The 57,671-nt window shown below is 45.3% G+C and carries 47 protein-coding genes and 1 pseudogene (1 of these 48 cut by a window edge); 31 read left to right on the top strand and 17 right to left on the bottom strand.

The window, feature by feature from the left end:
* The 5 genes from cruG to AAFP14_RS00575 form a co-directional block, all read right to left on the bottom strand.
* A protein-coding gene (gene cruG, locus AAFP14_RS00595) for a 2'-O-glycosyltransferase CruG (protein WP_341730741.1) crosses the window boundary here: on the bottom strand, positions 1–751 show its 5' portion. It extends 461 nt beyond the left edge of the window; the window shows 751 of its 1,212 coding nt (coding positions 1–751); it begins with the start codon at positions 749–751; its stop codon lies off the left edge, out of view.
* 133 nt (positions 752–884) lie between these two features.
* The gene (gene cruF, locus AAFP14_RS00590; RefSeq protein ID WP_341730408.1) at positions 885–1,826 is read right to left on the bottom strand and encodes a gamma-carotene 1'-hydroxylase CruF; all 942 of its coding nucleotides are present in this window, start codon (positions 1,824–1,826) and stop codon (positions 885–887) included.
* Positions 1,827–2,383: 557 nt separating this feature from the next.
* The gene (locus tag AAFP14_RS00585) at positions 2,384–4,999 is read right to left on the bottom strand and encodes a CHAT domain-containing protein (protein ID WP_341730407.1); all 2,616 of its coding nucleotides are present in this window, start codon (positions 4,997–4,999) and stop codon (positions 2,384–2,386) included.
* Between the two features lie 64 nt (positions 5,000–5,063).
* A complete protein-coding gene (locus AAFP14_RS00580; RefSeq protein ID WP_341730406.1) occupies positions 5,064–8,165 on the bottom strand; it encodes an S-layer family protein in 3,102 nt (1,033 codons plus the stop codon).
* A 105-nt stretch (positions 8,166–8,270) separates the two neighbouring features.
* Positions 8,271–8,531 carry a hypothetical protein gene (locus AAFP14_RS00575; protein WP_341730405.1) on the bottom strand — a complete coding sequence of 87 codons (261 nt, stop codon included), beginning with the start codon at positions 8,529–8,531 and terminating at the stop codon, positions 8,271–8,273.
* Between the two features lie 182 nt (positions 8,532–8,713).
* Between AAFP14_RS00575 and AAFP14_RS00570 the strand changes: the two are divergent.
* From AAFP14_RS00570 to AAFP14_RS00555, 4 genes and pseudogenes are all read left to right on the top strand, one after another.
* Positions 8,714–8,899, top strand: a pseudogene (locus tag AAFP14_RS00570) (DUF433 domain-containing protein); the annotation flags it as partial.
* Between the two features lie 40 nt (positions 8,900–8,939).
* On the top strand, positions 8,940–9,155 hold the full coding sequence (locus AAFP14_RS00565; protein ID WP_332944183.1) for a hypothetical protein: 216 nt from the start codon (positions 8,940–8,942) through the stop codon (positions 9,153–9,155).
* Positions 9,152–9,478, top strand: coding sequence for a type II toxin-antitoxin system VapC family toxin (locus AAFP14_RS00560; RefSeq protein ID WP_341730404.1), 327 nt, complete (start codon positions 9,152–9,154; stop codon positions 9,476–9,478). The genes AAFP14_RS00565 and AAFP14_RS00560 overlap by 4 nt, the downstream gene beginning before the upstream one ends.
* Before the next feature lie 72 nt (positions 9,479–9,550).
* Positions 9,551–9,961 carry an ATP-dependent Clp protease proteolytic subunit gene (locus AAFP14_RS00555; RefSeq protein WP_341730403.1) on the top strand — a complete coding sequence of 137 codons (411 nt, stop codon included), beginning with the start codon at positions 9,551–9,553 and terminating at the stop codon, positions 9,959–9,961.
* A 149-nt stretch (positions 9,962–10,110) separates the two neighbouring features.
* Here AAFP14_RS00555 and AAFP14_RS00550 read toward each other — a convergent pair whose 3' ends face one another.
* The 4 genes from AAFP14_RS00550 to AAFP14_RS00535 all read right to left on the bottom strand — a co-directional run bounded on the left by AAFP14_RS00550 (position 10,111) and on the right by AAFP14_RS00535 (position 16,109).
* Positions 10,111–11,916, bottom strand: a complete 1,806-nt coding sequence (locus tag AAFP14_RS00550; RefSeq protein ID WP_341730402.1) for a ShlB/FhaC/HecB family hemolysin secretion/activation protein — start codon at positions 11,914–11,916, stop codon at positions 10,111–10,113.
* Positions 11,917–12,081: 165 nt separating this feature from the next.
* Complete coding sequence (locus AAFP14_RS00545; RefSeq protein WP_341730401.1) at positions 12,082–13,047, bottom strand: protochlorophyllide reductase; 966 nt, start codon at positions 13,045–13,047, stop codon at positions 12,082–12,084.
* A gap of 148 nt (positions 13,048–13,195) precedes the next feature.
* A complete protein-coding gene (locus AAFP14_RS00540) occupies positions 13,196–14,314 on the bottom strand; it encodes an alkene reductase (RefSeq protein ID WP_341730400.1) in 1,119 nt (372 codons plus the stop codon).
* A 136-nt stretch (positions 14,315–14,450) separates the two neighbouring features.
* Positions 14,451–16,109, bottom strand: coding sequence for an RluA family pseudouridine synthase (locus AAFP14_RS00535; protein WP_341730399.1), 1,659 nt, complete (start codon positions 16,107–16,109; stop codon positions 14,451–14,453).
* A gap of 120 nt (positions 16,110–16,229) precedes the next feature.
* Here AAFP14_RS00535 and AAFP14_RS00530 point away from each other — a divergent pair, with 120 nt between their 5' ends.
* From AAFP14_RS00530 to AAFP14_RS00510, 5 genes are all read left to right on the top strand, one after another.
* Complete coding sequence (locus tag AAFP14_RS00530; protein WP_341730398.1) at positions 16,230–17,924, top strand: tetratricopeptide repeat protein; 1,695 nt, start codon at positions 16,230–16,232, stop codon at positions 17,922–17,924.
* A 14-nt stretch (positions 17,925–17,938) separates the two neighbouring features.
* Positions 17,939–18,406 (top strand): hypothetical protein, encoded by a 468-nt coding sequence (locus AAFP14_RS00525; protein ID WP_341730397.1) that lies wholly within the window; start codon positions 17,939–17,941, stop codon positions 18,404–18,406.
* Between the two features lie 203 nt (positions 18,407–18,609).
* Complete coding sequence (locus AAFP14_RS00520; RefSeq protein WP_341730396.1) at positions 18,610–19,398, top strand: hypothetical protein; 789 nt, start codon at positions 18,610–18,612, stop codon at positions 19,396–19,398.
* Positions 19,399–19,562: 164 nt separating this feature from the next.
* Positions 19,563–19,871 carry an RNA recognition motif domain-containing protein gene (locus AAFP14_RS00515; RefSeq protein WP_341730395.1) on the top strand — a complete coding sequence of 103 codons (309 nt, stop codon included), beginning with the start codon at positions 19,563–19,565 and terminating at the stop codon, positions 19,869–19,871.
* Between the two features lie 169 nt (positions 19,872–20,040).
* Positions 20,041–20,652, top strand: coding sequence for a hypothetical protein (locus AAFP14_RS00510; protein WP_341730394.1), 612 nt, complete (start codon positions 20,041–20,043; stop codon positions 20,650–20,652).
* Positions 20,653–20,787: 135 nt separating this feature from the next.
* Here the strand turns inward: AAFP14_RS00510 and egtD are convergent, their stop codons facing one another.
* The 3 genes from egtD to egtC form a co-directional block, all read right to left on the bottom strand.
* Entirely contained in the window at positions 20,788–21,825 is a 1,038-nt protein-coding gene (gene egtD / locus AAFP14_RS00505) for an L-histidine N(alpha)-methyltransferase (protein WP_341730393.1), read from the bottom strand.
* A 137-nt stretch (positions 21,826–21,962) separates the two neighbouring features.
* Complete coding sequence (locus AAFP14_RS00500; RefSeq protein WP_341730392.1) at positions 21,963–23,201, bottom strand: SUMF1/EgtB/PvdO family nonheme iron enzyme; 1,239 nt, start codon at positions 23,199–23,201, stop codon at positions 21,963–21,965.
* Complete coding sequence (gene egtC / locus AAFP14_RS00495; RefSeq protein WP_341730391.1) at positions 23,173–23,961, bottom strand: ergothioneine biosynthesis protein EgtC; 789 nt, start codon at positions 23,959–23,961, stop codon at positions 23,173–23,175. The genes AAFP14_RS00500 and egtC overlap by 29 nt, the downstream gene beginning before the upstream one ends.
* Positions 23,962–24,096: 135 nt before the next feature.
* On the opposite strand from egtC, the gene AAFP14_RS00490 reads away from it, so the two are divergent.
* Entirely contained in the window at positions 24,097–24,315 is a 219-nt protein-coding gene (locus tag AAFP14_RS00490; protein ID WP_341730390.1) for a ssl0294 family protein, read from the top strand.
* A gap of 147 nt (positions 24,316–24,462) precedes the next feature.
* On the opposite strand, the gene AAFP14_RS00485 is transcribed toward AAFP14_RS00490, so the two are convergent.
* Positions 24,463–24,675, bottom strand: a complete 213-nt coding sequence (locus AAFP14_RS00485) for a hypothetical protein (RefSeq protein ID WP_341730389.1) — start codon at positions 24,673–24,675, stop codon at positions 24,463–24,465.
* Positions 24,676–24,725: 50 nt separating this feature from the next.
* On the bottom strand, positions 24,726–24,956 hold the full coding sequence (locus tag AAFP14_RS00480) for a hypothetical protein (RefSeq protein WP_341730388.1): 231 nt from the start codon (positions 24,954–24,956) through the stop codon (positions 24,726–24,728).
* A 233-nt stretch (positions 24,957–25,189) separates the two neighbouring features.
* Between AAFP14_RS00480 and AAFP14_RS00475 the strand changes: the two genes are divergently transcribed.
* The 10 genes from AAFP14_RS00475 to AAFP14_RS00430 all read left to right on the top strand — a co-directional run bounded on the left by AAFP14_RS00475 (position 25,190) and on the right by AAFP14_RS00430 (position 40,557).
* The gene (locus AAFP14_RS00475; protein ID WP_341730387.1) at positions 25,190–26,995 is read left to right on the top strand and encodes a hypothetical protein; all 1,806 of its coding nucleotides are present in this window, start codon (positions 25,190–25,192) and stop codon (positions 26,993–26,995) included.
* 243 nt (positions 26,996–27,238) lie between these two features.
* Positions 27,239–28,837: an ABC transporter substrate-binding protein gene (locus tag AAFP14_RS00470; RefSeq protein ID WP_341730386.1), complete on the top strand. Its 1,599-nt coding sequence runs from the start codon at positions 27,239–27,241 to the stop codon at positions 28,835–28,837.
* Positions 28,838–28,884: 47 nt separating this feature from the next.
* Complete coding sequence (locus AAFP14_RS00465; protein ID WP_341730385.1) at positions 28,885–29,799, top strand: VWA domain-containing protein; 915 nt, start codon at positions 28,885–28,887, stop codon at positions 29,797–29,799.
* A 242-nt stretch (positions 29,800–30,041) separates the two neighbouring features.
* Positions 30,042–33,344, top strand: a complete 3,303-nt coding sequence (locus AAFP14_RS00460; protein WP_341730384.1) for a tubulin-like doman-containing protein — start codon at positions 30,042–30,044, stop codon at positions 33,342–33,344.
* Between the two features lie 261 nt (positions 33,345–33,605).
* Positions 33,606–35,279, top strand: coding sequence for a protein kinase domain-containing protein (locus tag AAFP14_RS00455; RefSeq protein ID WP_341730383.1), 1,674 nt, complete (start codon positions 33,606–33,608; stop codon positions 35,277–35,279).
* Between the two features lie 366 nt (positions 35,280–35,645).
* Positions 35,646–36,251: a COP23 domain-containing protein gene (locus tag AAFP14_RS00450; RefSeq protein WP_341730382.1), complete on the top strand. Its 606-nt coding sequence runs from the start codon at positions 35,646–35,648 to the stop codon at positions 36,249–36,251.
* Between the two features lie 154 nt (positions 36,252–36,405).
* Positions 36,406–36,951 carry a COP23 domain-containing protein gene (locus AAFP14_RS00445; RefSeq protein WP_341730381.1) on the top strand — a complete coding sequence of 182 codons (546 nt, stop codon included), beginning with the start codon at positions 36,406–36,408 and terminating at the stop codon, positions 36,949–36,951.
* Positions 36,952–37,019: 68 nt separating this feature from the next.
* Positions 37,020–38,795 carry a trypsin-like peptidase domain-containing protein gene (locus AAFP14_RS00440; protein WP_341730380.1) on the top strand — a complete coding sequence of 592 codons (1,776 nt, stop codon included), beginning with the start codon at positions 37,020–37,022 and terminating at the stop codon, positions 38,793–38,795.
* 32 nt (positions 38,796–38,827) lie between these two features.
* The gene (locus tag AAFP14_RS00435; RefSeq protein ID WP_341730379.1) at positions 38,828–39,382 is read left to right on the top strand and encodes a COP23 domain-containing protein; all 555 of its coding nucleotides are present in this window, start codon (positions 38,828–38,830) and stop codon (positions 39,380–39,382) included.
* A 95-nt stretch (positions 39,383–39,477) separates the two neighbouring features.
* Complete coding sequence (locus AAFP14_RS00430; protein WP_341730378.1) at positions 39,478–40,557, top strand: S1 family peptidase; 1,080 nt, start codon at positions 39,478–39,480, stop codon at positions 40,555–40,557.
* Between the two features lie 171 nt (positions 40,558–40,728).
* Here AAFP14_RS00430 and AAFP14_RS00425 read toward each other — a convergent pair whose 3' ends face one another.
* Complete coding sequence (locus AAFP14_RS00425) at positions 40,729–41,790, bottom strand: mannose-1-phosphate guanylyltransferase (RefSeq protein ID WP_341730377.1); 1,062 nt, start codon at positions 41,788–41,790, stop codon at positions 40,729–40,731.
* Between the two features lie 358 nt (positions 41,791–42,148).
* Complete coding sequence (locus tag AAFP14_RS00420; protein ID WP_341730376.1) at positions 42,149–42,760, bottom strand: thylakoid membrane photosystem I accumulation factor; 612 nt, start codon at positions 42,758–42,760, stop codon at positions 42,149–42,151.
* A gap of 189 nt (positions 42,761–42,949) precedes the next feature.
* On the opposite strand from AAFP14_RS00420, the gene AAFP14_RS00415 reads away from it, so the two are divergent.
* From AAFP14_RS00415 to psbM, 7 genes are all read left to right on the top strand, one after another.
* On the top strand, positions 42,950–43,861 hold the full coding sequence (locus AAFP14_RS00415) for an undecaprenyl-diphosphate phosphatase (protein ID WP_341730375.1): 912 nt from the start codon (positions 42,950–42,952) through the stop codon (positions 43,859–43,861).
* A gap of 149 nt (positions 43,862–44,010) precedes the next feature.
* On the top strand, positions 44,011–44,700 hold the full coding sequence (locus tag AAFP14_RS00410) for a CPBP family intramembrane glutamic endopeptidase (protein ID WP_341730374.1): 690 nt from the start codon (positions 44,011–44,013) through the stop codon (positions 44,698–44,700).
* 102 nt (positions 44,701–44,802) lie between these two features.
* Positions 44,803–47,361, top strand: coding sequence for an AAA-type ATPase lid domain-containing protein (locus AAFP14_RS00405; protein WP_341730373.1), 2,559 nt, complete (start codon positions 44,803–44,805; stop codon positions 47,359–47,361).
* Between the two features lie 182 nt (positions 47,362–47,543).
* Positions 47,544–48,947: a TIGR03279 family radical SAM protein gene (locus tag AAFP14_RS00400; RefSeq protein ID WP_341730372.1), complete on the top strand. Its 1,404-nt coding sequence runs from the start codon at positions 47,544–47,546 to the stop codon at positions 48,945–48,947.
* A gap of 182 nt (positions 48,948–49,129) precedes the next feature.
* On the top strand, positions 49,130–50,986 hold the full coding sequence (locus AAFP14_RS00395; protein WP_341730371.1) for a TolC family protein: 1,857 nt from the start codon (positions 49,130–49,132) through the stop codon (positions 50,984–50,986).
* A gap of 116 nt (positions 50,987–51,102) precedes the next feature.
* Positions 51,103–51,399, top strand: coding sequence for a 2Fe-2S iron-sulfur cluster-binding protein (locus tag AAFP14_RS00390; protein WP_341730370.1), 297 nt, complete (start codon positions 51,103–51,105; stop codon positions 51,397–51,399).
* Between the two features lie 320 nt (positions 51,400–51,719).
* Positions 51,720–51,833: a photosystem II reaction center protein PsbM gene (psbM, locus tag AAFP14_RS00385; RefSeq protein WP_332955092.1), complete on the top strand. Its 114-nt coding sequence runs from the start codon at positions 51,720–51,722 to the stop codon at positions 51,831–51,833.
* A gap of 111 nt (positions 51,834–51,944) precedes the next feature.
* On the opposite strand, the gene AAFP14_RS00380 is transcribed toward psbM, so the two are convergent.
* Positions 51,945–52,796, bottom strand: a complete 852-nt coding sequence (locus AAFP14_RS00380) for a universal stress protein (protein WP_341730369.1) — start codon at positions 52,794–52,796, stop codon at positions 51,945–51,947.
* A gap of 250 nt (positions 52,797–53,046) precedes the next feature.
* Here AAFP14_RS00380 and AAFP14_RS00375 point away from each other — a divergent pair, with 250 nt between their 5' ends.
* The 4 genes from AAFP14_RS00375 to AAFP14_RS00360 all read left to right on the top strand — a co-directional run.
* Positions 53,047–53,541, top strand: coding sequence for an acyl-CoA thioesterase (locus AAFP14_RS00375; protein ID WP_341730368.1), 495 nt, complete (start codon positions 53,047–53,049; stop codon positions 53,539–53,541).
* A gap of 57 nt (positions 53,542–53,598) precedes the next feature.
* The gene (locus AAFP14_RS00370; RefSeq protein WP_341730367.1) at positions 53,599–54,681 is read left to right on the top strand and encodes a DMT family transporter; all 1,083 of its coding nucleotides are present in this window, start codon (positions 53,599–53,601) and stop codon (positions 54,679–54,681) included.
* 26 nt (positions 54,682–54,707) lie between these two features.
* Positions 54,708–55,892 carry a D-alanine--D-alanine ligase family protein gene (locus AAFP14_RS00365; protein WP_341730366.1) on the top strand — a complete coding sequence of 395 codons (1,185 nt, stop codon included), beginning with the start codon at positions 54,708–54,710 and terminating at the stop codon, positions 55,890–55,892.
* 188 nt (positions 55,893–56,080) lie between these two features.
* Positions 56,081–57,671, top strand: a 1,591-nt coding sequence (locus tag AAFP14_RS00360) for a hypothetical protein (RefSeq protein WP_341730365.1), incomplete at its 3' end; no start/stop codon positions are given.

Below are 57,671 nucleotides of genomic sequence, written 5' to 3'. Positions count from 1 at the left end.
GAGTCACATCATCGCAAAAGGAACCCCTAGCCGACTCGTAGCCGTCCAATTCCACCAAAACCTCGCGCCGACACAAAAAACATTGACCGTTGGCCATCACCAATTCCGGTACATCTCCACCAGTCCCGGTCGGTCCGAAGCGATAAACCAAAGTCATCAACAGCGCCGGTTGCAGCCACAATTCCCCTGGATACTTGAGAATAAACTGCGGCGACAGGGAAATTAAATCATAATTTTTGGCGATCGCCGTTTTGAGCAAACTTGCAATCAAACCCGGATGCGGCACAGTATCGGCATCTATCCCCAAAATCCACTCGCATTTGTCGGAACTTGCCAAAAAACCAGTGTGTAAAGCCCAAGGACGCCCCACCCAACCAGCCGGTAGTGGATCGTCATTAATGACGCGAAACCGGGGGTCTTTTGCTGCTGTGGCTTTAACTAAATCTGCGGTGCCGTCAACGGAATAGCTATCAACCACAATAACTTCGCGGAGTTCGTAACTTTGGTTGGTTAATCCATCTAAACAAGGCCCCAGGCGATCGGCTTCATTCAAAGTCGGGACAACTACTGTACAAGCACCAAGCAAATCCAGTGTCGGCGATGCGGGTTCTAGGGGCGGGATGCGCGAGGGGCCTTTGATTAAGCGCGACATCAGAATTGCCACGGCGGGTAATTGCAGCAGCAGGAGTGTGACACAGATGATACTTGTCAAGAGATTTGGGGGAAGGTTCGGGGCGATCGGGGAAATCAAATTAAATTGAAAAATTTCATAAATTTTTAACTCCAAACATATTACAGGAATTGCGCCGGAAAATATCGCAAAAAAACCCGGTTTCATTAAGAAACCGGGTTTTTTTAATAGCTGTAAAATTCCTGATTAGATCTTACTTGCGTACAGCGCCAACCGGCTGAGGTGGAATTTCCGCTGTCACAGCAGATTTATCCAGAGACGGAATTGTTTCTGTCGCCTTACCTGCTGAAGGTTTCGCCATCGAACTTAAGACGATCGCCGGCACTACACCCAGAAGCACAGCTAGCATTGTGGGGAACCAGAACCGAGAATCCAAAGAAGTTACAGTAATAATTGCTCCGAAAGCAAAATTTACCACATACACAATTAAGGGCAAACCCATTTCTGAGCGATCCAAATGAATCGGAGTTTTTCTCCAGAAAAAAGCAGCTACAGACATAAACAGCGCTCCCGTACCCATCCATCCCGCCAAATTGCGGTAAGGCATCCCGAAGAAAGCTCCAAGTTCCTCAAACTCCCAAAAAGGCACAGAAGTCTGACTCATCGCCGGATCTAGTACAAAATCCCATGCTGTTAGTAACACAGCACCAAGGGCGATCGCCCCAAGCTGACGCACCCAGTTGAGTTCCCCTTTACCAGAGCTCAATCCAGCGCGAGCAATCACATAACAAACCATTCCCAGATAAAACCACGACAGCGGGATGGTAAACGGCACCAACCCTGCAATTTTGTAGCCCAAACCGCTCAAATAGTGGTAGTGGCCGAAGGGAAAACCTGTACTCGTACCCAATAACTCACTACCCAAAGATAAAAATACCGAAGGCAGTAAAAAAGTGAGAGTAGCACCTAAGCCCAAGGTTCGATAGGCATAGATAGCAACCGCTGCTGCACCAAAAATGATATAAACTACTCCACCTCCAGCCATCCCCCACTGGAACAAAGTTTGCCCAGCCGGAGGTAAACTCATCACCAATTCGGGCCTGGGTAAAATCAGTAGTAACCCTGCCAATCCAAAAGCCATCGATAAAACATGGGCAATTAGGCAGATGCGCTCAGCAATTAAAAGTTGCTTCATAGAAATCCTCGGAAAAATATCAAATGCGTCAAGCACTTTTAACAGTTTACAAACTTTAACAAAAAACCAAGCGTATTTGAGTTACTTGGTAGTTGGCATTGGCAATTGATGCCCCAGGCCATGCCCCATGCCCCTCCACTCCCCCCTTGGCTCCTTGAATTCCCCCCTTGGGGGGCCTGGGGGGGTTGCCCCATTGGTGTCAACTTAAGTAGATCATCTGCGAGTCCGCGAGTCCGCCAGGGGTTGAAACCCCTGGCTAATAGCGAAAGTCCTCTCAAGAGGACTAATGAGTTGAAAAGTGTTGTTCTCAGTCCTCATAGGGAGGACTTTCGCTTTGAGACAGGGAATTCATTCCCTGTCGGACTATCGGTTTGACGTTAAGTTGACACCAATGGGTTGCCCCATGCCCAATACCCGCCTTGGCTCCTTGAATTCCCCCCTTGGGGGGGGCAGGGGGAGTTGCCCCATGCCCCTCCACTCCACCCTTGACGTCTTGAATTCCCCCCAAGGGGGGGCTGGGGGGGGTTGCCCCATGCCCCATGCCCCGCGATCTAAAATTATTGCCAATTCCCCACAAGTACAAAAGGTGCCCAGAAATAGGGATTTTTATACAGTGGGTTGTTGAGCAGGGTTAATTGAGCATTGCGGAGAGCTTCCACTTTGCTAATTTTAGGCAAAGCCAGTTGCCGATAGAACTCAGCCATAAATATAGCAGTAGATTCGTCATTGACTTGCCAAAGAGTCGCCACAGTGCTGCGGGCACCAGATCGAATTGCAGCCCCCGCCAAACCTAAAGTCGCGCGATTATCCCCCGAAGCAGTTTCGCAAGCACTCAACACCAAAAGTTCGATCGCCTGTTGTTTTTGGGCACTGCGCGATCGCAACAGTCGATCGAACTCCTTAACATTCACTTTCTGGTCCCAAGTCACAATAAAAGTATCCGCTGCATTGGAACTAAACTGTCCGTGAGTTGCCAAATGCACGATCGGGTAGGACACCTCTTTAATTCGAGCTTGCAACTGCCAACTGACAAACTCTTGATTCAGCAGTCGAGTGGCTGGCATCCGATCTGCAATTAGCTGAATTTCCTCAGTAACCCCCGGCAAAGCCGCAAAGCCTTGACGAGCTTCTGAGAGGGCGGCCGTTAACACTTTTAACTTGACGGTGCTTAGAGGTTTGGGAGCAAGCAATTGCAGTCCCGGCGCCAAGGCAATGCTGTATTTTTCCAGCAGAAACCTTTCACCGTCATGAAGAATCGCCATCGGCAAATTTCGCAAATAGCCATCCAGTACAAATACTAAAGTTTTAATCCCGCTAGCAGTCAAATCTGCCTCCGCAGGGCGGATTAACCAGTCATAAACTTGTTGAACAGGTTGCAACCTATCTCGCGGAAAACCAGCAGGTCTGATGACATTTTTAGCTTGTCTGAAAGCAGTTTCCAAATCTGCCTGAGTCTTCTTAGTGCTGTAGCGACGCAGGGGTTTACCAGGAATAGATAAAATCACCTCCAAACGATCGCTCAAAATAATCGGATAAATCACCGCCGCCCTAGGATCGATTTCCTCGATCGACTTTGGTTTAGCATCAGCACAAGCATCGCGAAAAAAGTTATCCAATTCTGCCAACTGCAAAGATTCAACTGTTTGGCGAGCCAGCTTTAACTTATCTTGACTGGGAGATTCCTCTTGCAACAGCAGTTCAACTAATTGGCGATAAACTGGTTCAGCACTTTCGCGAAACGAAAATTGCACTTCTGGATTAACTGTCACCAAATCTCCCCGGAGAGAAGACAATACATTCACAGCTTGAGTATATTGGGCGATCGCCCCTTCCAGATTGCCCTGGGCTTTGCTAATCCGTCCGAGTTGCCACAACAATTGATAAGCAATATCAGGAGACTGAAATGCTGGTGCTAAACTCAAAGCTTGAATTGTTATAGTTTCAGCCAGAGAATACTGGTGCTGGAGTTCGTACACCTTCCCACGAGTTCCCAGAATATAAGCTTGTATCCGCTTATCGCCCAAACGGTTTGCCGGTTCCAAAGCTGCGGAGAGCATTTTGTCAATATCCCTCAAACCCGGAGTCGCGATCGGAAACCGATCCAATTTGAGCAAACTTTCTGCCAGATTAATTCGAGCATAAATTCCAGCGCGATTCCACGACAATCCATCGACTTGAGGTTGGATCGAACGCCACAAAACCCCTGCTTCCGACCACTTTTGGCGCTCTACCAACAGACTCAATTGGTTCAACCTTGCCTGCATCTCTAGGGGCAATGCCCCCGCACCTCTATCTGCCGATCGAACATAATACGAAAGAGCCGATCGCTCGCTATTATCCCGTTGTTGAGGGCTTAAACCAGCTATATTACTTTTAGCCCGTTCCGTATTACCAAGATTAAGATCGATTTGAGCCTCCTCTTGTCGGAGTCCCAACTTTTGTGCCGCTTCAAGTCCTACTAAAAGAATCTCCTGGGAGCGATCGAGTTTTCCCAAAACCCGCAGCACCCTACCTAAAGCATTAATTCCCCGAACATTTTCCGGCGAAATGGGCTGATTTTTCAAACTTGCCAAACTAGCACTTGAAACCTCACAAGTTGTGTGTTCCAACTTAAAAGAATCCAACAAAACTTTGCAAGCTCTCGGATAAAGTCCCAGAGTTTCCCAAGCCCTACTTTGACTAATATGAATTTGAAATAACAGGTCTTTAGCCTGAATTTCCTCAAAAATTTTAGCAGCTTGAGTCCAAATATCGATCGCCTCCTGAGTCCGTCCCCGTTCCAGTTGCAATTGTCCTTGAATATTCAGACTTTGACCCAAAACCCGCTGCTGTTCCATCGTTTTCGGCAACTGACGCACCACCGACAAACTCGAATTAATTGCAACTTCAGCCTGCTCCCAGTCATTAAGTTGTCCAAAAGTAGCAGCCAAATTGCTCAAAGCCGTAGCTCGATCCAGATTTTGTCCTTTCCCCTCAAACACCACCGCTGCTTGCTGTAAAAGCGGCACCACCTGGGAAAACCGTTCCGCATCATAAAGACTGCGAGCTTGTCGAACAAGCTGCATCCCATCTTTGGGCTGAACTTGAGCAACAACAGGAGGAATGGCAATTGCCAGCCAACAAGAAATTAAAAATAACAAAATTGCTTGACGGAGCGATCGAGTAAATCTCATAGGTAAATGTTAATTGGTAATTTGCCTAAATTCACCTGAATTTGCCGTTGAAGAAAACAGACTTTCAACGTGGTATACAAACAGGATTCTGCCGAAGAATCCGTGAAGTGGTATGTGTAGAATTGTACCCAACAAGCATCACATCCCCCTGAGAATTCATCACCCAACCTTGCGCCGGAACAACTTCTTTCCTCTTCTCTTCTTCATTCCCCCCTTGAGAGTAGTTGGAAGACATTCTACTTCCTTCTGCTTGATTCCCCCCTTGGGGGGGGTAGGGGGGGGCAATTCTGGCTTCAGGATTCCCCCCTTGGGGGGGGTAGGGGGGGGTAACTCTTCCCTGACTAAAATCAACCCATGTAAACGGCACAGATTCGCTGCTGAGAGTATCATTAGGACTAGGTGGCACACCCCCTTTACCAGTCACAATAAATTCGTTCTGTGCCCCTTGGAGACAGGGATTAGTAGCAATTAACTGCGACGGATTGGTAATATTTTGCGGCAATTCCACCAACCCTTGAGCAGGATTCACCCCAGAAGAACTAAATGTGACAGTCCCTTGCAAAGCCGGACCTCCAGTTTGGGAAATAGCCGCAATATCGCTAGTAGAAATCAAGGAAGTAGGGCTTACCTGTAACTGTGCAAATTGAGCATCTGTCAACCCCAAACTGCTTCTAACCTCTTCCCGGCCCACTGCTCGAAATCCCAAAACAGTGGGTACGTTGACATTAACACGACCACCTTGAGCCGTGCGCGCATTAGCCGTGATATCGTTATTTTCCCCTGGGAGAGCCACTAGAATGTCGCCTCGGAGGTTAATATTACCGCCCTCGGAAGTACCCGCATCGGTAGTAATTCGGCTACCACGCCGCAACTGGATGCTTTGTGCTTGTAGGTTAATATTCGCTCCCGTACCGGAGACAGTAGTACCATCAATACGACCTTTGTTGTCAAGAGAAATTGAATCTGCTACCACATTGATATTACCAGCCCGTCCAGTTCCCCTAGCCAAAACCGTCACCGTCGCTCCATCCCGCACGCTCAATTGACGGGTATTGAGATTCACCGAACCCGCATTTGCTGTCGCCTCGGCATTATTACCAAACACTTTGCCCACAGAAGCATCAATTTCACTAATAAATAGACCGTTATTGCCACTACCAATTACTTCGATGCGATCGGCATTAATCGTAATATCACCCACATTTCCCACACCCAAAGAACTCGTAGAAATTATCCCCCCATCCCGCACCGTCAACCTCGGCGTATCAACCCGGATATTCCCGCCCCGACTGGAACTCAAAGTGGCGGAAGTGAAGGCACTAGCATTTTGATTCCCGCTAGTCAAAAGCTGAGAAATCCCTGAAATTTCCACTGATTCACTCGCCCTAACTGTTAAATTTCCAGCGGGACCGCCATTTCTGGAAAACAGAAACCTGCCCACTAATACACCCGTTCCCAAGGTGAAAGCAGAGCCATCAGAAAGACTCAATCGCTTGGTTTCAACGTTAATATCTCCTGCATTTCCATTAGCACCGATACTCAAAGTGCTGATTCCCGTTGATACAGCAGTTCTCGGTCCAGTGTTGGACAATTCTACAGATTCCCTAGCTTTCACATTAATATTTCCCGATCGCCCGTCGCTGTAACTCGTGCTACCCAGCAGAGAACCATCACGCATAATTAACCTTTCAAGATCCAGATTAATACTTCCTCCTGCACCGGTACTATCTTTAGCTGTGGCGTTGTTAATTCCAGAACCCACCATTTCAAAAGTATTGGCACGGATATTGAGATTGCCACCATTTCCAGCACCAAGGGTGATGCCACTACCGGTGAGGCCATTACGCATCAGCAGCCTACCAGTATCAATGGTAATAATGCCCCCAGCTCCACTACCCGAAGTACCATTAAACAAAGCAAATTGTGGGTCAAAGGGGTCTACAGTTCCTGATATTAAATAATTAATTACAACCTGTTGATAACCCTCTACTCCCAGTCCGCTCATCTCTACTGAATCCCTAGCAAAGATGTTGATATTTCCCCCCGCACCATTTCCTAGGGTGAATGTAGAAATTTTTGTCCCATCCTTGATTTGCAAATTTTGGGAATTAATATCGATGCCTCTACTATCAATATTGCCCAGGGTCAGCCCATAAATTCTGGAATTACTGACGGTAATATTTCCACCTCTAATATCAATTTTACCGCCTCCTTGTCCGCTAGTATTAATCAGGCTACCTGCGGATATGTTGATGTTACCGAAATTTTGAATATTGTCATAATTAAAACTTAGACCCAAGGGAGTTGAACCAAAATTAACTAAACCGGAATTGGCCACACTACCGAGGAATATTTGTCCGTTGTTAGCTGTTAATATACCACTATTAACATGGATATCGCCACCAACTAAGGCTAAGGTTTGACCGGGGTCTACGGCTAAACCGACTTGATTGGTAATTGGAATTGGGACTGACGAAGCTGGTAGCTGGTTTACTACTCCAGTCGCTGTTGATTGGTTGACAATTGTACCGGGGTTATCTCGAAATCTCAAGCCTACGGGAATATTTACCGTTAATAGTGGCGATATTTGGGGTTTCGTACTGCTGAATTCAAAACCGTTATTAAATACTATACTTTCAGCAGTTGAACCGATAAATGAACCCCGTAAATCTAACCGAGCGTTAGGACCGAAGACAATTCCTTTTGGGTTAATTAAAAATAAGTTGGCGTTTCCTTGGACTCCTAATGTGCCTAAAATATTGGAGGAATTGTTGCCGGTGACGCGGGTGAAAATATTAGTAATGCCTTTGGGGTTGGTAAAATAAGCTCCCCTGCCTTCACGGATGTTGAATTCTCGGAAACTGTGAAAGAGATTTGAGCCTCGTGTTGCGCCGCCTTCAATGCGATCGCTTGGTAAGTTATCGATCGTATCGGAAACTGTGCGAGAGCTTTCAGAACCCAAAGTATTGTCTGGGGTAATTTGGGCACAGGTTTTCGAGGGCAAGAGTAGTAAGCAAATAAAAACCAGGGAATAAAATAGGCGAGATCTATAGCCTGTCTCAGTAACATGAGGTGTTATCGGGCATCGGGCATACCTCACTTTTTTGAGAACCGCTATAGCTTCCATCCTGTTAATTCGCCGATCGGAATTATCAAGTAGAATCATGGTATCACCAAATATTTAGAAGTTTTCAGTTGTTTGACTTCCAGTCAACAGTCAACTATGAGCTGGCTCGTGGCACCCCAATTGACATAAAGCAGTGAAGAACACCTATCGGGGTATGCAAACACTTCTAGGTTTTACGCCACGAGCAGAAACCGCACCACCAGAATTGTATCCAACAAGAGTCACGTTCCCCGTAGCATTCAGTACCCAACCTTCAGCCGGAACAATGTCAGGTGACGGGGAAACCTTCGGTGCATCACTTCTCGCGGCTTTCTCCCCTAAAACCGGATCGATCCAGGCAAACGGGCTAGCATCGCTATTGAGGGGTTCACTCCGAGAGGACGGTACTCCTCCTTTTCCAGTCACATTAAATTCGTTCTCTCGCCCTTGAATGCAGGGATTTGCAGCGATTAAACTGGCACGATCGATCGCATTTTGTGGTAGTTCAACTAATCCTTGAGCGGGATTTACCCCAGCAGCATTAAATGTGACCGCCCCTTGAAAATTAAAGCCGTCCTCTAAGGACGGGGCTTTAGACCCAGTTTTTTGGTAAGCCTTGTGTACGTGGCTTGCGAATTACGGTTTATGAAGTGCTTGAATATCTGGCTTCCGAGATGACCGAAGCAGAAATTCTAGATGATTTCCCCGATTTGACGCGAGAAGATTTAAAAGCCTGCATTGCTTATGCTGCTGACCGTGAGCGTCGGTTTATGACTGCGACCTTATCCGCATAAAATTACTTTAGAATAGGAAGGATTAATTAGGGAAACTCAAATGGCTATTAACACTTCTTTAGAGGAACGGCTTGCAGCAGTGGAAGCAGCGATCGCCCAGTTGCAGAAGCAAATTGTGGCATCTGGACCGACGAATTGGTTGCAACAAATTATAGGGTCTTTCAAAGATGAACCTGCCTTTGAGGAGGTACTTGCCTATGGACGAGCGATTCGCCAAGGGGATGAGTCTCTCCTCGAAGCTCAAGATGAGCTATGAAATATTTACTGGATACAGATCATCTGAGTATTCTTCAACGTCAAGCAGGGAGAGATTTTAGCAACCTTTCGACGCGCATGGCTCAGTACCCGCTATCAGATTTTGCCGTATCGACTGTAACGTTTCATGAACAGATGCTTGGCTGTCACGCTTATATTAATCGTGCTCGTAACCCGGATGACGTAGTGAAAGGGATTCAACTGGCAAAGATGGATGCTCGGATCGCGGCAATTGCAATGTTCCGTGGGTTAATTTTGTTAAGCCGTAATCATAGAGATTTTGCTAAAGTAGCAGGGTTATCGATCGAAGATTGGACAGTTTAAAGCGTCAGTAGAAATAGTCGTCAATTAATGCTTCCACTAAATCCAAACCATAAAGCAATAAGGTTTTGCACTATGAGCAGCTTAATTAAGAAGAAGCATTTTAGATATTTTCTGTTATTTTTCTATCCCAGTTTTACGGGAATTGTTATTTTTGTTTTCAATCTTGATAGAGCGATGGCTGATACTTTAAAGGGGGGTGAAATAAGCTTAGAACTAGCTCAGAGCCCAAATACCTATACTACAAACACAGCTATCTGTAATTCGGATAAGAAAACTATTGAGGGACTACTTAAGAAAAGGATTGTAATCATTAGTCAACCTATAAATGATGATTTGGCAAGAACAGTTGTAGCTCAATTGCTTTACCTAGATTCTCAAGCACCAGGAAAAGATATTTATCTATACATAAATTCCCCTGGGGGTTCAGTAACATCGGGTATGGCTATATATGATACTATAGTCTCACTCAGATCGAATAGATAATGTGCAACCGAGATTGATATTATCAACTATTTTTAGTTGATAATATCAATCTCGGACAATAAACTTTTAATAGCCATAAATCAGAATTTTGAGAAGTGTTGGGCGAGGCGAAGCGTAGGGTTCGATCGCACTCAACCCAACCTACAAATTTAAAACGCAAAATAATTGACTCTAAAGTAGATGCCCTTTTCCTGAAAAGTTCGATCGCCCCCTCCGACATTTATCAACGGAATACCATAATCTAGACGCGCGTTAAACCGATCGCCCATTTGCCACAACAGCCCCACACCTGCGCCCAGAAGCTGGTCAGAATCAGGATTAGCTTTTTCGCCAGAATGGTTCCAGCCTACTCCCAAATCGATAAATGGAGCCACCTGCAACAATCCTTTGACTTGTGGCACTCGCCACACGGGGATACGCACTTCCGCACTGGCGATCGCACCGCTATCAGTCAACAGCAAATCTTGGCGATATCCGCGTACACTCTGCACGCCACCGATCCCGATTTGTTCGAGAGAAAGCAAAGAGCGATCGGCTAATTGAATGTCAGAACGTACAATCAGCAAGGTTTCTGGTGCTAGCAGTCGCACGTATTGGGCTTGTCCGCGCCACGCCAGAAACCGACTATCGGGCCCGCTATCATTGACAGTAGCGCCCAACAAATTAGTACCAACGGAGAATTGCGATCGCGCTGCAAACACTTGATTGGAACTACGTTGCACGTATTCTTGAAAAAAGCGGACAGCAGAAACACGGGTTTGGCCGCGATCGTTTGCACCCTGCGACAGCGGAAATCTTTCACCCTGCAAGAATGTATTGCTTTCTTGCCGCGATAATGTTACTCCCACAGCCAAGTTGCGATCGGGCTTTTCCAGAATCGGCTGGCGGTAAGTTAATTCGTAAGTGCGCGACTTTCCCTCAATCCCAGCATTATCAAAGGGTTCCTCAATAATATTCGTGCTAGCAGCACCCACCGCCAACCGAATTGTGCCGTTGTGGGGATTGACTGGAACTGTATAGCTGCCGTTGAATTCATTGCTACCATCAGTGTTAGCGTAGGATACCTCCAGCCCATCGCCCAAACCGAGCAAATTGGCTTGATTGATTTCCACTCCACGCCGAAAACTGCCGACGCTTGGCGATCGATTGTTGTCTGCAAAGACTTCCCCACTAAAGCTATCTGCTTCTTTGACTCGGACTTCTAAGCGACTTTTTTCGGGGCGGCTTCCGGCTTGCAATTCGGCGGAAATATTGGCAATTAAGGGGTCTAGTTGCAGCATTTGCAAGGCGGACAGCAGTCGATCGCGATTTAGCGGCCTCCCCGTAGCGATGGCGAGGCGCGATCGCAGATAACTTGACTTTAGCCGACGGTTGCCAGTAATTGCAATTTCTTCTACTCCCCCTTCGACAATCTGAATTTTAACCACTGCGCCATCTCTGGGAAAGGTTTGGTTGGCGGGAATTACCGCACCGGAATTGAGATATCCCGCTGCTAAGTATTTTTGAGTTACTGCTGCTTCCGCTGCGATCAGTTCCGCGAAGGTGATTTCCCTACCCACGTAGGATTTAGTGATTTCTGTCAGTTCGCGATCGCTAAAGGCTGTGTTTCCCTCAAATTCAAAGCGATCGACTCTAATTGTACCCGGTATATCTGGTCTCACTTCGCCCTCAACGGGTGTTGGGCTAGTAGGTTGGAGGGGAGATGGCGGTAGGGGTTGTGGTGGTTGAGGAGTTGGTAATTCCGGTTCTCTGGGTTGAATGGGGTTGGGGAGTTGGCTCAGTTGGGAAGGGCGATCGATTTCTGTGGGTAAGTTTTGGGGGTTGGGGATTTCTAAATTATCAATATTTGAGAGGGAATTTTCAACTTTACTCGCAGTTGCTTTGGCTGGCATTCCTAACAATAAAAATGCAGAAATGACTATAAATATAAGTAGTTTGTTGGAGCGGTAAGTCATATTATTTATATAATTGAATAATGAAATTAAACCGCGAAGGCGCGAAGAGCGCGAAGGAAGAAAGGAAGAAGATAGACTTTTTCTTTCCCCCATTGGGGCAGCAGGCGGGGTTCTTCCTTCGCGTCCTTAGCGTCTTCGCGGTTCATTTAATCTTACTTCATTTGACTACTGGGTCAATCCCACTAATTTAGCGCTCAAATCCCACATCCGATCGCCTTTTTCGTCATCCCTAGCCTGGGGAGAAACCTTCTGGACAAAAGATGCGCCATCTTTTTTCTGACGGTTCCCCCAACTCCAATACGCGCCGGATTGCTTATATTCCGGATCGGCAACTACCATTGCTAGTCTTTCCCCTGCTAATTCCTGGGAAACATAGCCTCCGGTGATATTTTTTTGGAACAAGGGGAAAAGTTTCTGAAACAAGGGGTAGTGATTGCGGAACAGTGGTGTATCGGCCACACATCCCGGATACAGTGACGTGAAGGTAATCCCAGTGGATTCGTGAAAGCGCCGGTGCAATTCCCGCATTGTCAGCACGTTGCAAACTTTGCTGTCTTTGTAAGCTTTGACTGGCTCAAATTTTTTGCCATCAACCATCGAAACTGGGTCTTTAAAACCGGCTTCAAAGCCCTCAAATTTGCCCAAATCCGGGCGCGGCGGAATCTTTCCACCCAACTCGTCTGGATTATGCGTCACGGTTCCTAAAATCACCATCCTCGCATCCGTATAGTAGGAAGGCTTCATATTCTCCATCATCAGGTTGCACAGGAGAAAATGACCGAGGTGGTTGGTAGTCATCGTCAACTCAAATCCCTCTGGGCTACGCAGGGGTTCTTTAATTAAAGGCATATAGATGGCGGCGTTACACACCAAAGCGTCCAAAGGCCTGCCACTGGCCTTAAATTCCCTCGCAAACCGTCGCACGCTATCTAAATCGCCTAAGTCGATTTGCATGATGGAGTAACTACCTTGGGGTATTCCTAATTCTTGGGCTGCATCTCCGGCTTTTCGCACATCCCGACAGGCCATGACTACGTGCCATCCCTTTGCTGCAAGGGCTTTCGCACCGTACAAACCGACACCGGAGGACGCACCGGTAATGATAACTGTTGACTTGTGATTTTGTGCCATTTTCTTAAAAATGCTGCGATCGCGATTGATGATTTTTAGGCACTCAAAAATGAGAGCTTACAGCTCTCATTTTTTTAGTACCCTATGGTTTTAGGATATGGGGAAACGTTCTAGATCTCAACTGGCACTCATCCATCTGGTCCTTCGATTAAGAAGCTGCTTGAGATGCCTCATAGGTAGGAAAGTCCACATAACCTTCTGGACCAAAAGAATACCAGGTGTTCATTTCAGCGAGGGCATTGAGCGGCCAGCCATGAGTGAAACGCTCTACCAAGTCGGGATTGCTGATGAAATCTCGACCAAAGGCGATTAAGTCCGCCACTCCGCTACTAATTGCGGTTTCGGCCAGTTCTTGGGTATATCCGCAGTTACCAATCAGAGTACCTGCAAATACCTCACGAAATTCTGCTAACGTCATCGGTGTTCCCAATTCATGAAAGCCAAAAGCTAAGCCATCCATCAGGTGAAGATAAGCTAAGTTGTAGGTATTTAACTGCCCTGCAATGTACAGAAAACTTGGACGATAATCTGGAGAACCCATGTCGTTGTAAACACCGTTGGGAGAAAGTCTGACTCCTACTCTATTTGCCGGAAATACGGTGATAATTGCCTCGACAATTTCTTTGAGAAAACGGTAGCGGTTTTCAATTCCACCGCCATAGGCATCAGTGCGGTGATTGGTTTTGCTTTGCAAAAATGTATCAATTAGGTAGCCGTTAGCCGCGTGAATTTCTACACCGTCAAAACCTGCTTTTTTTGCCCGTTCTGCTGCCTTGCGATAGTCTTCTACAATCAGCCCAATTTCATGGGTTTCTAAAGCGCGAGGAGTTTCGTAAGGTTGTTTACCTACAGGGGTATGAAGTCCTTCTCCATTTATGGCGATCGCAGAGGCTGCTACGGGTAATTCACCATTTTCATGAAAACTGCTGTGGGAAGCTCGCCCGCAGTGCCAAAGCTGCATAAAAATCGGTGTTTCGTGAGTTTGCACCGCAGTTACAATCTGTTTCCAGGCTTCAAGCTGCTCGTCGGAATATATTCCGGGTGTATTTTCCCAGCCCAGGGCTTGAGTCGAAATCACTGTGGCTTCGGTAATGATTAAACCCGCCGCAGCCCGCTGAGCGTAATACTTTGCCATTAAGGCGTTGGGCATCCGCGCTTCACCGGCTCTGCCACGAGTCAAGGGTGCAAGAACTACTCGGTTTTTTAGGGATAAATCTCCAAGTTTGAAAGAACTTAGCAGGGCTGGCGATGTGGTTTGGATGTTCATGGTTTTGCTAGTTTGTCAACTGAAAAATTCGGGAAATTCGCGTTTGTTTCTTACCATAGCTTGAATCGAACCAGGGCAATGATAAGGACATCACAAAATCGCCAAAAATTCAGAATTTGCGTAATTTTGAGCCAAATCAAAATGGCATTTCTGCCTTTAGGTATAGCCTGTTTTCCAACTGCGGATGCTCAAAAGAAATTTCCCTGGCGTGTAAGTGTAATCGTATTCCATCGGCTTTGCATCCGTAAAGTCGATCGCCCAAAATCGGTATTCCCAATCCTCTCACATCCGCTGCATGAACTCTCAATTGATGAGTCCGTCCCGTGAGCGGCACAAATTCGATGCGCGAGCCATTTCCTTCTCTTCCAATCACCTGAAACTCTGTCACACTGGGTTTTCCACGTTCCCAATTAACTTCTTGAATCGGTCGATTTTCTGGATTGCCCCACAGTGGGAGGGCGATCGACCCCATATTCATATTTGTTATCCCAGAAAGTACAGCTTCATAAATTTTATGTACTTGTTTTTTTTCAAATTGTAGACTAAGTTTTCGGTAAGTATCTTGGTCCCGTGCTAATATCAAAATTCCCGATGTATCGAAATCTAAACGATGCACTGCCTTCAAATTCAGCCCATCGGGTAGCAAGTTGCGGCAACGACTTAATACACTATCTTGATTTTCTAGGTAACGACCAGCAACTGAGAGTAAATTTGCAGGTTTATTGATAATTATTAACCATTTATCCTCATAAATAATTGGTAGCATTTTTCTCGGTTCAGGAACAGGCAAGATGCCTGTTCCACCATCATATCCTGATAGCAAAAACCCCATCAATGGCTGACACCGATCGCCACAAGCACCATAAAACTCTCCCTGAACTTTGTCCCCCAAGGATGGCCCCCACCAAAACTCAGCCATTGCCAAGGGTTTCAGATTGTGTAAAGCCGCGTAGTGGAGCAGTTTTGGTGCACAACAATCGCCGGTTCCAGTCGGGATCGAACCGCTGGGCATCAATTGCTGGAGCGATCGCGAATTTCCCAAAAAATTTACCAAAGTATAAGCTTCGTGCATCTGCATTTGCAGTTCGCGAGACAGTTTTTTCCGCTGCTGTTTCAGTTCAGTTATCCGCCCATCGGCGGCTTCTATTAATTGTTTTAAGGGCTGCAATTTATCATCCCGCTCTCGCTTAAGTTGCCTGCGTTCAATTCCTTCTAATCGACTGGCTTGATTCAGTTCTTCTAGGTCTATTTCCCGTGTTTCTCCTGCCAAAGTTCTGCACAGTAAATCCCGCGTGATATCTCGTTTCTGCTTGCAAATTTTGTGTCGCTCGTTCACAGCCTGTAATTTCAATTCCCACTCGCGGAATAGTCTGTCATATTCCTGCCGCTGGGGAAGCTGTTGGAGCCGCATCAGTTCCTGTTTCATCGACTCCAATTCAGTCAAGGTTCGGGCCTCTGTCAAGGCCACTCGATCGCGTCCGGGAATGGGCGTTACCCAGCCGGGAACGTGGCTAGAACCATTCAAAAGCCCGGAAAATGCTTTGAGTACCCTTTTTTCCCCTCCGAGGGTTTCAACTAGCAAGACTCCATACATTTTGCCCTCGCGGGAATAAGACTCGTCCTGGGCAAGGTGCTGCATCAAACCACGGGCGATCGCCTCACACTGAACTGTACGATGCAATCTCAGCAACTCACCGCTTTGAACGCAAAGACCTTGATAGCAATAATTGGAGCTAAAGGCTATCGAGTCCCAATTAGCATCGGTAAAATCTAAAACTGCGTGCACAAAAACCATACAAAATTTGATTGAAAATATGTTAAATTTATCTGACTATAGCAGCGAGTTAAGCACAGCATAAGTTAATATTAAGACCGCCTTGCTGGTTGTTCAACAAAATTTTTATGTACAAAGCCTATGTCAGACTTATCAACTTCTCCCCCTCCAACCTCCAATGACAAATTTTTAACCCCCCAAGGAACCTTACTGCCACCAATTTTCAGGATTTTTGCAGCCTTTCCTGATTACGATCGGGGCAATAGATTGTACGCATCGGGAAGATATGAAGCAGCCGTGGATTGTTACGGAAAAGCATTGCAAATTAAGCCAGACTGGGTTAGGGCATGGCTGAATTTGGGTAAGGCTTACAAGCAATTGGAGCAATATCTACAAACCGTAGCCTGTTGCGATCGAGCTATAGCTCTCAAACCAGAAGAATATTGGGCATGGATGCTACGCGGTACGGCACTGTTAAGCTTACAAAATTACTCCGAGGCGATCGCGGGTTTTGACAAAGCAATTGAAATTAATGCGGAAAAACACGAAGCTTGGTATCAGCGCGGCCGAGCTCTGGAAGAATTGCAACAGTGGGAACTAGCAGCAAGTAGTTACAAAAGAGCCACACAAATTCATCCTAATTTGCCCGCCATGTGGTTTCGTCAAGGTAATGTACTGTTGCAAGCCGAACGGAACTCGGAGGCCGTGGCTGCTTACGAGCGCGCCCTCAAGCTCGTACCAACTCATTGGGAAGCTTGGTTGAACCGAGGCTTGGCTCTGATGAAGACCGAGCGTTATCCTGAAGCTGTCACTTCTTACGATCGCGCCCTGCAATTACAACCAGCAAATTGTCTGGCTTGGTTCAATCGAGGCATAGCATCGGCAAAACTTCACCGATACTCAGAAGCAGTTAGAGCTTACGATCGGGTAATTCAACTACAACCTAATGATTACGAAGCTTGGTTTTATAAGGGTATGGCCCTGAAACACCAGCAGCATGATGCGGCTATTGCTTGTTTCGATCGCGCTATTCAAATTAATCAGTTTTATCCAGAAGTCTGGATCGGCCGCGGTCAAACTCTGTCAGAATCAGCAGACTATGAAGGGGCGATCGCAGCTTTTGACAAAGCAATTCAAATCAATCCCAATTTCCCCGAAGCTTGGCTAGGTAGAGGCATCGCTTTAGCCGGATTGGAACGATATAAAGATGCAATCATCGCTTACAGTAATGCCCTGCAAATTCAAAGCAATTTTCTAGAAGCTTGGAACCTGCGAGGGGCAGCTCTCGAACAATTACAACAATACGAAGAGGCGATCGCCTGTTACGATAAAGTAATTTCTATGAGTTCGGAAGCACAAATTTCCTCCAAAGTTGGTTTACAACAAGGGGCAGCCCTAGAAAAATTAGAGCGCTATCAAGAAGCCATCGCCGCCTACAACCAAGTCATTCAAATCATGCCCGACAATTTTGAAGCTTGGTTAAAACGTGGCAAGGCTCTCGAAAATTTGCAGCAGTACGAACCAGCCCTGGTAGCCTACGATCGAGCAATTACCATCTGGCCTGACAACTATCAAGCCTGGATGCACCGCTCCATGGTAGTAGCAAAAATGGCACGCTATGCTGAAGCACTTATAGCTGCTGACAAAGTAATTCAACTCAAGCCAGATAACTGGGAAGCTTGGTCTCATCGAGGCGATGTATTGCAAAAATTGCACCGTAATCAGGACGCCATTAGTTCCTATGGAGTTGCCCTAGAAATTAAACCAGATTATTACGAAGCTCTCATGAGTCGAGAAGAACTGAGACTGAAGGACACAATGCCAGGAAAATGGTAATTAATCAGCAGAAAATGACAAAAATCTTAGATGAGATACTTTCCCAAGAAATTGCCACTAGCATCAAAAGTCAACCTAAAAAATGCTTTGACAATGCTTATCGAGCAGCTTTAGCGATCGAGGGTACAATCTATGTTCAAGGCTTTTTGGTGATACCTGCAATCTCCGAGCAACCTCTGGAATATGGCTGGCTGGAATTGGGCGATCGCATTATTGACCCAACCTTCCCCCACCTTGGCGTTACCGCTGAAAACCTTTACTATTTTCCCGCCCAAAGTCTCAGTATCAAACAATTGACCGCAATTTTAGAAGAATCAAAGGAAGATTACCCTCTGGACGATCCACTGCCAGTTTATGGAGATGTACCCTATGAATATTACGGGGATTTGATGTTAGGCGGTACCGACTATCAAACCGCTTATATGTTGGCTTTAGATAAATGCCAAGAATTACAGATTTTTCAAACCCAGGAAACCAATTAATTCATCCTTCCTACATTTCCCCCCTTGGGGGGGGCAGGGGCAGGGCTGTTTCATTCTCCTAAAAACAGGCACTCGGAGGGCCGGCACGGGGGCACGGCCCCTACCAAAAATAAAACCGCCCTGGGTACACGGGCACGGACAGTAACTTCTTTCTTCTACTTATCTGAGCGAGCTAATAAATAAAATTGACCCAATTAAATATAATGGAATCACAGAAAGTAGATGCAGCAATTTCTGAATTTGAACGCTCCCAGATTCCCGGAGTTTGGGCAGGTTTGAATAAAACCCAAATCATCGCAGAAATGCGCGATCGCATCCAAAACCCTTTCCAAATCAATCAAAGCGGACAACCTTTTTGTGGACCCGCAGCCGTAGCATTTACGCTGCTTAACAAAAACCCTCTTCGCTACGTCGAAATTTGCCGCCATCTTTTTGAAATAGGCAGTTTGCAGACTAAATCTATGCGATCGATTTATCCCTCCATCCCCCTGCGACAAAGCAAAGGAAACTTGCGGATGCCTCAAGTTGATTGGATGCTATTATCAACACTGCGGGAATCCGCCAATTTGATATTTCCAGTCGAACCAAATGCTCCAGAAATTATTCGTAATATTAGTGGGATGACTAAATCTTGGGAAATGGCTGGGTGGGGGCGAGAAATTTTGGGAAGTCGCGATGTAAAATCTCATTACGCTTATTTTAGTGGCGATATTCCAGCCCTGCGGGCCGCCGATATAGCGATTAAATCAGGTGGCTTTGCTTTTGCTTTAATTACTGCTGAAGGAATGTTAGGAAATAATCCGCCTCTGATACCTTATCCCAGTCATTGGGTTGCCTTGTTAGGAAATATGACAATTCCTGCTGGCAATTTAGGTAATTCCGATCGAGATCGAGTCAGCTTTGATGTATATACTTGGGGTAAAAAGATGCGCGTAGATCTGCCGAAAAAATCTTTTGAAAATTATTTTTGGGTCGCCATTGCTGGAATTTAATTTGATATTAAATCTCAAATTTAAAGTCGATAATGGCTGATTCTGCTATCTTCATGTTATAGTGGTGTTTCAAGAATTAAATTCGGTTGTGTAGTTTGTTGCTCTTGATTTACAAGCGTCTCTCCGAATCTAACTCTCTGCACCCTAAAGATTCTGGAGATTTTATGTCGATTTACGTTGGTAATCTTTCCTACGAGGTAACGTCAGAGGACCTCAATGAAGTATTTGCCGAGTACGGTACTGTCAGTCGCGTCCAAGTCCCTATGGACCGGGAAACTGGTAGGATGCGGGGTTTTGCTTTCGTGGAAATGTCCAGCGAGGCCGAAGAAGCAGCAGCGATCGCAGCTTTAGACGGTGCTGAATGGATGGGCCGCGACTTGAAAGTCAACAAAGCCAAGCCTCGCGAAGATAACAAGCGCTCATCAGGTGGCGGTGGCTGGGGAGAAAACAATCGCTCCTCACGACGCTACTAACCATTGAAACTGAAACTGGAATTGAAAATTTGAGTTTTGGTGGTTGAGAGCCATTAGACATCTTCCAAACAGCGTGTTTTCCACAGGCTGTTTGGTCTATCTCACCGGAATTATTTTGAGATATCAAAAGAATTAACCACGGGAAATATTGATTTTGCCTTAATTAAAGATGTCCAAGATCTACACCCAGGCGGAACTCATTAACATCCTCGAAGCAGAACGCCAAGCTTGCTTACACGGGCGGCGTCTGAACTTGACTGAAACTCATTCTACAGGAAACCCCGTGATCGATCGCTTTCTGAAATCTGAGGGCGTCCAAAAGTTCACTGCTTATCAAAATTTTAAGGCCGCCATACACGAATATCAACGGGAACATCAAGTTTCTGGGATTGTTTGGCGCGAAATGACGGTTAAAGGGAAAACTCTTAATTATCCAGCAGTGGACGATGAATTAATTGCTTTACCGGTGGATTTAATCACGCTTAAAGCAGCCAAGATGACGATGTTGGCATTCTGGCGGCAAGTAACTGTGGAGATGGATTTATATTTAAGTATTAATAGTGGCAAGGATTTTCGCTCGATCGAGCCTAGGGATGTAGAGGCGATCGTCCAGCGCACAGAATGGGTTAATCTTTGGAAGTGGGAAAAATTAGATTTTTTAGAAATATTGTTGCAATTGGGCTGGGGGAAGCCGGAGGAAGCTTATTACAAGCGGGGATGGCCAACATCGGGAAGCGAGTACATTCATGCTGTCAAACCAGGACAGAAACCAATTTGTTAATTGTGAGTTGTTATTGGTTATAGCGATTTTTAATGATTTGAATGAACCGCGAAGACGCGAAGAGCGCGAAGGAAGAGCTGCATTCCTTTTTTTCTCTGATTTAATGTCAGACGCGCCTTCGCGGTTAATTTAATCTTAAACTGACCTCTGACAAAGTATCAAACCAAACCACTGATTTGGATCGGTCCAAACTTGCACAGGCACTAAACCGCGACTGGCAAGTTGTTCCTGCATATTAGGGAGTTTGAACTTGCGGGAAATTTCACTTCTGATAGTTTCTCCTGCTGCAAATTCAACCGTTAAATTGAGAGCGCGCAAGTTGACTGTTTGTGCTTTTTTGCTTTTTAAGTGCATTTCTATTTGACATTCTGCTTGATTGTAAAATGCCCAATGCTCGAACTGCGTCAAATCAAAATTACCCTCATATTTCCGATTCAAATGCCTCAGCATATTCAAATTAAATGCCGCCGTCACTCCTTGATTGTCATCGTAGGCTGGCTCTAAAATCTCCTTAGATTTGTCTAAGTCAATGCCTAACAAAAAATACTCTCCAGGCTGCAATGCGCCGACAATTTGTGAGAAGAATACATCGCATTCTTCAGGGCTAAGATTGCCAAGGGTGCTGCCTAAAAAACAAATCATTCGGGTTGGCAATGGCGATGGGGCAATTTTTGCCAAAGCTAACTCGTAGGTGCTGACAAGTCCGTGAATCTGGAGTGATGGATACTCTGCTAACAGTTGAAAGGCGCTGCTTTCTAGGATGGTGGGACTGATGTCTATGGGTAAATAATGCAGGGGATATTCCCGTTGACTGTAAGCATCGAGGAGAATCCGTGTTTTGGTGGAACTACCGCTACCTAGTTCGACAATTTCACAGGGGCCTGTTAAGTTGGCGATCGCCCCCGCACATTCTTCCAAAATCGCCGCCTCAGTACGTGTCACGTAATATTCCGGCAGTTGACAAATCAACTCAAATAGGTTCGAGCCGCGATCGTCGTAGAAATACTTAGGCGGCAAGGATTTTGGGCTTTGAGTTAACCCGCTGACTACATCGCAGCCTGCATTGATTTCTGTGGCTGTCGGTGCCTTCACACTCACCAGTCGCTCTAGGTGTAAGCGATTGTCCTTCGTTGAGGCTGAATTTGTAGTTTCAGACAGTCTTGAGGATGTCATAGCGTAAATTTTAGATGCACAAAGGGCTAAAGCACGTATTCACTCATCCAGAAAGCCGGGTTTTTTAAAGAAACCGGCTTTCTGCTCTTTGTTAGGTTACATTTATTTGTGCCCCATTATTTAGCAATTAGCCAAAATCATTGAGCGCACCGAAAACCAGCGATAATTTGTCGCACTCCCGGATAATACCAATTGCGAAAACTCGATCGCAGGGATGGAGCATGAGTCGCCCAACTGCCACCTTTTAAAACTCGGTGTTCTCCATCGAAATATGCTTGAGAATAGCCACTATAAGGATAACTTTCAAATCCTGGATAAGCATCAAAAGTGGAAGCTGTCCACTCCCAAACATTGCCTAACATATCACAGCAGCCAAAGCTACTGGCTCCCTGGGGAAATTTATCAACTGGGGCTGTATTCCCAATCTTATTGCCGTGGTTGCATAGGGATGAATTCGGTAATTCTTCTCCCCAAGGATAGGTGCGCTGAGTTTGATTTACTGCATCCCAACTGGCTGCTTTTTCCCATTCGGATTCTGTGGGTAGTCGCTTGCCGATGAAATTGCAGTATGCTTCTGCTTCGTACCAACTGACACCGCAAACTGGGTGATTGTTCTTAGCGGGATTGTCTGACCAGTAAAGCGGGCGATCGACTAAATTAGATTGCAGCCATTTCCAACCTTCTGCTGACCACCACTGAGGGTTTTGATAGCCTTCAGATGCCATGAAATGGCGGTATTGACCGCAAGTAACTGGATAGCGGTCGATCGAGTATTTGTCCAAATAGCATAGGTGGCGCGATCGCTCATTATCCAAAGCTTCAAGGCGATCGCTTCCTATGTAAAATTCCCCTGCCGGAATTTCAATCGCTGAATTGGCCATTGGCAATTCATCGGCAATGGGTCGCCCCCTCTCTCCCTCGCCCCTCTCCTGCTGCTGCATTTGCAACAAAAAAGCCACGGTTTCGCAGTGCTGACTTTCATGTTGAATAATAAATTGCCACAGACGCTCTTGCTGTTCAATGGGAGCTATTTCTAAATAATCCAGCACTTTTTTTCTGACCGCATCCAGATATAATTCTACTTCGGCAATTGTCGGCAAATAAACCCTTTCTTGCTTCGGTAAAATATCAGCAGCAAACAGCTTGTGATACTTAGGAAATACTGGTTTAAATTTACCTAATTTCTGCAATATCCACAAATCCTCCGTATAAGCAATGTGACCTAAATGCCAGCCAACCGGACTAAACTCTGGATGAACTTGCCTGCAAAAAGTATCATAATCCATGCCTGCAAATAGATCGAAAGTGTCGCGACGACACTGTTGCAAATTTCGGTAAATAGCCTCTCTACAAGATAGAATTGATTTTGAGATCACCGTCTTTTCCCGTACTGATAATGCTTTGTGGTGGACACTGATGCCAATTGCCAACAAATAAAGGTTCCGAAGCAATCATCACAGCTTCTGGAAAATTTGGATCGTCCCGCAGCCAATAGAGGGAGGGAGGAGCCTTTTTGGAAGCAAAGCGAGAGGCAACTAACTGTTTTCCATCGCTGACAATTATATTAGCTGAAAATTCTACTTCATGGAAGTTGGCTAGTTCTGCCAAAGTTGTTAGTGCATTTTGCAAAGCCACTTCTAGAGTCATATTTGGCACTGTTAATTCATTGACAAACAGACCAAAAATATGCTCGGAATCTGTAGTACCGTTAATTAATTGATAGGTGGCATCGTTGAGGCGATCGCGAATTGGTCTGTAAAGACTTTGCCGAAAATTCTTCACAAAGCCATTGTGGACAAACATCAGACGGTTGTACCCAAAAGGCTGACAGTTGCTCAAATCCACAGCCTGTCCTACCGTTGCACTGCGAACATAGGCGAGAGCACATCCCGATTCCACGTATCTACTGATACTCGGAAGGTTGATGTCGCTCCAAATTGGTTGTATATTTTTATAGACAAACGGGTCGGTATCTAGGTGGGAGTGATACCAACCAATGCCAAAACCGTCAGCATTGAGTAGACCTGAAGTCATTTCGCGGGGTTGGTAACTCTGCACAATTAAGGAATGTTCCGGCTTGTACAGAAGAGAATCGAGTAAAATCGGCCCGCCAAGATAGCCAAGCAAACGGCACATAAAATTTTTCTAGGAAATTGAGAGAGCAGAAGGTATTACCCGAATAGGCTAGAACTTACTACAATATTTAACTTTTATCAAAAACAGTTAAGATTAATTAACAGTATCACCCCAGTAGCACAAGGAGAATCTTGAATGTTCCTCGACGAACTCATCCCGGTAGTCAAAGAATTGTTCCAACAGCCGATCGCATTTACGGGCGGATTTGTGTCGGGCCTGCTACGACTTAATCTTCAGGAAGACCCAGTTAAAAGCTGGATTGATGAGCAAGCGGGTTCAACTTCCTACACACCACCCGCCAGCGAAACCAGCAACCCCTCAAGTAACGGGCCTCAGTCAATCTCGATCGACTGAGTACAGATAAGCAGTTAATTTTGCGATGGGATTGTGTCAACTGTTTCAGTTGACACCCAAATTGTGTGAAAGCGGGTGACATTTTATCGAGCTCGCTTTCCCGGACTGCGTAACCGAACTGATATTATGCACCTATTGCCAAATTTTTCAACCCCGCTCGGAATTGTCTTGCAAGTAGATAGATTCCAAAGACTGCTGCTTCACACGGCCAGCCATCGCCGCCAACTGCAAACTCATAAAAGCATTCAAATCTTCCAAGTCGCACTTCGCTGACGAGAAAACGTGCTCTATTTCATGTTCGGCTTCCAAGGTCAGATATCCAGCCGCAATAGCTTTTTTTACAACGTCACGAATCACCATAATTTTCAGAATCCTTACTAATTCTCATTGTACAAACAGTCGATTCATTACTAATTGGAAGTCTTAGATACGACATCCGCAAAGTATTGGCATTCTCTCAATTCACGAGACTCTTGTTTCACCATTCCAGACATAGTTGCTAGCTGCAAAGTCATAAAAGCATTTAAGTCTTCTAATTCATAGGTTGTGGTGGTTAGCATCCGGCGCAAGAGATTTTCTGCTTCAATAGTCAGATAGCCGATGGTCATAGCTTCTTGGGCAAGGTCGCGAATCAGTACCATAAAACTTATTGCTTTCAACATTGGGGTAGCTTCAGTATCAACAATAGCGATGGATTTGACGGTGACGGCTAAGGTCTAGTTGGTGTGACATTGTGTCCTTCATGCAGTGACTGCAACAGTTGTAGACTGTGACTAGCAGTGGAGCTAGATGTGACTTCGATCACAAAAGCCTCTATGGATGGCAATAAAAATCTGGGTTCCGCCGAAGCCAGAAGTGCTTGGGCATTCTATCTGTGGCACTCTCAAGGACACTCAACGTCTATAATCAGCAAGTTAAATATTTACGACAGACTATGGAACCAACTCATAAAGATTTGCTACAACAAATTGCCGGACTATCGGAAACCTATCCTAGTTTGGCCGATCGACTGGCACACTCCGCCAAACAACTCCAACAATCAGGTCTTCCTCCGTCAGAAAACTTGCTGCAAGAAATAGTAAGTTACAGTCGCAATTTTTCCGTCGTCCAAAAACAAGCTCTTGAACTCAGCAACAGTGCTCTAGTACCGGGAGAAATTACCTCCCTCCAAGAAATTCAAAACTTAGTCCAGACAATCTCCGCCTCTGAAGGGAAAGCAGAAATTCGCTCCCAAGCCCTAACAGTGATCGATCGAGTATTAGCGATCGCCCACCGGGAACAAAGCGACTTTGGGCCACTACAATCAGTACATAGTAAAGCCCGCGAGCTTCAGCGCGCCATTGCCGAATCAACCCCAGCCCAACTGCACTCCGATGCAGAATCCTTAGTCAGCGGCAAACACCCAGTGGCGGCAGTGCTCGCCCTCGTCGAACAACAAGATCAACTAGATGACGAACAGTGGGTCATCCTGGAAGAAACCGTCAGCGCCGCCTTTGGTAAACAAATAGCTGTTGCCATTTCCAGAGGCAAATTGACCGTTACCGAAACACAAATCGCCCCTCAAATAGCCGCACCAGCCACAGTTAAACCCGTACCAGCAGCAGTTGCTGAACCATTACCAGAAGTCATCGTCATCCCGTCGGGAAATGTCACGCCTCCGAAACAAGTTGCAGTGGTGCCAGATATCAAAATTTTGGAATCACCCGCGCCCTCAGCCCCCATGCACGAGGTGATTATTGTTCCCAGCATGGAAATGCCTAAATCTATCCAGACAAAGGGCTCCGGGAACATTGTCTTTGGGGCACCCACGGCGGTGAAACCAGCACCCGTAGAGGGGGCTGTGGGATTAAAAGTTTTGGTGCACATTCAAGGAATTGGCGATCGCACTTTTGGTTCTCAACAATACGCAGGAACCAAAGCTCAAGGGCGGCGCGTCGAAGGATTTCAAGTGAATTTAGAGCCAGCAATTCCCGGCTTAAAAGTCGAGTATATGGCTCACGTTGAAGGTGTCGGCGACACTCCTTGGGTGAGCGAACAGGAATTAGCAGGTTTCCGGGGTAAAGGGAAACGAATTGAAGGATTTGCTCTGCGATTGAGCGGGGACCAAGCTAGTCAATACGACATATTTTACAATGCTCACATTCAGAATATCGGCGACACAAAAGTAGCCTCCAACGGTGAATATTGTGGCACTCGCGGGAAAGCTTTGAGAGTAGAAGGTATCACAGTTTGGGTTGTGCCATCAGCCAAGGCTCAACCAGCCCAACCAGTCAGCTTAAAAGTGTTAACACATATTCAAGGAATTGGCGATCGCACTTTTAGCGATCGAGAATATGCCGGCACTCGCGCTCAAAAACGTCGCGTCGAAGGGTTTCAGATTAAAATAGACCCTCCCGTCGCCGGTCTCAAATTGCAGTACATGGCCCACGTCGAAGGTGTTGGCGATACCGCTTGGATCGAAGAAGGAGAGTTAGCAGGATTCCGGGGAAAAGCTAAGCGGATTGAAGGATTTGCGGTGCGGCTAACAGGAGCCCAAGCTGATAAATACAACGTACTTTACACTGCTCACATTCAGAATATCGGCGATACTCCCACTGCTTCTAACGGTCAATATTGCGGCAGTCGCGGCAAAGGTTTGAGGGTTGAAGGGCTGACAGTTTGGGTTGAGGCTAAGGCTTAACATCAATTCTGGTGACACCGGAATGATTTTTGACTAAGGACTTTACGGGTGTTTTATCCCAACTCTGGGTGACTCACCCCCTTTTTGATTTTAGTGGCTAATTTCTCCCCTCCCTCCTTGCCTCCGTGGGGGGGATTTCCTTCCGGCTATTTTAAAGATTTCGTATTTTATCCAGTTAACCTTTCTCAAGACAGATGTCAAGCTGTACAATACCCAAAAGGGTAAAAAAGAAAGGTAGCAAAAATGAGTTGGACCTGCGACGGCGTACCCAAACATAATCCAGAAAAATATAACGGTACTGGCCCCCACCAACCTTGTGACAACGACGGGTCATTCTGTATGTGTGGCTTACCGAAAGACGCTATGGTTGATGAGCCTCCAAAACCGCCAACAAAACCAATTCTGATGGCTTTAGCAGGAGTATTAGGAGTATTAGTCTTAGGCGGTGTCGGATTTGGCTTGTACAAAGCGTTGTCAGGCGGTAGTTCCGGGTCAACGGGTGGAGGCACACCTTCTTCTAGTCCCACCATAACTGTTTCACCAGGGGATCTCATCAGTTCTAAAGCAGTCAGCGCCGCGCTGATTAGTCAAGGGGAAAAAATTCTGCTAACAGGCGGCAAAGCTGATGCTGAGAAACAAGCTGGGGCTGCTGCATTTGTAGGCAAGAATTGGGATGAGGCGATCGCCAAATATGAAGCAGCTACCAAAACCGACCCCAACGACCCGGAAACTAAAATATACTTCAACAATGCGACGGCTCAAAAAACAGGTAATCCCCTGACAATTGCCGTAGTTGTTCCCATTGGTGCCAGCGCTGATGCAGCCAAAGAAGTGCTTCGAGGAGCTGCTTTATATCAAGATCAATTTAACAAAAGTCCGACTGTTCCCGGTCGGTTATTAGAAATTGTAATTGTTAATGACGAAATTGGCAAAACTGTCTCCATCGCCCAAGACTTAGTTAACTCTCCCAGCGTATTGGGAGTTTTGGGACACGGCATTGACAGCAGTTCTCAAGATGCCATCAAAACCTATGAAACCGCAGGATTAGCAGCCATTTCACCTGTCAGTTCCAGCGTTACCATCGACTCTTCCAACAAAGCGACCTTGAAACTAACCAAGGTGCTGGAAAAAACCGATGAAATGCTCAAAACTTACCTCCAAAAACTTGGGGAAACAGTCGCAAATTATGCTAATAAAACTCACTCCCCCGCCGCGATCGCAATTTTCTACAACTCCGACAGCGTTTATAGCAAACAACTCAAGGAACTATTAGTTGTCGAAGTGCCAAAAGCTAGCGGCAAAATTGTCAAAGAAGTTGACATCAAAGCTGGTGCAACTTTTGATGCCAAATCTGCTGTTGCTGATGCGAGCAAGGCCGGAGCAAATGTGGTATTTATGGCGATGAGCAAAGACCAAGTAGAACAGGCGATCGCGATCGCGATCGCCAACAAAGATACATCCCCACCTTTAGCCTTAATGGGAGGTAGTGAACTGTATAATCCTACTACTTTAATCAAGGGAGGAGATACTATTAAAGATTTAGTGCTAGCCGTTCCTTGGAGATGGGAAAAAGACGATCCTTTTTCCAAACAAGCCTCAGAAATTTGGAAAGGAAGAGTCAGTTGGCGAACTGCAACTGCCTTCGATGCCACCCAAGCTTTAGCAGCAGCAACCAGCAGCAATCCCACCCGCGACGGAACAGTCAAATTCCTCACCGCAGGAACTTTGATATCGGGAACTGCCAAGGAATTTGACCTGTTCAAAGAAATTCCCTTAGTCAAAGCTGTCGAAGGTAAAGACGGCCCTCCGGGGTCTAAATATCAGTTCGATGCTGTTAAATAAACAGTTGACTCTCCCTCTCCCTCTTCCTTCTACCTATAGGTCGATCAGTGATTAGAACTCAACGCCCGCTGTGGCAACATCCGTTATTTCAAAGACCATTAATCTTGCTGTGCTTCTGTTTAATTGCAGCAGCACTGTTTGGCATATTCGGGTTTGGTAGACCCAATATTGCAGTGGCGATCGCCCTCGATCTCAGCAGCAGCACCTACCAGCCCCAAGCCTTCAATGCTCCCGGCACAATTATGCAGCAAGAAGTAGCAGCAGTCAAAGCCTATTTAGAGGTAAATTCTAAATTAGGAACAAACCCAAATACAATTCAAGTCTTTGGGATTGGCGGTGGGAAAGCTCCAGCATTAACCAGTAACTTTAGTGCAGATACCAAAAAAGTAGAAGCAGAATTAGTCCGAGCTTTGCAAGATCCCAACCTGCCTAAATCTATCCAACCCGAACCACCCCAAGACAGCCTAGATGTTCCCATCCGGCAGGCATTAAATGCTTTTAAAACAGCGCCAAGTAGCTGCCGCGAAATTGTAATTGTTAGCGATGCCGGAATAGAACTTTCCCCGCAAAGCGTCAGCGAAGCCACCGCTCAAAAAGTTAAAATTAATGGCATTACCTTCGGGGGTAAAAGTTTCGAGCCGCTCAAACAAGCTACTATAGAAACAGGAGGCATTTATATTTCCGGTGCCGATGTAAATCTCAATACTTCATTCACAGAGAAAATTTTTCCCAAGCTCAATAGTAACATCAAATGGGTAATTTTTTGGTTGGGTGCTGCTTGGATTGCCTTGATGTGGACGCTGACTATGCCACTCGATCGGTGGTTGTTTCAAGGCATGATGAAAATGAACATGACTGTAGCAGGTAGGGCTGCGTTGGGAAATGCCTTTTTCTGGACTGCTTTTACGCCTAGCATTATGTGGAAATTAGTTGGTTTGCCAATTTTTGGCGATGGTTGTTAAGCCTGAAATCAACGATCTATCTCGCTTGTAGTCGAGTCTCGATCCCCCCTAGCCCCCCTTAATAAGGGGGGAACAAGAGCATTCAAAGTCCGCCCTCCCTTAATAAGAGTAACAATACCGTTCAAAGTCCCCCTTATTAAGGGGGATTTAGGGGGATCGAGACTCGACTACAAGCGACATTTATTATGGGTTTCAGTCTTAAGTTGATCCAGGGTTAATTAAAAACAAAAAGGAGGAGTCTTATGGCTACTGTTGATGAAAAAAGTATGGTTCCTACAATTTTAATCGGAGTAGGAGGAACGGGTAATGAAGTGCTGGCAAGAGTGCGCCGGTTAGTAGAAGAAACTTACGGAAGCTTAAACAATTTTCCAATTATCAGTTTTTTGATTATTGATACGGACAAAGAATACAAACTCAACAATCCTGGTGCGGGTGGAACTCCGTTTAAAGACAACGAGAAATACTTTGCTAAAGTCAGCGGTAATGAAGTTGAAAATATCATGTCCAATATGGGGAACTTCCCCTGGATAGAATCTTGGTTTCCCAATGAATTAGAGCGAAATATGACGGCTTTAGAAGCGGGAGCCGGACAGATTCGTGCCTGCGGTCGGTTTGCTTTTTTCTGTAACTATCATAAGATTAAACAAGCATTTAATTCAGCGTGCGATCGCGTAAAAAATCACGAGAATTTTATGCGAGACCAATACAAAGTTAACGTAAACACTAACTCCATCAACGTGTTTATCACCGGCTCAATTTCTGGGGGTACCGGCAGTGGAATGCTGATCGATATTGGCTATGCTGTCCGCAAGTGGCTGCAAGGACAATCGAGCGTGACAACTACAGCCATTGTACCGATGCCTAACGCTTTTGCTGGCATCAATGTAGGCGATCGGGTTGTAGCTAACGGTTACGCAGCGTTAATGGAATTGAGCTATTTTTCCGATTATCGCACAGAGTATGCAGTGCAGTACAGCGCCGGTTTGATGGATGAAATTCGGGACAAAAGACCAGCCTTTGACTTCACTTATTTAGTCGGCACTAAAAACGGTGAAACTGAATTTCCCCTAGACCAAATTCGGGAAATGATCGGTCAAAATATCTTTCTGGACTTGACCTCAGATTTTGCTCCGCACAAGCGATCGATCCGAGATAACATTAAAGGTTCCTGGGCTGCACAAGACCCTGGCGGCCGCGGCTATTCCAAACAATTTATGAGTTTTGGGCTGTCAACAATTGAAATTCCGATCGCCCAAATTCGCACATCTTTATCCAATCGGCTAGCTGCTGATTTTGTGACTTGGTGGCTGAACGAATCTGTGCAATTAGTTCCCAATCTCTTGGAGGTGGTACAAAGCGACCTCAAACGGATTCGGTTGACAGAAATGGAAATGCTGATTGACTTGAGCGCAGCGGGCGATAAATCTTATTTAGCAGAACTTTCTAACTGGGTAAATAGTATCCGTAATGAAATTAATGCAGATAAAAAAATGCAATGCACCCAACAAGGATTATTGGGTATTTTCGGCTCAGAAAAAGGCAACATTCTGGAATTTGTCAATTATTTGCAGAAAAAAGTCGAGGAATATCGCAGCGATCACCTGCGCGAAATGAGTCCCGACGAACGGCTGCACGGCGATTACCTGCAAAAAATGTACGATAACCGCAACCGAATTATCAAAGAAGGACGCAAAAATCTAGAAGCCGAGTTTTATACGATTCTGGAAGACCGCAACAAAGGGCCAAAATTTGCTGATGCTTTTATCATACAAGTGCGGCAGATTTTTGAAAATGCTGTTGAGAAGTTTCGCCGGGAAGGAGAAAAAGTTTGGGAGCCAAATGAGGCTCGTTTCCAACAACAATACCAAAAGGGTTTGGAAGATATTCGACACTCCCAAGAGCAGTTTGGTTTGAGCAAACAAGATGCTATGGAAAAGTATTGTGCTACGGCTCTTAGCGGGTTAGAGGGGAGTTTGATTGCAATTGTTCAGCGCAAATCTAGAGCCTTGGGATTAGAAGTAATTGTCAGGCTGCAAGAGCATTTAACAGAGTTAGAAACTCGTTTGGCTCGCTTAAATCAAAAGTTGCGCCAAAATCGTGATGAATTTCAAAAAGCAGCAAATCAACAAGCAGATAGTGCTGATGTGTTGGTAATTAACGGTATCAAGTTATTTGACCGTCAACAGCTAAATGATTTGTATCGAGATGCGATCGAGCAATTAGCAGGTGCTTCCGAAGGTGCGAAAAGCAAGTATGAATTGGGGATGGACGGAACTTGCAGCAATTTGTCAAGCCAAGTCCTCGCAGAAGCTAGTCCGATGTGGAAACAAAACCGCGAGGCGAATGAGGTGATGCGGCTGTTTGATTTGCCGCAATTGCAGGACGTGCAAGATCCCGATTTCAAGGAAATTATCGATCGAAAAACGCGGTTAGTTATCAATACAGTACCTAATAGCAGTCGCTTGAAGCGAGATTTAGCAGCCTGCGACGGACTGTTCAAAATGTTTAAAAATGACGAAGGCGAAATCCGCAGTCAATTGGCGATCGCCTACGACAAATCTAAACCCTTAATTTTGCTTTCCAGGCCGATTATGAGTGGCAGAGATGCAGGGTTTACGGAAGCACTCAACACCAAAGCCGCCCTGGTTGGTGGGCGTAACAGCACTGAAGCAGCCGCCATCAAATTAATTCCTTTGCTCAGAGAACGGGTGGGTAGCAATGATGCAATTACCCCGCTCGGAGAAGACGAACGCCACCGGATTGTTTTTGTGCAAGAAGTCGGCGGTTTTTCGCTGCGGTGTATTGAAGGAATGCGGGAATTGCGACAGTCTTATCAAGATTGGAAAGGGCAATCGATTCAAGCAAAACGGGCAAAAGCGAAGGGAGAAAGCAAAGATCCTCCGATCCCAGTTCACATTCAAAAAGAACCGCCTTTTTGGGATGTATTTCCAGAGGATAATAAAATTTTAGAATTGGTGGTGCAAGCACGAGCTTTGGGCGTTTTGCGGCGGGAAGAAAACCGTAATACTAAGGAAAATGTGATTCGCTACACGGTAAGAACTGTGCTGGGTCAAGAGAATGTGGATCTGGCTTCTAGCTGGGAAGAAACGGTGCAACTTTTGGAAGTGGTGGCGTGTCGTCCTGATAAGGAAGAGATTGAAAAACAGGTGAAGGCAATCCTGACTGCGGCGGAAACTTTGCCACAAAAACAACAACTATTCAGCCAATTGAAGGCATATCTCGACGAGCGGGAAATTGAGTTAGACAAAGAAGGAGGAAATGAAAGCCCTGTTTATAAACGAGAACTCAAGATTATTCAAGAGGCGATCCAAACTTACAAGTTGTCTGCGCCGGAGGCTGGCAGTCCAGTTGTGCCACAGCCTCAATCTGGAACGGCAGTATCTACTGATATTGCGGCACCGCCAATTCAACCGCCGACAGTACCTGTACAAAACTTTGTGTTTTGTACTAGCTGCGGGCACAAAAATCCCACTAGCTCTAAATTTTGTGCTAAGTGCGGTACGCGACTAACTTCAGTTGGTTGAGGGTTTTTGTAGTTATGCTGGGCGAGAAACCGGGTTTCTACGAGTTTGGCGTTTGGTAACGAGAAATTCACGAAGAAACCCGGTTTCTGAGAGCAAATAGCTAGGGCGAGAAACCGAGTTTCTACGAATTTGGCGTTTGGTAACGAGAAATTCACGAAGAAACCCGGTTTCTGAGGTCACATAGCTAGGGCGAGAAACCGAGTTTTCCCAGGCAGAGCCTGGGAACCAGTTAAGGAACTATAGAATTAGGATTAGCAAATAGTGATAATACCAGAATTATCGGCTGGAACTTTGATGAAAAATCGCTACCAAATTGACCGACTTTTGGGTCAAGGTGGATTTGGTCGCACCTATTTAGCGTTAGATATAAAAAATAATCATAACTGCGTTCTCAAGGAGTTTGCTCCCAGCAATACCACGCCAGCAGCCTTGCAAAAATCTAGGGAATTATTTGAGCGAGAAGCCAAGATTTTATCCAAGCTAAATCACCGCCAAATCCCAGAGTTTCTGGAGTGGTTTGAGGACAATGGACGCTTATTTATTGTGCAGGAATTTGTCAACGGTCAAACATACTGGAATTTACTACTGCAAGGTCAAATATTTTCCGAAAAGGAGATTATTCAATGGCTGCGAGTTCTTCTCGATGTTCTCATATATATTCACGGAAAAGGGATTATTCACCGTGATATTTCCCCGGACAATATCATGCTGCCAAATGGCAAACAAAAGCCATTGCTGATTGATTTCGGTGTGGTTAAATATGCGGAGACACAGCTAAGTACAACTGGGAATTCAAACCAATATACTCATGTAGGAAAAGGATCTTATGCTCCATCGGAACAGTTGCGGGGCGGCGAGTGTTACCCGAATAGCGATTTGTATGCTTTGGCGGTGACGGCGATTGTCTTGTTAACTGGTAAAGCACCCAATACTTTGATTAATTATGATGGGGAGTGGGAGTGGCGATCGCACGCGAATGTCACGGACAAACTGGCTGGGATACTTGATAGGATGTTGGAGAAAAAACCGAGCGATCGCTATCAGTCCGCTAGAGAAGTATTAAATGCTCTCGATAATAATAGCCAAATACACAAAAAAACTATGATGAGTTCATCAAAAACTGAAGTGAGTCAAGGTTCTGGCTTACCTCCGACTGAACTTTCTCCAGATAATAATCAATATCCAGACAATCCAGACAATCCTAGAAAGCCCGATCGCAATTCAAGTCCATGGAAAACAATCGCCCTAATTGCCTTCCCAACTCTGCTGTTAGTCGGTGGAGTCGTCGCCCTTGAGTCCCCGCGCATCGGTTTTTTATGCGGTGCTCTCAATAACTGTCTTGCAGATAAACCCTTTAATGAAAGTTACAACAGCGCGGTCAAACAGGCTGGTGACGCTCGTGTTTTAGGACAAAATGCTCAAACAGCCCCAGAGTTGGAGACGGCTCGCGATCGCATGAAAAGCGCGATCGACCAACTATCAAGCATTCCGCAAACTGCCAAAGTCCACGCCGACACCCAAAAGCTGCTACCTTCCTATCAAAGCGAGTTGACGGGGATGGAAGCGCGTTTGACAAGGGAACAACAAGCCCAGAAACAATTGGAAGAAGCTCTGGCGATCGCAGCCGATGCACCAAAAGAAACCGAATTATCAAAACAGAAAGCTCTGTGGACTCAAGCAGCAGACAAGCTCAAAGCAATTGCTTCTGATTCCTTCGTAGCTGACAAAGTGAAAGCTAGTTTAGCAGAATGCGATCGTGAGATTCAAGACATTGAAAATTCCGTCCCGCCACCGGCTAGCCCCCAAGCAACACCAACTCCTGACGACCTTTTTCGACCCCCATCTGAGAGTACCAAGTCGCCATCAACCCCAGAATCATCGCCCTCTCTCCCCCATTCTCCAACTCCTGAACCTGACAAAGACCCCCTCTTCTAATCTCGAATCTAGAATCAAATTTAATTCTATTGTGGAACCAGCCATCGCTCCTGTTCATACAAGGCTGATTGAGAATGATGCAAAAGGTCAGGTTAAAGAATCATCACATTTCCGTTGGTCCTGTTCTTCCTTAAATGTTTAAATTTTATTTCTAAGTTTTGCTTTATAATTACAAGCAACAGGCAGGTAGACAAAAATAGTCAGCCGACAGCGAAGGCTAGTTGAATCAGGATGTTTGCTGCGAGTCAGTTATCCATTCCCAAATCCTTGGCCCGAAATGGCGTTGATTTAAGATATACCTAATCAGAATTAGCAATCCTATTCATCCCCAAACATCCATCAAGCAAATCAGGAATAAAAATCCCCATGAAAATTCAGCCAACGATATCGCTGATTACTGCATCTGCGATCGCACTTGTTACCACTATTATCCATAGCAGTCCAATATCCGCCCAAACCACAGGCTTTGTCTGTGGCAAAAGTGGAGGTCAGCCAGCAACTATTCTACAAAGAGCGCAAGGAAACGTCACAGTAATCCGGTGGGTTTCTAATAGTTTCTCAGAGTCAGGATTCGATACAGAGCGCAGGTGCGAACTGGTATCTGGCAGATTTGAACAGTATCACAAAGCCGGAATGCTGAAATACCTAACCACAGGAGTTATCAACCGGCAATCCGTAATTTGTGTAGCCCGCGCCAAGGGTGGTAACTGTGCCAGCGACTTGCCAAACAACGGCTTGCTATTTACAGTTAAACCGGGGAGCGATGCGCGAGATACATTAAAACGCCTGTTGAATTTACGAGATAGAGCTAGTGGCGCAAATGCACTGAATGAAAGCGCGCCTTCTAACCCAGTATATATCGAAATGAACGATCGAATATATGTTAACATGGGTGAATATATCAACAGCCAAAATGCAGAATCTAGCTCCCCGCAGTCTGTGGAAGCTGATGCTAGTGGCCCACTTTTTTAAGAGGAATTTTTATGAGGATTAAGGGGTAGACGGGAGCAAGTGGAAGATAATAGATGAATTATTGAAAAACCCGTCTTCCTCAAAAAAAATCAAAACTTGTAAGTAAATATGAGAGGATTGTTCAGGGAGAAGGAGGTGATTTTTGAAATTGAAAGTGTTAAATGCAATTTGCACAACATTAGCATTGACTTGGGCAAACACCATTAGCTCGATCGGTGTCAGCAAGGCTCAAGAATTAACTTTTATTTGCGGCACAATTAATGAAGAGCCAACAATCATAGCTCAAACAGCCCAGGGTAATATACCAGTAATTAGGTGGGTATCTGAGGATTTCCAAGTTTTAGGAATTAATTCTAGATCGCAATGCGAACAAATGGCACAAAAATTGCAAAAAGATTGCGTTAAACCTGCGGAGGGTAGGGAGCCAATAGCAGTTTGCAACATCATTCAAGGTGGCACTTCCTCTGGGGGAAGTGGTTCATATGAGCAATTACCACCTCTTTGGGGTTCAGACAGTCAACTCTCACAATTTCCTCCTGCAAAAAACTCAACCGTTTCTGTTGATATGCAAAGGAATTTGTTCCTAAACGAGTTTCCCCCAAGAGTCGGCATTCCAGGCGATCGAAATATTTTGCCCATGGCCCCATCTCCCACTAACATCAAAAAAAACGACTCAGAGCCGGAGCTTCCCTTGTGGTGATAACGATCTCGATAAGTAAGTCGTTCCGAATCAAAGAATATTAGTTAAGATTGGAAATGGATTATCCTATGACAATTAAGTTTAAATACGGACTTTCAGCAGCGCTGATCGGTGCAACCATAGCAGTGGTCCAGATGCAAAATGCGGTAGCACAAACCGCCGAACAAGTCAACAAAATTGCTGAACAAATTACAGTATTAATTGAAGGACAAACTCAGGGTTCAGGGATAATTATTGCTAGGGAAGGAAGTACCTATTATGTACTGACTGCCAAACACGTAATAGAGGGAGGAGGCGAATTTAAAATTCTCACCCCCGATCGCAATTCCTTCCGAGTCGAAAGCAGCAACATTATCGAATTACCGGGAGTCGATTTGGCGATCGTACCCTTTGTCAGCTCTGGCAATTACGAGATAGCACAATTGGGAGATTCTAAAACAGTCACCGTCGGAGAACAAGTCTACGTTTCCGGTTGGCCAAAGCCAGGGGAAACGATTACAAGACAAATTCGTCAGATGACAGCCGGACAAATTTCAGCTCGCGAGCGGGTAAATGACGGGTATGAATTAATCTATACCAACCCCACTCGTCAGGGAATGAGCGGAGGGCCAATTCTCGATCTTCGCGGCCGTGTGATTGGCATTCACGGACGTACAGATGCAAACAGAGAAGAGACTATCGCCAAAGCCTGGGTAAACTTAGGAATTCCCATCAATACCTTTGTGGAACTGGCTCCTAAAGCTTACGCCGAACAGGGAAAAGAAAAACTGAAACGGCAAAATTATCAAGGGGCGATCGCCGATTTCAGCCAAGGACTGCGATTCAATCAAAACTCCGCCGATGTTTTCAACGGTCTAGCTTATGCTAACTTCGCTCAAAAAAATTACAGAGCAGCTCTAGAAAATGCCATCAAAGCTATCCAAAACAATCCCCAATTAGCCGAAGCTCACCGGGTTCGTGGTGCTAGCAACGCTCAATTGGCAAATCATAAAGAAGCGATCGCCGACTTCGATCGAGCTATCCAAATCAATTCTAACTTTGCAGATGCCTACGGCCTGCGGGGTGTCAGCCGCGCTCAAATCAAAGACTACATAGGCGCCAACGCTGACATAGCCCAAGCCATCCGCCTAGCTCCCAACAGCCCCGTTGGGTACAACCGTCGCAGCGAAGTACGTCGGATAGTCGGGGACAGCGAAGGAGCCAATGAAGACAATCAAAAAGCAGCATCCCTCGCGGGAGCAGCAGGAAATGAAGATGGCTTCCAAATGGCACTCAACAGCGGGCTGGGAATATCTTTACCGAGAAACCAAGTCGCAAGAATGGAGCCACAGCAGGCTTCCCGGAGTGTGTCACAAACAGCTCCAGCACCCAATAACTCCCTAGAAGCTAAGCAACCAAGGGTAATACCTGCGCCAAAACCAGAGCCAATTAGTCAGCCAGCACCTCAAGCGATGCGACAGGCTACATCGCCGGGAGCCGAATCAGCACTTCAAGCCTTAATTCGCGGCCAGCAAACCTTCCGCACGCGCAACGGTGCATTTACTGGTACTGTCAGTTTGCTGCAACGCTCCTTTAATATTCAACTTCCCATGTCGAAGTTCAACTTTGCGATTCACACGACTACTAGGGGAGCATATCACTATGCTATTCCTCTCAACCCCAGTCAAAAAGCCTATGTGGGAGCAGTGTTTTTGACGGAAACAGCTAATAATAGCAATCCTGTCACAGTGTCGATCGTCTGCGAAACCGATGAAGCCAGCAACATCCGCCCGCCAGATCCCCTATACGTTCAGGGTAAACCCATTTGCCGTCCTGGTACCTCGCCGGTGGGTGCTAGTAATTAAGTTTTTAACTAAAAAAACCAGGAGTTTTGAGGATGAACAAACACAAGCTATTGAGATTGAGTGTTGCGGCAGGATCGATCGCCTTTGCTTTTAGTGCGATCGGGAGCTATGCTAGTGCTCAAACTGGCCTTCAAACCAAAGCATTTGTCTGCGGTCAAAGCAACGGTGTTCCTGCAACCATTGCTCAGACTAATCGCGGTGACGTACCGGTGATCCGGTGGACTTCCGATCGTTTCCGCGAAGCAGGCTACAGTGAGCAACGGCGCTGTCTGGAAGTATCTGCCAGATTTCAGCAATACTTCCTAAACGGAAAACTGAACTACCTAACGACTGGTATGATGAACAACCAGCAAGTAATTTGTATTGCCAATAGCGAAGGAGGTAATTGCAGTGGATTACTATTCACCCTCAAACCAGGCAGCGATCCAAATCAAGTATTAAAGAGTCTCATGGCTGTGCGCGTCCGCGCTTCAGGCCCACTCAATGAAAGCACATCTCGTCTTTATATAGATATGAGCCAATATCTCGAACAGGCTGCTGTAGAAAGTGAGCGGAATTCGCAATCTGATAATACTCCTGTTTGGTAAGACTGCATAGAATTTGAACCCCCCAACCCCCCTTAATAAGGGACAAGATGCTTCTGTTTAGTCCCCCTTCCCATTAACTAAATTATGTAATTTTGATGAATTGGCTTTCCCTAGTAATTTTTAGCTGTACTACTGGTATCTTAACCGGAGTAGCCATTCAAGTACACAGTCGAGGTTTTTCTGGGACAGAAATTGTCCGCACAGATGCAGCACTGCAACCTCAAGAATCGAAAGTTCAACTCACAAAACTCCCTGTGAATTCACTAGCGGCTCAACCACTAAATTTGCCGGGAAAAACAGTCAAACCATTGTCACGGGAGAACCAGAAACAACCGCTTCCCCAGAGGGCGGAAGATTTAGCCAAAACAGCGATGTTTCAGAAAGCTCGTTCAATTACTGTGAAAGTGTTTTCGGGGGATAATTGGGGTTCCGGGATTATCATTCAGCGTCAAGATCGAGTTTATACTGTGATTACGAACGATCATGTATTGCAGTCAGGGGAAACCTATCGCATCCAAACTCCCGACGGTAAAATTCACTCTGCTACCAGATTTTTGCCAACTCAATTTGCCGGGAAAGATTTAGCAATGTTGCAATTTACCAGTACCAAATCCGACTACACAATAGGTATATTGGGAAGTTCTGCAATGGTTAAAGAAGGGGATAAAGTATATGCTGCTGGGTTTCCTGCTGAAGTTAAAAAGTCAGATCGAGCCGGATGGAAATTCACTACCGGACGAGTATCGCTCATACCTGAAAAATCCCTCGAAGATGGCTATCAACTGGGTTATGACAATCAGATTGAAAAAGGGATGAGCGGTGGTCCTGTGCTGAATTTGGCTGGTGAGGTGGTAGCTGTCAACGGAATGCACGCTTATCCGCTTTGGGGAGATCCTTATGTGTTTCAGGATGGATCGAAACCCTGTGAACCGATGCGGGAATTAATGGTGCGATCGAGTTGGGGAATTCCCATCGAAAAGTTTCTGGAATCAGCGCCACAGTTTTCCAAGAAAATGGCAGAGAAACAACCTAAAGATATTAGTTTAGAGCCACCATCTCAGTTGTTGGCTCATGGCGTTGGGAAATCTAATTTAAGAGTATCTCAATCTGCTTGTAACACTGCTAACCTGATGCGACAACAGGCTGCTGCTGCTAAAAATTGCACTCAGCTTTAGCTAAACAGATGAGAATCCCCACACTATATATAACACCCTGAAAAAATAACACTAACTAAAGGGTAAATATTGCCCGCGCCCGCAGGCGAGAAACCCGGTTTCTACAATTTTTGCGTTAGATAACGAAAAATTTATGAAGAAAACGGGTTTCTGATATCGTCGTCTCAGTCGTTACAGCAAATTTTGCAATTTCTCATCTTCTCCCAATACTTTGATTACTTGTTTAATCTCCTGGGTTCTCTCTTTTTTCACAATCAAAGTCACATTGCCATCTCTGACAACTACCACATCTTCTAAACCAATGGTGACAATGACTTCATTCTCATCCGCTGCATAGAAAATGCCTCCTTTGGTATCAATGCCGACGTGTTTTGCTAATTCGACATTCGGTTTGTCTCCTTGCAGCAAACGGGCGATCGCATTCCAATCTCCCAAATCGTCCCAACTAAATCCTACAGGCAAAACACAAGCTTTTTGCGTCTTTTCCATCAGCGCATAATCAATGCTAATTTTCGGCAATTCTGAGTAAGCCTGGGCCCCTTTTGCCTCCAAAGCAGCCATCATTTCCGGTACATAATTTCGCAATTCTGTCAAGACAGTGCCAACTCGAAATACAAAAATTCCGCCATTCCAACTAAATTTGCCGCTGGCTACAAATTCCTCAGCGGTGGCGCGATCGGGCTTTTCGGTAAACCGGGCGACGCGGTACGCCGGAAAACCGCCAAAACTGCCGATTTCCTCCCCTTGTTCGATGTAGCCGTAGCCAGTGGAAGCATAACTCGGTTTGACTCCCAAAGTGGCGATCGCATCCTGATTTTTCGCCAAATCCGCCGCCGCGGCCAAAGTCTTCTCAAACTCCTCCGGTTCCCCAATCCAGTGATCCGCGGGGAAAAACCCGACAACCGCATCCTCACCGTAACGCTTAGCCGTTTCTATAGCCGTCCAAGCCACCGCGGGCGCAGTATCCCTCCCCTCCGGTTCCGCCAGCAAATTCTCAGGAGGTAGCAGCGGTAACTGTTCTCGCACACCATCGGCCAACATTTCTGATGTTACTACCCACAAATCTTCCCAGCCGTTACCTAATGTTAATAGTCTTTCAGCAGTAGCTTGCAGCAAACTCTTACCGCTACCATCGAGACTCAAAAACTGCTTGGGGCGCTGCTTGCGACTTAGCGGCCAAAAACGTTCGCCTTTACCGCCGGCGAGAATCACGGGAATTAAGGTTCTGGTCATGATTTGAGGTTAAACAGTTCACATCTATTTTGCCTTGATAGCTTTAGGGATGCAAGGGTTATTGGTTATTTGTGATTGGTTATTTGTGATTGGTTATTTGTGATTGGTTATTTGTTAGATAAATTCCAGTTGTATCGGAATGATTTAACCGCGAAGGCGCGAAGGAAGAGAAGAGAGAGTTTAAGAATTTTGTTGTTGGTTATTCGTTGTTCGCTGTTGTTTATTTGTTATTGACAGCTCCTCACAAATTCCTGATTACTGCTAATAGCTCATTCCTGACTAATAACTAATAACCCATAACCCTTAGACCCTTCGCTCAGGGTACTGCCAACAACACACAACAACAAATAACCAATTACTACTTCGATAGCTCAGTATTTAGTTCGTTCACAATCCGCCGTTTTAACGGGAGTGATTTGTCTCTAGGTAGCAAATCAAATACTTTCCTAAAGGCATCATCTACCTGCTCAAAGGGCACTTGTCCTTTCGCATTAAAAACAACTTTACCCGATTGATCGAGAATCACTGTTTGAGGTACAAAACCTTCGTAATAATGGCTCGGATTGGTTAATTCTGCTGCTGGTTTTGCAGGAAGCGAATCGATGGATACAGGGATAAAATCGGCTGCCCGACCGTAAAATTCCTGGAGGTTAGAGACAACTATAGCGTATTGCTTGCAGTCGCTACTATCATCAGTGTAAAATACCAGTAATACTGGTTTTTTGCGTTTGAAAGAATCTTTGATCGTGACTTTGGGAGGGACTAGGGAACCGTTGCCACCATAGAGGGCAAAAATTGTACCGTCGAAGCGATCGTCTGTGAGAGTTGCGTAGGCTGGTGCTGGGCTAATGAACAGGATGAAGCTAAGGGCGATCGCCAAAGTTAAAACACTAGCAGACAAGATTCGCCGCTGCCAGCTTTTGCCAGAAGCAATAGTAGCAATTAAATTTTGGTAGTTGGAAAATATCATAGTTTGTTGGCAGTTGCTGTAAAGTGGCGAAAAAGCGTGCAAAACACGATTAATTTTATCAGCAAATGTCGGCAAATGCTGGTCAGTGGGTTAAATTGGTTCTTGACTACCTATTTTAAGATGTTTTTAGTTGCGATCGGCACTAAGATTCAGCTCGAATAGGAACTGACAACTAGGAATTGACAACAAATGATTGCTTTGCTTGACGTAATTCTAGCTCAAACCCCGGCTGCTAATGTTGCCGGACCCGATCCAATTAGTGTATTTGAGGCGATTGTTTTAGGAATTGTCCAAGGATTAACTGAATTTTTGCCCATCAGCAGCACTGCTCATTTGAAGGTAGTTCCAGTGGCTCTTTGGGGCCGCGATCCCGGTGTTGCTTATGTTGGTGTAATTCAATTGGGCAGCATTGTGGCTGTGTTGTTATATTTTTGGAAAGACTTGACAACTATAACTATTGGTGCATTTAAAGCTATTACCCGCTCTGACTATGATTCTCAAGAGTTTCGGATGGCCCTGGGAATTGGTTTGGGTACTATACCTATTATGCTTTTTGGACTGTTAATCAAGATATTTGTTAAAGATTTTGACAAATCGCCACTGCGGAGTTTGGGGGCGATCGCCATTGCTTCCATCGTCATGTCCTTACTATTAGCAATAGCCGAAAAAACTGGCAAGCGTCAACGGGATTACGAAAAATTAGAAGTCAAAGATGGCATTATCATGGGATTAGCTCAAGCAATGGCAATAATTCCCGGTGTTTCGCGATCGGGTTCTACCCTGACAGCAGGATTATTCATCGGATTACAAAGAGCTGCGGCGGCAAGGTTTTCTTTCTTGTTAGGAATTCCGGCAATTACTCTGGCTGGTTTAGTTGAGTTGAAAAGTGCTTTGGGTGAAGGGGTTGGTGAAGGTACTGTTGTCGCTTTGATAGTGGGAACAATTTCATCCTTTATATTTTCCTATATTTCCATCGCCTGGTTGATGAAATTTCTGCAAACTCAGAAGACCTGGATTTTTGTCTGGTATCGGCTGGCCTTTGGTGTAGCGATTTTAACTGCCCTTGCTGGCGGTGCATTGAAAGATCCATCATTATTATAGAACCTACTTTCCGGCCTGTTTCACAATAAACAAACAGGCCATAAAGCCTGTTTCATCATGTGGTAACAGGCTATTTGGTCGCTCCCAAATCGGTAGAATAAGCATCTATAACGCCTGATAATTATAGAAATTTTACGGGAGTCAATATCATGGTCGAACATAGCGATCGCCAAAATGCGAAATTAGCTCTAATTCTGGTAGTTCCTGCCGCTAGCATTGGTGTAGCAATGTCCTTATTTATTGCTCCCGGAATAGTCGGAACCATAATTTCAGTATTGGGCGGACTTTGGCTAATATTTTTACCCCTCGTCTGGTCTGTTTTGCGCGATCGCTACCAACTGCATTTATCCCCACCCAAATATCAAGAATTGTTAGTAGGCATGGTTTTGGGACTGTTAATGTTCGGGATAATTATGGGTACTTACTGGCTGTTCGGTCAACAGTGGCTCGATGCGGCTGATGCCAAAACCAAGGTGCAACAAATGGGGCTGGTCAATCCTATATTTTTTTTAATAGTCCAAGGCTATTTTGTACTAATCAACTCATTGATTGAAGAATTTATTTGGCGCTGGTTTGTCTACAAAAAGTGTGAGATTCTCATACCTGGAACCGGATCAATATTTCTGAGTGCTATATTTTTTACTCTTCATCATATCATTGTTTTAGCAGCTTATACGCAGTGGCAAGGAGTGATGTTAGGCTCCTTAGCAGTATTCCTAGCTGGGGTAATTTGGTCGTGGTGTTATCTCACCTATCGTTCGCTTTGGGCTAGTTACATCAGTCACGCGATCGCCGATTTAGCCCTGTCAATTATTGCTTGGAAAACAATTTTTGGCTAATGTACCGTTTGAGAGGAGGGCGATCGCGCCGTGAGGACTTCTACAAGCTATGATAGATCCGACAGCAAGCTATCACCATTCGGCTTTCGCCGATGCTAAGCGATGTCTACCGAAACATTAATTAACTGGCTAGAATCCAACACCGAATTAGGCATATTATCCCGCGAGATTTTACAGGCGATCGCTAGTGAAATACAACTGGCAACCTTTGGGCCTGGATTTCGAGTGGTACTCGAAGACACGCCTGTCACAAATCTTTATATCCTCAAGCAAGGACAGGCCGATCGATACCGGCGCAAACAACCGGGCTTGATGTGGGCTAGTAGTTTATTACCAGGGGCGATCGTCAATTTATCCGCCCTCCAACGTTCACAACCAGCAGATAGTCGAATTATCGCTCGGACAGAATGTCAATTTTTGGTAATTAATGCCGATCGCTGGCGCAGTTTGCTCGCAACATATCCACCCATCACCGAAGCCTATACCCAACGTTTAGCAACGAAATTAGAGCAGCTAGAAACAGAAATCGCCTACGAGCGAGAGCGTCAAAATGCCCTCCGTAGCTATCTAGTACCCAGGGCGAAACGGGGAGTAATTGGGAATAGCCGTTATGCGGTGAAATTGCGCCAACAAATTCGCGCAGCATCTAGCGACGATCGAGCCGTATTAATCTCTGGCGAACCGGGGTTAGAAAAAGATAATTTAGCCGCTTTAATTCATTTCGGTTCTCATCGCCGCAGCGAGCCAGTAATTCAGCTAAAAAGTGCCTTGCTTCAAACCAATGGAGCCGAATTATTCGGGCGTTTGGGCGGTAAACCGGGACTCTTGGAATGGTTGGGTGAAGGGACATTAATTTTAAATGATGTCCAAGAATTACCAGAGCAATTATGCCCTCAAATTCAGCAATTATTAACTGATGGAACCTATACACTAGCAGTAAAAGAAGGACAAATACCACCGCCACCGCGTTCTAGTAATGCTCGGATAATTTTAATTTCAGAAAGCGTTCAACCCCAGCTCGATAAACTGACACACCATAAGATTAAAGTACCCTCATTGCGGGTCAGGAAAGCAGATTTAGAGGCACAGGTTAACTATTATCTCAACCTCCTTTGTCGCCAAAAGAAATTAGAAAAACCCCAAGTCACGCCGGAAGCTATTCGCCGTTTACAAGCCTACGACTTTCCAGGGAACTTACGAGAATTAGAAGGAATGGTCGATCGCGCTTTAGTTCAAGCACAGGGAAATCAGGTATTAACGGAAGAAGTGTTTTGGGCTCAAGCAACTAAGAAACAAAAGTTTCGGCTGAATTTATTAAATATCTATCCTAAATTTCGGCAATTTTTACGGAGCGATTGGTATCCCGATCGCGTGAATTATTGGTTTACCAGTTGGATATTTGCATTGGTGGTAATCATCCTGTTTGTCGCCCCCCAAGATAGACAACATAATTTTGCCCTCAATATTTTTTGGGCTTGGTGGTGGCCCTTAATTTTATTATTATTTCCCCTGATTGGGCGGTTGTGGTGCGCTTTTTGCCCCTTTATGATTTATGGGGAAATCGTCCAAAAACTATCGCTAAAAATTTTCCCTCGAACTCTCCATAAATGGCCGCGCCAACAAGCTGAAAAATGGGGTGGTTGGTTTCTCTTCGGACTATTTACCCTCATATTTCTGTGGGAAGAGTTGTGGAATTTAGAAAACACCGCCTATTTATCCAGTTGTTTATTGTTACTTATCACCGCCGGAGCAGTAATTTTTTCCCTCATCTTTGAGCGACGATTGTGGTGTCGTTATTTATGCCCAATCGGGGGGATGAATGGCTTATTTGCTAAACTCTCAATTATCGAACTCCGCGCCCAACAAGGAACCTGTGCCGCTGAATGTACCACCTACCAGTGTTATAAAGGCGGCCCTGGCTTGGGAGAAGGATTAACCACTAATGGATGTCCGATTTATTCCCATCCCGCCCAATTAAGTGATAATAAAGATTGCGTCTTGTGCATGACTTGCTTAAAAGCCTGCCCCCATCGATCGGTAGAATTAAATCTACGCCCCCCCGGCATCGAATTATGGACTACCCATGTTCCCCACAGTTATGAAGTCGCCCTGTTATTTCTATTATTAGGCGGCATCTATCTCCATCGCTTACCTGAAATCAATGATTTATTAGGACTAGGCATCAATTTAGACCAATTTATCCCTCATTTAGGAATTTCGATCGCGCTGTTAATTATTCCGCCCCTGATTCCCCTAAGCGCCTACGCAGTCATGCAGGCAATTTATCAATTGGGAAAAGCAGAAACCATGCCATTTACTACCTATAAACCTCTGTCCTTTGTCTCCCTCGCTTACGGTTATTTACCCCTAGTCTGGGGCGGGAGCTTGGCTCACTATTGGCGATTGGGTTTGCAGGAAGGTGGCCGATTGATTCCCGTAACTTTTGCCACTTTCGGACAAATTAGAGAGGATTTACCGAGTTTTGTCGGCGATCCAGCGGTGATTAGTTTCTTGCAGGGCTTAACTTTAATTATAGCATTTTTAGTAACGATATTTGTGACTCAAAAAATTGCCAAGCGCTCCCTGAAATCTTTGATGCCACAGCATTTAGCGAGTTTGTGTCTGATGGTAAGTTTGTGGTATGCGATCGTGGGTAACTAAAATAATTTATAGCCGACGATTCAAGCTGGCGTATTTTCAGTCGATCGCACTTCACAAACTGCTATTTTTATCCCGCAGGGCGCGGTTGACAAAAGGGTTGAATTGTGATAAATTTGAGAATCAAAAATAAAAAAATAAATTCAAAAATAATTTATCAAACTTGAAAAAAGTCGTGCAAAATTATGAGCGAATTATCAACAAAGCCAGCCCGGATCACCAAAGTCATCCCCGACAGCATCGCCGCCGAAATTGGATTTGATGTCGGTGACTCAATCCTTGCCATCAACGGTGAAAAACCCCGCGATTTAATCGACTATCAATTCCTGTGCGCCGATGAATTTATCGAACTAGAAGTATTAGATAGCAAAGGCAAAGTTCACAAATTAGAAATCGAAAAAGATTACGACGAAGATTTAGGTTTAGAATTTGAAACAGCGCTTTTTGACGGGCTGATTCAGTGCAATAATCGCTGTCCTTTCTGCTTCATCGATCAACAGCCACCGGGAAAGCGCGAAACTCTCTATCTCAAGGATGATGACTATCGATTAAGTTTTCTCTATGGTAGCTATCTCACTCTCACAAATCTTACTCAAAAAGAGTGGGACAGAATCGAACAAATGCGACTTTCTCCTCTCTATGTTTCCGTACACGCTACGGAACCGGAAGTGCGAATTAGGTTGCTGAAAAATCTGCGGGCTGGGAAAATTTTAGAACAAATCAAATGGTTTCAAGAACGTCGCCTACAAATTCACGCTCAAGTTGTTGTTTGTCCTGGCATTAATGACGGCGAACATTTAGAACGGACTTTGTTAGATTTGGCAAAGTTTCATAGGGGAAATATCCCCACGGTTGCATCGGTGGCTGTGGTGCCGGTGGGTTTAACTCGCTTTCGTCCAGCCGAAGATGAACTAATCGCTGTCACACCTGAAAAAGCGCGAGAAGTAATCGCGCAAGTGCAGAAAATTCAAGCTGTTTTGAGTCAAGGTAAAAAAGGCACAACGGCGAAAAAGCAGAATTCTCAATCGCGCTGTATTTGGCTGGCTGATGAATGGTTTTTAATTGCAGGTTTGGATTTGCCGATCGCCTCTGACTATGCAGATTATCCCCAAATTGGTAATGGTGTGGGTTCGATCCGCCAATTTATCCAACAGTTTGAAACTGCTTTCGCTAAACTGCAACCGCTGCAAGTTAATTCGGCGCGCAAATTAATTTGGGTAGTCGGAAATGCTGTAGAAAAAGCTTTTGAGCCGATCGCCCAACGACTCAATCAAATTCCCGGCTTAGAAGTTAAGATGGTAGCATTGTGCAGCGACTATTGGGGGCAAAAAATTACTGTCACAGGTTTGCTGACAGGCCAAGACTTGCTCGCAGCTTTGCAGGGAAAAGACCTGGGAGACGGCATCTTACTGCCTAGTGTGATGCTAAAACAAGGGGAACCGCGTTTTTTGGATGACATGACCGTCTTAGAGCTTGCTAGCGTCCTGAAAACGGAGATTTTCCCCGTTACAGGAGTTGAGGAACTAATCTCTGTGGCGATCGGTCTGGTGAATGCTGAGGTGCGATCGACTAATCAACAGACAAAATAGGTGTAACACCTTTTTTGAGTTTCAGAATGGAGATATGGTGAGAGCGGTTTTGCCGATCGGGAAATTTGCAGGTACTCACCTCGGCACTTATTCTAAGCTGGAACTTCTGAGTTTAAACTGAAATTAGAGACCTCTGTCTTGCTTGAAAATTGTCTCTGGAATTGCAGAATAATTTAAAATTTATGCGTGTTTTTCGTCAAATCGTGGTAGTAGGAGTAGGTGCTGCAATTACTTTCGGCAATGTGGGACACAGTGCTGCTGCACAGTCTGCGGCTCAGTCCCCGGAGAATTCGGCCCAAAGTAATCAGCTCCCTGTGGAAGAGAATGTTAAATTAGAATCGCAAACAACGCCAGAACAACCATCAGAGTCGATCGCCCTTTCCCCCTCAAATCAGTCTCAGGAAAACTGGGCGACAGCTAATCCCCAGCCACTAGGCTCTAATTCCCAAAATGCTGACCAAACTCCACCAGTAGTTGCAGTGGAAAGTGCCACACCAGCACCAACTGCGATCGCCCAGGGCGTACCTTCCCCCCAAAACCCCAACATCATTCCAGTGCCGAGTTCCCTGACACCACCACCAAGAAATACTCCGGGCGAAAGTTTCCCCCCTCCAACTCCCAAAGGCATACTAGAAACCCAGCCTCCCAGAACCCTGGAACCCAACTCCAATCCGCTGTTGTTTCCAACTCAACCTCTTGATGTCAGGATTGAAGAAACTCAGTCCATTAGCTTGCAACAAGCAGTTGACCTCGCCCGTCGCAACAGCCAAACTCTGCAAATTTCTCAACTGCAATTACAACAAACTCAAGCAGCCGTGCGGGAACAACAAGCAGCTTTATATCCAGACCTCAATTTTCAAATGAACGCGACCCGCTCTTTGAGCGCCGGTGGAGAAATCCAAGTGCGGAGTCAGCAGCGAATCAACAATTTTCAAGCAAACCAAACCGGACGGCCGGCCACCCAAGCCACCCCAAACTTCGCCAGTAACAGTCTCAACAGCACTTTGCAGTTAAACTACGACGTTGATTTGTTCGGCCGCCGAAGTGCTAACATCCGCGCCGCCCAGGAACAGTTGCGGTTGCGAGAACTGGAAGTGGAACGCCAAACCGAGCAACTCCGCTTTGATGTGACAGATGCTTACTACAACCTGCAAGATGCAGACGGACAAGTGGCGATTCGCGAAGCATCGGTGAGAAATGCTCAACAAAGTTTGCGGGATGCCGAAGCCCTGGAACGGGCAGGAGTAGGAACTCGCTTTGCCGTGTTGCAGGCCCAGGCAAATTTGGCTAACGAACAGCAGCAGCTAGCCAATGCCCGCCGCGATCAGCGCATCCGCCAGCGTCAATTGTCTGAGATCTTAAATATCAGTCAGTCCTCGAACTTGACTGCCGCGGACCCGGTGGAGCAAGCCGGTTCTTGGAGGCTGTCTTTAGAAGAAAGTATCGTACAGGCCTTTAAAAATCGCGCTGAGTTGGAACAGCAGTTGGTACAGAGGGATCTGAGCAAGCAGCAGCGTCGATCGCTTTTGGCCGGGCGTTTGCCTCAACTGAATGTTTCGGGTAGTTATAACGTGCAGGGGCAAAACTCTGATAACCCTAACCGCTTTGCCGCTCGCGGCTGGGCGGACGGCTATGCCATCCAGGCAAGTCTGACTTGGAGTATCTTTGACGGTGGCGCAGCCAAGGCAAGGGTGAAACAGCGGGATGCTGATATTGCCATCGCCGAAAGTAGATTCGATCAAACCCGCAACCAGGTGCGCCGGGAAGTGGAACAAGCTTATTTTGGCTTGGAGTCTAGTTTTGAGAATATCGAAACTTCAGAGGCTGGGGTTTTGCAGTCGAGGGAAGCCCTGCGTTTGGCCAGACTGCGCTTTCAAGCTGGTGTCGGTACTCAGACGGATGTGATTCAGGCGGAAACGGATTTGACTAGGGCTGAAAGAAACCGACTTTTGGCAATTATTGGCTACAACCGCTCGCTTTCGTCTCTCCAGCGCGCGGTGAGCAATCTTCCTGGTAACAATCTCTCCAGAACTCCTTAGAGCTGGGGGCATTTTCCTGGGACGAACAGAAAAATAGGCGATCGGGGATTAAATGTCCGATACAATAGTTAATATTTTGTAATAGAGAACCAAGTCACTGCGTTAAGGAATCGGTAATGGGCAATATCAAGTTTGTGAAGGAAAATCAGGAAGTCATCGCAGCAGACGGAGCCAATTTAAGGCTCAAAGCTCTAGAAAACCGCATCGATTTGTACACTTTTTCGGGAAAGATGATGAATTGCGGAGGCTACGGTCAATGTGGCACTTGCATCGTGGAAATTGTCGAAGGAAGTGAAAATCTTTCCCCCCGCACTGACTTTGAGAACCGCAAGCTCAAGAAAAAGCCCGAAAACTATCGGTTGGCTTGTCAAGCTTTGGTCAATGGCCCAGTGAGCGTCAAGACCAAGCCATAACTGCCACTGGGAATTAGGCCCACGGCTGTTTCATTCTCCGAAAAACAGGGATCGGGTAGGGGTAGTGCCTTTCTGTGCCTACCCCTACCCGATCCCCTTCTCTGCCTTCTGCCTTTGATACCAATTTAATGTGAAGTTGCATATATCTCGATCCCCCTCGCATCCCCCTTAATAAGGGGGACTTTGAGCAGAATCTTGTTCCCCCCTTATTAAGGGGGGTTAGGGGGGATCAGATTCTATGCAGCCTCATAAAAAACTGGTATGAGTGGTATCCTAGTTGTGTGTATTTTCATACTTTTTAGATAGAGGCTGGCGTCTTCATGGAAGTTAACGATCTAGGGTTTGTGGCAACCATTCTATTTGTACTGGTTCCCAGTGTTTTTCTAATCATTCTGTACATTCAAACAGCTAGTCGCGAAGGCAGAAAAGATTAGTAATTTCTGCTATTTTTGTCTAGCTTTGTGTATTATAAAAAAGCGCCCAGAGCTTTTTGCTTTGGCGCTTTTTTAATTTTTCATACCGATTTTAGATTGGGAATTTTGAATTTAGCCTGTCGTCCGGGCCAGCAATACGGGACAATTGGCATAGACTCGCACGTAGTCGGAAAGAGAGTTTCCTAGGAGTCGATCGAGATCGACAAAGGACTTGGCAACACTAGGACGGCGATCCGGTGAACCAATTACTAATAAGTCAGCATTCAGTTCATCTGTAAACCTACAAATTGCTTCCCCAGGCTTGCCTGTGGCACTAACGCAGCGGTAGCTAACTCCCATTTGTTTCGCCAGTGCTACTGCGGGCGCTAATACGGGGTCTTTTTCAGCATTTGCTGTCACATCTTCCGTCGATTTTCCTGTCAAATCTTTCGTGACGTGGACTAAAATTAGTTGTCCGCCATTAATATCCTTGACTAAAGATAGGGCCAGGTCTAAAGATTGTTTGGCGGATTCCGATTTGTCGATCGCCACCATAACACGCTTAATTTTTTTGACGTAAATATCGTCTTTTACTAATAGCATCGGCCGGGATGTTAGCTGGAAAACGTACTGACTGACCGAATTTTCCAGAATTGATTGCAGTCTACCAAACCCCCGCGAACCCATGATGATCAAGTCAGACTGTTCTTCTTCTGCCACTTGGCAAACAGTGGTTTTCGGGTCTCCTTGTTTGAGGCGGGGATTGACTTTGCTCGGATCTATTTTTAAAGATTGAACCGCTTGTGCTAAGATCTTGCCTCCTTCTTCTAACTTGTCTGCCATTCCCTCCGATGTTACTTGAGGTGGCACGACGTGCAAAACAGTGACAGAACTTTGTTGCAAGGAAGGGATGTCCATCAACATATTAAACATCTCTTCGCACAGACCGCGGCCAGCCACCGCTACTAAAATTTTTTCTATCATGGTTTCTTTCGTGTCGAAAAAAGTTGAGTTTTTTTGTACGAGGTTGAACTCGCCGCCCAAAGGCAGAACTCGTTAGCTACAGATCCAGTCAAAACATCAGATATCAACATTTTGACTTTCTGCCTTCAGCATAGGTCACTTCTGCCTTCGGGTAGTCGGAGTTGAGGAATCTAGTTTGCTAAAGTCAAGCATAAGCTTGAAGTTTGCTTTATGATTTGTAGAAATGTAGCGTTTTGGAACGATTTGTAAAGTGTTAGAGAACGATCGAACTCAACCTAAACTCCCACCAGTGGGCGCTATTCAAAGCCTATCTTCGATGGAATCAGGAGGCTGGTTTGAATATTTGGTGCGAGTATACCCTCACCATACTGACTACAGCGGTGCCGTTTGGCATGGTACTTATGTTACCTGGATGGAGGAAGCCCGCGTAGAAAGTTTGCGATCGATCGGCATTGAGTATGCTGATTGGGTGGCCCAGGGCTTAGAATTGCCCGTGGTGGAACTTTCCTTGCGCTACCACCGCGCCCCACAGATGGGACAAGCTGTAGCCATCAAAACGCGGATGTCTGCTAGTGAAGGTGTCCGGCTGCTTTGGGACTACGAAATTCGATCGGCTGACGGCGAGGAGTTGTATGCGACAGCCCAGGTAACTTTGGTGGCGGTAGATGGCGAGAAGGGTAAAATTATTCGCCAGTTACCACCCCTGCTGAAGGATGCTTTTGCAAGACTTTCTATTAAACCTTGATCCGAAACTGCTGTGATAGCAGAAGGAATAAGGAACAAGGAACCAGGAAGAAGGAAAATGTCAAAACAACTGGAAATGCCAGAAACAAATATCGATATACAACAGGAAAAATTAGAGGTAAATGGTTTAAATCCTGCCTTAAAACCTCAACCTAAAACCAGTCTTGTTTTGGCAAACCAGGATGATGATGTTAACAACAATAAACCAAGGGATACTCAAGGGAAGTTTTGGGCGATAGTTTCACTTTCGGCGGCCCTGTTAGCTGTCTCTTTTGCTGCCATTTTTATTCGGTTAAGCGAAGGGGAAATCAGTGCTAATGCTACTGTTTTTAACCGTTTGTGGATCGCAACTTTGGTGTTTGCAGTCTGGAATGGTGTCGGTGAAGCCCGCCGTCGCATCTCTGATGCAGAACCTCAAGTGCGATCGAACTATACCTACCGCGATTTGATGCTATTAATCGCGGTAGGTATAGTTTCTTCGGCTTCCTTGGGTTTTTGGGCTTGGTCTTTGACGAGGACGAATGTCGCTAATTCTACTGTACTGAGAAACTTAACTCCTTTGTTTACAACTTTGGGAGGTTGGCTGCTATTGGGCCGCCGTTTTGACCGCAGGTTTTTAGTCGGAATGGCGGTAGCTTTGGCGGGGGCTATCGCCATCGGCTTTGATGATTTACAAACAGCAGAAGAGAATCTGACTGGCGATTTGGCGGCTCTTTTATCGGCAATGTTCTATGCAGGAAATCTGCTGATAGCAGAACATTTACGGACCAAATTCCCGGCGACAACTATATTAATGTGGCGCTGTTTTATTGGCAGTCTCTTGATGTTGCCACTGGTGTTGCTGGCGGGCGATCGCATTTTCCCTTATTCTTGGCAAGGATGGCTAGCTGTAATTGCTCTAGCCGTGATTTGCCAAGCTTTCGGTCAAGGACTTCTCATCCACAGTCTCGGTCGTTTATCATCAGGTTTTGTGGGTCTTTTCCTGCTGTTAGAACCTGTGATTACTGCCATATTAGCTTGGATACTCTTTACCGAAAATTTGAGTTTGTTTAACTGGCTGGCTTTTTCTGTCGTTTTGGCTGGGATATACATAGCCAAATCTAGCGAGTCTGCGGAAAAAAACATCAAACAAAAACAATAAAATTAGACAGATAGGAAGTAGGAAATATGGTTGAAACATCATCAATTGGGATGAATTCCTGGCATTACGACTTTAGTCTGCTACCTGAATATTTGAAAGTATTTTTTACTAAATTGCGGATTGCGGTGGTATTCGGTGGCGACTGCAACAAACCAGGCTCTGTGATTTACAAAACTCACAATCCTCGCGCTTGGAAAAGTTATGAAGTGGTAGCGAAAGAAATCGCCACTTCCTTAAAAGAAGTAGGATTTAAGCAGGTTTTTCTGATGCCTGACGATCTGAATTTGCCAGACAAACTCAAGGCAGAAAATATCCATTTAGTCTGGCTGAATACTGGAGGCGTTCAGGGATACAATCCGGTTTGTCACACTCCCGCTTTGTTAGAAATGTTGGGAATGCCTTATATTGGTCACAACCCTTTAAATAGCTCTATTTTAGATAACAAGCACGCCTTTAAACGGGAACTGCAATCAGTCGGATTCAAAACTGCTCCGTTTATTATTTGGCATCCTTCTCAAGGAATATTTAAACCAAAATTGCAAGACCGTTTTGCCCTGGCTTTTGGTGATTATTCTGGACCTTTTATCGTCAAGCCAGTATCCGGTCGAGCTTCGTTGCACGTTCATTTTGTAGAAACAATTGACGGTTTGTCTCAAGCTGTTTCTGCTGTTCATTTGGCAACTCACAATACTGCTTTGATTGAAAAATATTTACCTGGAAGAGAGTTTTGTGTTGCTGTTTGTGGCTACGTTACTCACGCTCAAGGCAGTTTTTATAAACAGCACAAACCCTTTGCTTTTTCCACGATCGAACGGGTTTTAGAATCTGATGAATTAATCTTTACTTCTATGGACAAAAAAACGATTACTCCCGATCGCGGAAAGTTGATTGGCCCAGAAGAACCGCAATTAAAGCAGGAGTTAATTGAATTAGCCCAAAAAATTTATTGGGAGTTTAGTCTCAATAGTTTGGTGCGGATTGATGTCAGGTGCGATGAGAATGGGGAACTTTATGTTTTGGAAGCTAATCCCAAACCGGATCTGAAACGCCCTGCGGAAAATGTGACCAGTTTAGTTGCTCTTGGTTTGGCGGAATATAACATGACTTATAATGATTTGATTTTGAGTTTGATCGCCGATCGCCTAGATTATTTACTCAGGAAAGATATTGGTATTATTTCTCATATTGTGGATTTGCTTCATTTCTCCTAGCTCTGTAACGGCTGATAACTTCAACCTCTGCCATCGCTGCGGAGGTTGTAAAGAAATATAAATAGTGTTAAAAAAAATAAATTTTGGAATAATTTGTGATATAATTGACCGGATTACCTATTGACAAAGGTATATTTTGTGTCATAACAGATTAAGAATCTTTAAAATTTATCAATTAAATAAAGCAAATGGAAGCATTACTCTTATTAATAGGATTTGGGGGCGGGTTGTTAGTAGGTTGGGTAATTTTGAATGAGCGAAATAAGCGCAACTTGATGCGGATAGACAAATCGCAGCAGGCTCTGTCGCAGTTAGCCTCGGAGTTGGGGGTAAAAAATGCGGAAATTAGGCAGAAAATTCAGGAAGAAAATCAGCTAAACTTTCAAATTTCGGAGCTGGAAAATTCCTTGAACCAAAGGAATGAGCAACAATACTTGTTAAATACGCAAGTCTCGGAATTGGAAGAGATGTTGGCACTAATGACTGAAGATAGAGTCCAGGTTGATGCTCTGGTTTTAGACTTGCAATTTCAATTAGAAAGTGCTAGAGAAAATCAGTTATCGCTGTCGGAATTGGCCGAAGTTAAACATCAATTAGAAATAGCCGAACAAGAGCGATCGCAACTGAAATTCCAAGTAGATCAAACTCAAGCAGACTTAGAACCATTGTACCAAGAAATTGGCTTGTTTCAGGCGAAAATAGCGGAAGTAGAAGGAGAATTAGCCGCTGCTAATCAAGAAAATTTGCAGCTACAGTACCAAGTGGCAGAAACCAAAATTAAGTGCGATCGCGCCTTGAAAGAAAAAGAGCAAATTTTATTTCAAAAATCTAATCTACAAGCTAAGCTAGATATTCTAGAAGAAGAAAAATTGCAATTCATAAATCAGTTGTCCGAAGTAGAATATCAGCTTAAAAATTCTAATACTGAACGACAATTGTTACATATTCAATTACAAAGTGCTAGCCAAAAGCAAAGGGAAATTCAACCCCAATTATTAAATCTGGAAAAACAGTTGGAGTCTCTGATTGAGGAACGGGAAGCTTTAAGTTATCAAATTTTAGAATTAGAGCCTAAATTGGCAAATGTAACTCAAGAAAAAGCCCAACTGAACGATCGACTGTCTGAATCGCAAGTCCAGTTAGAATCAGAGCATGAAGAACTCTCTGAAATGAAACGGGAACTATCGGAAGCTCAATCTAATTTAGAAGCAGCGAATCAAGAGATAAGTGAATTAAAAGCTCTAATTGTGGCTGGGGAAAATCAGTCAAGGAATATTTTGCAAGAGCGAGAAGAGTTGGTACTACAATTAGCTGCTGTCGAGGATAAAATCAATCAAAATGAGCAAGCTTTATCGCAGTTTCAATCTCAGTGTTCGCAACTACAAGCTGATTTAGAAAAATCTCACCAAGAGCGATCGCAATATTATACGCAAATTGCCGAAATGCAAAGTCAATTAGAGACGGCGCAACAACAGCAAACTAACCTGACAGCTCAAGTATCCGAATTAGAGCAAAGTCGCTCCCAATTACAGTCAGAATGGGAAACAGCACATCAAGAGCGATCGCAATATTATACCCAACTTCAGGAAATGCAAAGTCAATTAGAGACGGCGCAACAACAGCAAACTAACCTGACAGCTCAAGTATCCGAATTAGAGCAGAGTCGCTCCCAATTACAGTCAGAATGGGAAACAGCAAATCAAGAGCGATCGCAATATTATACGCAAATTGCCGAAATGCAAAGTCAATTAGAGACGGCGCAACAACAGCAAGCTAACC

It is taken from the genome of Microcoleus sp. EPA2 (assembly GCA_020882975.1).
Lineage (GTDB): Bacteria > Cyanobacteriota > Cyanobacteriia > Cyanobacteriales > Microcoleaceae > Microcoleus.
The sequence above is the reverse complement of the archived record's forward strand: the minus strand, read 5'-3'. Positions and strand labels throughout refer to the sequence as shown.

Bases quoted from the DNA above. Each gene is read 5' to 3' on its own strand.
- AAFP14_RS00435 (WP_341730379.1), top strand. From the start codon at position 38,828: ATGAACAAACACAAGCTATTGAGATTGAGTGTTGCGGCAGGATCGATC.
- AAFP14_RS00370 (WP_341730367.1), top strand. From the start codon at position 53,599: ATGTCAAAACAACTGGAAATGCCAGAAACAAATATCGATATACAACAG.
- AAFP14_RS00380 (WP_341730369.1), bottom strand. From the start codon at position 52,796: ATGATAGAAAAAATTTTAGTAGCGGTGGCTGGCCGCGGTCTGTGCGAA.
- AAFP14_RS00565 (WP_332944183.1), top strand. From the start codon at position 8,940: ATGGCTATTAACACTTCTTTAGAGGAACGGCTTGCAGCAGTGGAAGCA.
- AAFP14_RS00585 (WP_341730407.1), bottom strand. From the start codon at position 4,999: ATGAGATTTACTCGATCGCTCCGTCAAGCAATTTTGTTATTTTTAATT.
- egtC (WP_341730391.1), bottom strand. From the start codon at position 23,961: ATGTGCCGTTTGCTTGGCTATCTTGGCGGGCCGATTTTACTCGATTCT.
- cruF (WP_341730408.1), bottom strand. From the start codon at position 1,826: ATGAAGCAACTTTTAATTGCTGAGCGCATCTGCCTAATTGCCCATGTT.
- AAFP14_RS00395 (WP_341730371.1), top strand. From the start codon at position 49,130: ATGCGTGTTTTTCGTCAAATCGTGGTAGTAGGAGTAGGTGCTGCAATT.
- AAFP14_RS00535 (WP_341730399.1), bottom strand. From the start codon at position 16,109: ATGGTTTTTGTGCACGCAGTTTTAGATTTTACCGATGCTAATTGGGAC.
- AAFP14_RS00545 (WP_341730401.1), bottom strand. From the start codon at position 13,047: ATGGCACAAAATCACAAGTCAACAGTTATCATTACCGGTGCGTCCTCC.
- AAFP14_RS00485 (WP_341730389.1), bottom strand. From the start codon at position 24,675: ATGGTGATTCGTGACGTTGTAAAAAAAGCTATTGCGGCTGGATATCTG.
- AAFP14_RS00430 (WP_341730378.1), top strand. From the start codon at position 39,478: ATGAATTGGCTTTCCCTAGTAATTTTTAGCTGTACTACTGGTATCTTA.
- AAFP14_RS00525 (WP_341730397.1), top strand. From the start codon at position 17,939: ATGACAAAAATCTTAGATGAGATACTTTCCCAAGAAATTGCCACTAGC.
- AAFP14_RS00555 (WP_341730403.1), top strand. From the start codon at position 9,551: ATGAGCAGCTTAATTAAGAAGAAGCATTTTAGATATTTTCTGTTATTT.
- AAFP14_RS00450 (WP_341730382.1), top strand. From the start codon at position 35,646: ATGAAAATTCAGCCAACGATATCGCTGATTACTGCATCTGCGATCGCA.
- AAFP14_RS00425 (WP_341730377.1), bottom strand. From the start codon at position 41,790: ATGACCAGAACCTTAATTCCCGTGATTCTCGCCGGCGGTAAAGGCGAA.
- AAFP14_RS00550 (WP_341730402.1), bottom strand. From the start codon at position 11,916: ATGACTTACCGCTCCAACAAACTACTTATATTTATAGTCATTTCTGCA.
- AAFP14_RS00530 (WP_341730398.1), top strand. From the start codon at position 16,230: ATGTCAGACTTATCAACTTCTCCCCCTCCAACCTCCAATGACAAATTT.
- psbM (WP_332955092.1), top strand. From the start codon at position 51,720: ATGGAAGTTAACGATCTAGGGTTTGTGGCAACCATTCTATTTGTACTG.
- AAFP14_RS00580 (WP_341730406.1), bottom strand. From the start codon at position 8,165: ATGATTCTACTTGATAATTCCGATCGGCGAATTAACAGGATGGAAGCT.
- AAFP14_RS00515 (WP_341730395.1), top strand. From the start codon at position 19,563: ATGTCGATTTACGTTGGTAATCTTTCCTACGAGGTAACGTCAGAGGAC.
- egtD (WP_341730393.1), bottom strand. From the start codon at position 21,825: ATGACATCCTCAAGACTGTCTGAAACTACAAATTCAGCCTCAACGAAG.
- AAFP14_RS00415 (WP_341730375.1), top strand. From the start codon at position 42,950: ATGATTGCTTTGCTTGACGTAATTCTAGCTCAAACCCCGGCTGCTAAT.
- AAFP14_RS00560 (WP_341730404.1), top strand. From the start codon at position 9,152: ATGAAATATTTACTGGATACAGATCATCTGAGTATTCTTCAACGTCAA.
- AAFP14_RS00420 (WP_341730376.1), bottom strand. From the start codon at position 42,760: ATGATATTTTCCAACTACCAAAATTTAATTGCTACTATTGCTTCTGGC.
- AAFP14_RS00510 (WP_341730394.1), top strand. From the start codon at position 20,041: ATGTCCAAGATCTACACCCAGGCGGAACTCATTAACATCCTCGAAGCA.
- AAFP14_RS00400 (WP_341730372.1), top strand. From the start codon at position 47,544: ATGAGCGAATTATCAACAAAGCCAGCCCGGATCACCAAAGTCATCCCC.
- AAFP14_RS00490 (WP_341730390.1), top strand. From the start codon at position 24,097: ATGTTCCTCGACGAACTCATCCCGGTAGTCAAAGAATTGTTCCAACAG.
- AAFP14_RS00470 (WP_341730386.1), top strand. From the start codon at position 27,239: ATGAGTTGGACCTGCGACGGCGTACCCAAACATAATCCAGAAAAATAT.
- AAFP14_RS00540 (WP_341730400.1), bottom strand. From the start codon at position 14,314: ATGAACATCCAAACCACATCGCCAGCCCTGCTAAGTTCTTTCAAACTT.
- AAFP14_RS00520 (WP_341730396.1), top strand. From the start codon at position 18,610: ATGGAATCACAGAAAGTAGATGCAGCAATTTCTGAATTTGAACGCTCC.
- AAFP14_RS00405 (WP_341730373.1), top strand. From the start codon at position 44,803: ATGTCTACCGAAACATTAATTAACTGGCTAGAATCCAACACCGAATTA.
- AAFP14_RS00440 (WP_341730380.1), top strand. From the start codon at position 37,020: ATGACAATTAAGTTTAAATACGGACTTTCAGCAGCGCTGATCGGTGCA.
- AAFP14_RS00480 (WP_341730388.1), bottom strand. From the start codon at position 24,956: ATGGTACTGATTCGCGACCTTGCCCAAGAAGCTATGACCATCGGCTAT.
- AAFP14_RS00460 (WP_341730384.1), top strand. From the start codon at position 30,042: ATGGCTACTGTTGATGAAAAAAGTATGGTTCCTACAATTTTAATCGGA.
- AAFP14_RS00410 (WP_341730374.1), top strand. From the start codon at position 44,011: ATGGTCGAACATAGCGATCGCCAAAATGCGAAATTAGCTCTAATTCTG.
- AAFP14_RS00365 (WP_341730366.1), top strand. From the start codon at position 54,708: ATGGTTGAAACATCATCAATTGGGATGAATTCCTGGCATTACGACTTT.
- AAFP14_RS00390 (WP_341730370.1), top strand. From the start codon at position 51,103: ATGGGCAATATCAAGTTTGTGAAGGAAAATCAGGAAGTCATCGCAGCA.